General features: G+C 67.3%; 44 protein-coding genes and 1 tRNA gene (2 of these 45 cut by a window edge). 9 read left to right on the top strand and 36 right to left on the bottom strand.

The window, feature by feature from the left end:
* The 3 genes from gltB to lepA form a co-directional block, all read right to left on the bottom strand.
* A protein-coding gene (gene gltB, locus BcFMB_RS06970; RefSeq protein ID WP_198405454.1) for a glutamate synthase large subunit crosses the window boundary here: on the bottom strand, positions 1 to 2866 show its 5' portion. The gene continues 1655 nt to the left of window position 1, outside the view; only the first 2866 of its 4521 coding nucleotides appear in the window; its start codon is at positions 2864 to 2866; its stop codon lies off the left edge, out of view.
* Between the two features lie 300 nt (positions 2867 to 3166).
* Positions 3167 to 4345 carry a radical SAM family heme chaperone HemW gene (hemW, locus tag BcFMB_RS06965; RefSeq protein WP_024541365.1) on the bottom strand — a complete coding sequence of 393 codons (1179 nt, stop codon included), beginning with the start codon at positions 4343 to 4345 and terminating at the stop codon, positions 3167 to 3169.
* Positions 4346 to 4356: 11 nt separating this feature from the next.
* Positions 4357 to 6270: a translation elongation factor 4 gene (gene lepA, locus BcFMB_RS06960; RefSeq protein ID WP_051354922.1), complete on the bottom strand. Its 1914-nt coding sequence runs from the start codon at positions 6268 to 6270 to the stop codon at positions 4357 to 4359.
* Between the two features lie 115 nt (positions 6271 to 6385).
* Between lepA and rpsT the strand changes: the two genes are divergently transcribed.
* Positions 6386 to 6646, top strand: coding sequence for a 30S ribosomal protein S20 (gene rpsT / locus BcFMB_RS06955; RefSeq protein WP_024541367.1), 261 nt, complete (start codon positions 6386 to 6388; stop codon positions 6644 to 6646).
* A gap of 123 nt (positions 6647 to 6769) precedes the next feature.
* Here the strand turns inward: rpsT and BcFMB_RS06950 are convergent, their stop codons facing one another.
* From BcFMB_RS06950 to BcFMB_RS06940, 3 genes are all read right to left on the bottom strand, one after another.
* A complete protein-coding gene (locus tag BcFMB_RS06950) occupies positions 6770 to 7594 on the bottom strand; it encodes a trimeric intracellular cation channel family protein (protein WP_099721376.1) in 825 nt (274 codons plus the stop codon).
* Between the two features lie 201 nt (positions 7595 to 7795).
* Positions 7796 to 8923 (bottom strand): branched-chain amino acid aminotransferase, encoded by a 1128-nt coding sequence (locus BcFMB_RS06945; RefSeq protein ID WP_024541369.1) that lies wholly within the window; start codon positions 8921 to 8923, stop codon positions 7796 to 7798.
* A 227-nt stretch (positions 8924 to 9150) separates the two neighbouring features.
* Positions 9151 to 9771: a 50S ribosomal protein L25/general stress protein Ctc gene (locus BcFMB_RS06940; protein WP_024541370.1), complete on the bottom strand. Its 621-nt coding sequence runs from the start codon at positions 9769 to 9771 to the stop codon at positions 9151 to 9153.
* Between the two features lie 279 nt (positions 9772 to 10050).
* On the opposite strand from BcFMB_RS06940, the gene BcFMB_RS06930 reads away from it, so the two are divergent.
* Complete coding sequence (locus BcFMB_RS06930) at positions 10051 to 11133, top strand: alpha/beta hydrolase (RefSeq protein WP_157775193.1); 1083 nt, start codon at positions 10051 to 10053, stop codon at positions 11131 to 11133.
* A 126-nt stretch (positions 11134 to 11259) separates the two neighbouring features.
* On the opposite strand, the gene BcFMB_RS06925 is transcribed toward BcFMB_RS06930, so the two are convergent.
* The 3 genes from BcFMB_RS06925 to BcFMB_RS06915 are packed head-to-tail and all read right to left on the bottom strand — an operon-like array spanning position 11260 to position 14160.
* Positions 11260 to 12675, bottom strand: a complete 1416-nt coding sequence (locus BcFMB_RS06925; protein ID WP_024541372.1) for an NAD(P)(+) transhydrogenase (Re/Si-specific) subunit beta — start codon at positions 12673 to 12675, stop codon at positions 11260 to 11262.
* A gap of 14 nt (positions 12676 to 12689) precedes the next feature.
* The gene (locus BcFMB_RS06920) at positions 12690 to 13001 is read right to left on the bottom strand and encodes an NAD(P) transhydrogenase subunit alpha part 2 (RefSeq protein ID WP_024541373.1); all 312 of its coding nucleotides are present in this window, start codon (positions 12999 to 13001) and stop codon (positions 12690 to 12692) included.
* A gap of 13 nt (positions 13002 to 13014) precedes the next feature.
* The gene (locus BcFMB_RS06915; RefSeq protein WP_024541374.1) at positions 13015 to 14160 is read right to left on the bottom strand and encodes an NAD(P) transhydrogenase subunit alpha; all 1146 of its coding nucleotides are present in this window, start codon (positions 14158 to 14160) and stop codon (positions 13015 to 13017) included.
* A gap of 250 nt (positions 14161 to 14410) precedes the next feature.
* Between BcFMB_RS06915 and BcFMB_RS06910 the strand changes: the two genes are divergently transcribed.
* The gene (locus BcFMB_RS06910) at positions 14411 to 16462 is read left to right on the top strand and encodes an AMP-dependent synthetase/ligase (RefSeq protein ID WP_099721374.1); all 2052 of its coding nucleotides are present in this window, start codon (positions 14411 to 14413) and stop codon (positions 16460 to 16462) included.
* 135 nt (positions 16463 to 16597) lie between these two features.
* On the opposite strand, the gene era is transcribed toward BcFMB_RS06910, so the two are convergent.
* The 6 genes from era to BcFMB_RS06880 all read right to left on the bottom strand — a co-directional run bounded on the left by era (position 16598) and on the right by BcFMB_RS06880 (position 22052).
* Positions 16598 to 17581 (bottom strand): GTPase Era, encoded by a 984-nt coding sequence (era, locus tag BcFMB_RS06905; RefSeq protein WP_024541376.1) that lies wholly within the window; start codon positions 17579 to 17581, stop codon positions 16598 to 16600.
* A complete protein-coding gene (locus tag BcFMB_RS06900) occupies positions 17574 to 18989 on the bottom strand; it encodes a hemolysin family protein (RefSeq protein WP_099721372.1) in 1416 nt (471 codons plus the stop codon). The genes era and BcFMB_RS06900 overlap by 8 nt, the downstream gene beginning before the upstream one ends.
* Before the next feature lie 25 nt (positions 18990 to 19014).
* Positions 19015 to 19560 (bottom strand): rRNA maturation RNase YbeY, encoded by a 546-nt coding sequence (gene ybeY, locus BcFMB_RS06895; RefSeq protein WP_024541378.1) that lies wholly within the window; start codon positions 19558 to 19560, stop codon positions 19015 to 19017.
* Positions 19550 to 20665: a PhoH family protein gene (locus BcFMB_RS06890; RefSeq protein WP_024541379.1), complete on the bottom strand. Its 1116-nt coding sequence runs from the start codon at positions 20663 to 20665 to the stop codon at positions 19550 to 19552. Before BcFMB_RS06890 ends, ybeY begins: the two co-directional genes overlap by 11 nt.
* Before the next feature lie 123 nt (positions 20666 to 20788).
* Positions 20789 to 21124, bottom strand: a complete 336-nt coding sequence (locus BcFMB_RS06885; protein ID WP_024541380.1) for a histidine triad nucleotide-binding protein — start codon at positions 21122 to 21124, stop codon at positions 20789 to 20791.
* Between the two features lie 121 nt (positions 21125 to 21245).
* Entirely contained in the window at positions 21246 to 22052 is an 807-nt protein-coding gene (locus tag BcFMB_RS06880; RefSeq protein ID WP_099721371.1) for a 16S rRNA (uracil(1498)-N(3))-methyltransferase, read from the bottom strand.
* 121 nt (positions 22053 to 22173) lie between these two features.
* On the opposite strand from BcFMB_RS06880, the gene BcFMB_RS06875 reads away from it, so the two are divergent.
* Both BcFMB_RS06875 and BcFMB_RS06870 read left to right on the top strand, forming a co-directional pair.
* Positions 22174 to 22261: transfer RNA gene (locus tag BcFMB_RS06875), tRNA-Leu, on the top strand.
* 92 nt (positions 22262 to 22353) lie between these two features.
* The gene (locus BcFMB_RS06870; RefSeq protein ID WP_099721370.1) at positions 22354 to 23229 is read left to right on the top strand and encodes a TrmH family RNA methyltransferase; all 876 of its coding nucleotides are present in this window, start codon (positions 22354 to 22356) and stop codon (positions 23227 to 23229) included.
* Positions 23230 to 23285: 56 nt separating this feature from the next.
* Here the strand turns inward: BcFMB_RS06870 and BcFMB_RS06865 are convergent, their stop codons facing one another.
* The 15 genes from BcFMB_RS06865 to BcFMB_RS06795 form a co-directional block, all read right to left on the bottom strand.
* Positions 23286 to 23852 carry a metal-sulfur cluster assembly factor gene (locus BcFMB_RS06865; RefSeq protein ID WP_024541383.1) on the bottom strand — a complete coding sequence of 189 codons (567 nt, stop codon included), beginning with the start codon at positions 23850 to 23852 and terminating at the stop codon, positions 23286 to 23288.
* Between the two features lie 74 nt (positions 23853 to 23926).
* Entirely contained in the window at positions 23927 to 24466 is a 540-nt protein-coding gene (sufU, locus tag BcFMB_RS06860; protein ID WP_418214992.1) for a Fe-S cluster assembly sulfur transfer protein SufU, read from the bottom strand.
* Between the two features lie 93 nt (positions 24467 to 24559).
* Positions 24560 to 25831: a SufS family cysteine desulfurase gene (locus BcFMB_RS06855; RefSeq protein ID WP_099721369.1), complete on the bottom strand. Its 1272-nt coding sequence runs from the start codon at positions 25829 to 25831 to the stop codon at positions 24560 to 24562.
* Between the two features lie 16 nt (positions 25832 to 25847).
* Complete coding sequence (gene sufC, locus BcFMB_RS06850; RefSeq protein ID WP_099721368.1) at positions 25848 to 26627, bottom strand: Fe-S cluster assembly ATPase SufC; 780 nt, start codon at positions 26625 to 26627, stop codon at positions 25848 to 25850.
* On the bottom strand, positions 26627 to 27853 hold the full coding sequence (gene sufD / locus BcFMB_RS06845) for a Fe-S cluster assembly protein SufD (RefSeq protein ID WP_099721367.1): 1227 nt from the start codon (positions 27851 to 27853) through the stop codon (positions 26627 to 26629). The genes sufC and sufD overlap by 1 nt, the downstream gene beginning before the upstream one ends.
* Before the next feature lie 3 nt (positions 27854 to 27856).
* Positions 27857 to 29338 carry a Fe-S cluster assembly protein SufB gene (gene sufB / locus BcFMB_RS06840; RefSeq protein WP_198405405.1) on the bottom strand — a complete coding sequence of 494 codons (1482 nt, stop codon included), beginning with the start codon at positions 29336 to 29338 and terminating at the stop codon, positions 27857 to 27859.
* A gap of 190 nt (positions 29339 to 29528) precedes the next feature.
* The gene (locus tag BcFMB_RS06835; RefSeq protein WP_024541389.1) at positions 29529 to 31145 is read right to left on the bottom strand and encodes a L,D-transpeptidase family protein; all 1617 of its coding nucleotides are present in this window, start codon (positions 31143 to 31145) and stop codon (positions 29529 to 29531) included.
* A 248-nt stretch (positions 31146 to 31393) separates the two neighbouring features.
* A complete protein-coding gene (locus tag BcFMB_RS06830; protein WP_026645402.1) occupies positions 31394 to 33055 on the bottom strand; it encodes a CTP synthase in 1662 nt (553 codons plus the stop codon).
* Between the two features lie 52 nt (positions 33056 to 33107).
* On the bottom strand, positions 33108 to 33971 hold the full coding sequence (locus BcFMB_RS06825; RefSeq protein WP_198405404.1) for a helix-turn-helix domain-containing protein: 864 nt from the start codon (positions 33969 to 33971) through the stop codon (positions 33108 to 33110).
* Between the two features lie 103 nt (positions 33972 to 34074).
* A complete protein-coding gene (locus tag BcFMB_RS09865) occupies positions 34075 to 34182 on the bottom strand; it encodes an ATP-binding cassette domain-containing protein (protein WP_269467033.1) in 108 nt (35 codons plus the stop codon).
* 332 nt (positions 34183 to 34514) lie between these two features.
* A complete protein-coding gene (locus BcFMB_RS06815) occupies positions 34515 to 36113 on the bottom strand; it encodes an alpha-amylase (protein ID WP_024541392.1) in 1599 nt (532 codons plus the stop codon).
* A gap of 260 nt (positions 36114 to 36373) precedes the next feature.
* Positions 36374 to 39157: an InlB B-repeat-containing protein gene (locus tag BcFMB_RS06810; RefSeq protein ID WP_099721363.1), complete on the bottom strand. Its 2784-nt coding sequence runs from the start codon at positions 39155 to 39157 to the stop codon at positions 36374 to 36376.
* A 283-nt stretch (positions 39158 to 39440) separates the two neighbouring features.
* A complete protein-coding gene (gene pulA, locus BcFMB_RS06805) occupies positions 39441 to 44639 on the bottom strand; it encodes a type I pullulanase (protein ID WP_099721362.1) in 5199 nt (1732 codons plus the stop codon).
* A 325-nt stretch (positions 44640 to 44964) separates the two neighbouring features.
* Complete coding sequence (locus BcFMB_RS06800; RefSeq protein ID WP_024541394.1) at positions 44965 to 45753, bottom strand: hypothetical protein; 789 nt, start codon at positions 45751 to 45753, stop codon at positions 44965 to 44967.
* Between the two features lie 14 nt (positions 45754 to 45767).
* Complete coding sequence (locus BcFMB_RS06795) at positions 45768 to 47252, bottom strand: hypothetical protein (RefSeq protein WP_198405403.1); 1485 nt, start codon at positions 47250 to 47252, stop codon at positions 45768 to 45770.
* Between the two features lie 187 nt (positions 47253 to 47439).
* Between BcFMB_RS06795 and BcFMB_RS06790 the strand changes: the two genes are divergently transcribed.
* From BcFMB_RS06790 to BcFMB_RS06780, 3 genes are all read left to right on the top strand, one after another.
* Positions 47440 to 47862 (top strand): hypothetical protein, encoded by a 423-nt coding sequence (locus BcFMB_RS06790; protein WP_024541396.1) that lies wholly within the window; start codon positions 47440 to 47442, stop codon positions 47860 to 47862.
* 110 nt (positions 47863 to 47972) lie between these two features.
* Positions 47973 to 48626 carry a hypothetical protein gene (locus BcFMB_RS06785; protein WP_232513778.1) on the top strand — a complete coding sequence of 218 codons (654 nt, stop codon included), beginning with the start codon at positions 47973 to 47975 and terminating at the stop codon, positions 48624 to 48626.
* A gap of 47 nt (positions 48627 to 48673) precedes the next feature.
* Complete coding sequence (locus tag BcFMB_RS06780) at positions 48674 to 49639, top strand: GIY-YIG nuclease family protein (RefSeq protein ID WP_024541398.1); 966 nt, start codon at positions 48674 to 48676, stop codon at positions 49637 to 49639.
* A 95-nt stretch (positions 49640 to 49734) separates the two neighbouring features.
* Here the strand turns inward: BcFMB_RS06780 and aroQ are convergent, their stop codons facing one another.
* The 3 genes from aroQ to aroC all read right to left on the bottom strand — a co-directional run bounded on the left by aroQ (position 49735) and on the right by aroC (position 53137).
* Positions 49735 to 50196, bottom strand: coding sequence for a type II 3-dehydroquinate dehydratase (aroQ, locus tag BcFMB_RS06775; RefSeq protein ID WP_024541399.1), 462 nt, complete (start codon positions 50194 to 50196; stop codon positions 49735 to 49737).
* Positions 50197 to 50266: 70 nt separating this feature from the next.
* Positions 50267 to 51925 carry a bifunctional shikimate kinase/3-dehydroquinate synthase gene (locus BcFMB_RS06770; protein ID WP_099721360.1) on the bottom strand — a complete coding sequence of 553 codons (1659 nt, stop codon included), beginning with the start codon at positions 51923 to 51925 and terminating at the stop codon, positions 50267 to 50269.
* Positions 51926 to 51943: 18 nt separating this feature from the next.
* Complete coding sequence (gene aroC, locus BcFMB_RS06765; protein ID WP_024541401.1) at positions 51944 to 53137, bottom strand: chorismate synthase; 1194 nt, start codon at positions 53135 to 53137, stop codon at positions 51944 to 51946.
* Between the two features lie 45 nt (positions 53138 to 53182).
* On the opposite strand from aroC, the gene BcFMB_RS06760 reads away from it, so the two are divergent.
* Positions 53183 to 53650, top strand: coding sequence for a prepilin peptidase (locus BcFMB_RS06760; protein ID WP_024541402.1), 468 nt, complete (start codon positions 53183 to 53185; stop codon positions 53648 to 53650).
* 18 nt (positions 53651 to 53668) lie between these two features.
* On the opposite strand, the gene mltG is transcribed toward BcFMB_RS06760, so the two are convergent.
* The 3 genes in view from mltG to alaS are tightly spaced (at most 12 nt apart) and all read right to left on the bottom strand, a layout consistent with a single transcriptional unit that may run on beyond the window.
* Positions 53669 to 54868 carry an endolytic transglycosylase MltG gene (gene mltG / locus BcFMB_RS06755; RefSeq protein WP_099721359.1) on the bottom strand — a complete coding sequence of 400 codons (1200 nt, stop codon included), beginning with the start codon at positions 54866 to 54868 and terminating at the stop codon, positions 53669 to 53671.
* A gap of 2 nt (positions 54869 to 54870) precedes the next feature.
* On the bottom strand, positions 54871 to 55347 hold the full coding sequence (ruvX, locus tag BcFMB_RS06750; protein ID WP_024541404.1) for a Holliday junction resolvase RuvX: 477 nt from the start codon (positions 55345 to 55347) through the stop codon (positions 54871 to 54873).
* A 12-nt stretch (positions 55348 to 55359) separates the two neighbouring features.
* Positions 55360 to 57671 carry the 3' portion of an alanine--tRNA ligase gene (gene alaS, locus BcFMB_RS06745; RefSeq protein WP_099721358.1) on the bottom strand. It continues 385 nt past the right edge of the window, so 2312 of the gene's 2697 nt are visible here — the last part of the coding sequence; its start codon lies beyond the right edge, outside the window; the stop codon is at positions 55360 to 55362.

The raw sequence follows: 57671 nt of genomic DNA, 5'->3' as shown, positions 1-57671 counted from the left end.
CCTTCGCGCCCGGCAGGTGGCCGCCCTCGCCCGGCTTGGCGCCCTGGGCGAGCTTGATCTGCAGGTCGGTGGCGTGCACGAGGTAGTCGCTCGTCACGCCGAAGCGCGCCGAGGCGATCTGCTTGATCTTGCTGCACAGCATCGGGTCGTTGAGGCGTTCGACCGATTCGCCGCCCTCGCCGGAGTTCGAGCGCGCGCCGATCGAGTTCATCGCGATCGCGAGCGTCTCGTGCGCCTCCTTCGAGATCGAGCCGTAGCTCATCGCGCCGGTCGAGAAGCGCTTGACGATCTCGCTCGCCGGCTCCACCTCGTCGAGCGGCACGGGCTTGCGCGTGTGGTTGAACTTCATCAGGCCGCGCAGCGTCATGATCCGGTTCGACGTGTCGTTGATGTGCGCCGAGTAGCGCTTGAACATCTCGTAGTCGCCGCGCTGCGTCGACTGTTGCAGCAGGAAGATGGCCTCCGGGTCGTTGAGGTGCTCCTCGCCGGTGCGGCGCCACTTGTATTCGCCGCCGGTGCGCAGCGTGCGGTGCGGCGTGGCCGTCCACTGGTTCGGGTAGGCGACGCGGTGGCGGATCGCCACCTCCTCGGCGAGGTCGTCGAGGCCGCAGCCGCCGACGCGCGAGACGGTGCCGGTGAAGTAGGCGTCGATGACCTCCTGGTTGAGGCCGACGGCCTCGAACAGCTGGGCTCCGCGGTAGCTCATGATCGTCGAGACGCCCATCTTGCTCATGATCTTGAGCACGCCGGTCGACAGCGCGTTCCTGAGGTTCGTCACGGCCGTGGCCTCGTCGACCTCGAGGAAACCGGTGCGCGCGAGCTCCTCGACCGATTCGAAGGCGAGGTACGGGTTGACGCAGGCGGCGCCGTAGGCGATGAGCAGCGCGACGTGGTGGATCTCGCGCACATCGCCGGCCTCGACGACCATCGAGACCTGCGTGCGCGTCTTGCGGCGCAGCAGATGGTGCTGCACGGCCGACGTGAGCAGCAGCGACGGGATCGGCGCCATCATGTGGTTCGAGTCGCGGTCGGACAGGATCAGGAAGTTGCTGCCCTCCTCGATCGCCCGGTCGACCTCGTCGAAGATCTCGTCGAGGCGGGCCCTGAGCGCCTCGCCGCCGCCGGTCACCTGGTACAGGCCCTTGATGACGGCCGGCTTGTAGTAGCCGTCGAGCTGGCGCGCGCGGTCGACGTTCTTGAGCTGCGCCATCTCGTCGGAGTCGATGACCGGCTGTTCGATGAGGATCTTCTTCGCGTGCGTCGCGCAGTCCTCGAGCAGGTTCGGCTCCGGGCCGATCGCCGATTCGATCGACGTGACGATCTTCTCACGCTCCCAGTCGAGCGGCGGGTTCGTGACCTGGGCGAACTTCTGCGTGAAGTAGTCGAAGAGCATGCGGCTGCGCCCCGAGAGCACCGACAGTGGGATGTCGTTGCCCATCGAGCCGAGAGGCTCCTTGCCGGTGTCCGCCATCGGCTTGAGCACCATCTTGAGCTCCTCCTGCGTGTAGCCGAAGGCGCGCTGGCGGCGGTGCACGGACTGGTCGGAGTAGCTGACGTGCTCGCGCTGCGGCAGCTGCGCCATGTTCACGGTGTTGCCCTCGACCCATGCGCGGTACGGGTGCTGCGAGGCGAGCTCGTGCTTGATCTCGTCGTCCTCGACGATGCGTCCGGCGGCCGTGTCGACGAGGAACATGCGGCCCGGTTCGAGGCGGCCCTTGCGCACGATGCGCGCGTCGTCGACCTGCGGCAGCACGCCGGCCTCGGAGGCGAGCACGACGTAGCCGTCGTCGGTGACCTGCCAGCGGCCGGGGCGGAATCCGTTGCGGTCGAGCAGCGCGCCGACCTGCACGCCGTCGGTGAACACGAGGTCGGCTGGGCCGTCCCACGGCTCAATGAGCGCGTTGTTGTACTCGTAGAAGGCGCGCACGTCGGGGTCGAGCTCCTCGTTCTTCTCCCATGCCGGCGGCACCATCATCAGGATCGCGTGCGGCAGCGAGCGACCGGCGAGGTTGAGCAGCTCGAGGACCTCGTCGAAGGTGCCCGAATCGGAGTAGCCGGGCGTCAGGATCGGCAGCAGGTCGTCCATGTCGCCGAGCAGTTCGGACTTCAGGCGCCCCTGGCGCGCCGAGAACCAGTTGCGGTTGCCCTGGATCGTGTTGATCTCGCCGTTGTGGGCGATCAGGCGGAACGGCTGGGCGAGCGGCCACGACGGGAACGTGTTCGTCGAGAAGCGCGAGTGGACGATCGCGATCGTCGTCTTCATGCGCTCGTCGGACAGGTCGGGGAAGAAGGGCCTGAGCTGCATCGTCGTGAGCATGCCCTTGTAGGTGAGCGTGCGCGCGGACAGCGACGCGAAGTAGATGCCGACCTCGTGCTCGGCGCGCTTGCGCACATGGTAGACGCGGCGGTCGAGGTCGATGCCGGCGAGCCGGCGAGCCGGGTCGGCGAGCACGAGCGTCTTGAACGACGGCATGCTCGCGAGCGCCTGCAGGCCCAGCCCGTTGGGGTCGGTCGGCACGACGCGCCATGCGAGGACCTCGAGGCCCTCCTCGGCGGCGATCCGCGCGATCGCCTGCTCCTGGCGGCCGCAGGTGGCGATGTCGCGGTCGAGGAAGGCGATGCCAGCCGCGTAGCGGCCCGCCTCGGGCAGTTCGGCGTCGACCGTCGCGCGCATGAACTCGTCGGGCATCGCCATCAGGATGCCGGCGCCGTCGCCGGTGTTCTCCTCGGCGCCGACGGCGCCGCGGTGGTTGAGGTTGACGAGCACCTCGATGGCGTCGTCGACGATCCTGCGTTCGGGACGGCCGTTGAGGGTGGTGACCATGCCCACGCCGCAGGCGTCATGCTCGCTGCCGGGGTCGTACATGCCTTCCGGACGACGGATCGTCAAATCAAGCGGGGTTCCAAACGTCACCGCAATCACCTCTCTAGTCACAGGGGACGACCATCCCCTATCGCACAGTTGTCAGCACAGATTACCGGTGCGCCGCGGGCGTGGGCGGTCGCGCGACCACATCGCGGAGCAGGCGCGTCCACCCATCGGAACCGTGCGCGCCATGGCGGGCACGGTGGGCAATCCAGCCTTTCGCATTCTATTGGGCGCAATATTTCGGAAGTATGACGAGCGCAGCGGCCGCGGCGGAAAAAATCACATAGTGAGACGCCGTCACAGCAGCGCGTCGAACAGCCGCTCGATGACGGCGTCGTTGAGCAGGCGGCCTCGTCGCGTCGCGACGAGGCGTACGCCGTCGGGGCGCTCGACGAGCCCTTCGTGCACGAGCTCGTCGGCGACGGCGGAGGCGTCGCGGCCGCTGATGCGTTCGATCTCGTCGAGGTCGAGCCCCTCGCGCAGGCGCATGCCGAGCATGACGCGCTCCTCGACGTCCTCGTCGGAGTCGATCCGCTCGCTGTCGGCCCACGGCACGTCGCCGAGCATGACGCGCTGCGCCCATGCGCGCGGATGGAGGATGTCCCATGCGCGCAGCGAGCGCGCGCCGCCGTCGGGCAACGTGTAGTGGCTGTGCGCGCCGGGGCCGACGCCCGCCCAGTCGACGTTCCTCCAGTAGCCGAGGTTGTGGCGGCTCTCGTGGCCGGGACGCGCCCAGTTCGAGATCTCGTACCACCGCAGTCCGGCGGCCGTGCACATGTCGTCGACGATCTCGTATTTGGCGGCCTCGTCGTCGTCGTCCGGCGCCGCGAGCTCGCCGGCGGCGATGCGCCGCCCCATCTTCGTGTGCGGCTCGACGGTCAGCGCATAGGCGGACAGGTGGTCGACGCCCAGCGCGAGCGCGGCCTCGACGCTCGTGCGCCAGTCGTCGAGGCTTTCGCCGGGCGCGCCGTAGATGAGGTCGACGCTCACCTCGAGGCCGGCCTCGCGTGCGGCGCGCACGCCGTCGGCGACGTTGCGCGGCGTGTGCGTGCGGTCGAGCGTGCGCAGCACGTGCGGCACCGCCGACTGCATGCCGAAGGAGATGCGCGTGAAGCCACCGTCGGCGAGCGCGCCGATCGCGGCGGCGTCGACGGTGTCCGGGTTCGCCTCGGTCGTGGTCTCGGCGTCGTCGGCGATGCCCCACAGCTCGCCGATCGCGTCGAGGACGGCGATCAGGTCGCGCGGCGGCAGCACGGTCGGCGTGCCGCCACCGAAGAAGACGCTCGAGGCGGCCGGCTCGTCGATGCCGTGCTCGAGCTGCCAGCGGCGCAGCAGGCGCAGCTCGGCGATCGCCGTCGACGCGTAGTCGCGCCGCGAGGCGCCCGGACCCATGTCGGGCGCCGTGTAGGTGTTGAAATCGCAGTAGCCGCAGCGGCGCAGGCAGAACGGCACATGCACGTAGACTTCGTAGGTCATCGGCGTGGCGTTCAACCTTCGGTCTTCTGGGCGGCGCGGATCTTGTCCTTCGTGTCGCGGTCGTTGCCGGTCTCGCCGGTCGCGAGCGCGGCGACAAAGGCCTCCTGCGGCACCTCGACGTGGCCGAGCATCTTCATGCGCTTCTTGCCGGCCTTCTGCTTCTCGAGGAGCTTGCGCTTGCGGGTGATGTCGCCGCCGTAGCACTTGGCGAGCACGTCCTTGCGCAGCGCGCGGATCGTCTCGCGCGCGATGATGCGCGAGCCGATCGCGGCCTGGATCGGGATCTCGAACTGCTGGCGCGGGATGAGCTCGCGCAGCTTCTTCGTCATCATGACGCCGTAGCCGTACGCCTTGTCGCGGTGCACGATCGCCGAGAACGCGTCCACCTTCTCGCCCTGGATGAGGATGTCGACCTTGACGAGGTCGGCCGCCTGCTCGCCGTCCTCGTGGTAGTCGAGCGACGCGTAGCCCTTCGTGCGGCTCTTGAGCTGGTCGAAGAAGTCGAAGACGATCTCGGCGAGCGGGATGCGGTAGTGCATCTCGACGCGGTCGGCGGAGATGTACTCCATCGTGCCCATGACACCACGGTGGTCCTGGCACAGCTCCATGACGGCGCCGATGAACTCCTTGGGAGTGATGATGTCGGCGGCCACGACCGGCTCGACGATCTTCTTGATCTTGCCCTCGGGGAACTCGCTCGGGTTGGTGACGCGGTGCACGGTGCCGTCCTCGCCCGTCACCTCGTACGGCACGTTCGGCGCCGTCGAGATCAGGTCGAGGCCGAATTCGCGGCTGAGTCGCTCGGAGACGATCTCCATGTGCAGCAGGCCGAGGAAGCCGCAGCGGAAGCCGAAGCCGAGCGCGACCGAGGTCTCCGGCTCGTAGACGAGCGCGGCGTCGTTGAGCTTGAGCTTGTCGAGCGCCTCGCGCAGCTCCGGGAACTGCGCGTTGTCGATCGGGAACAGGCCCGCGTACACCATCGGCTGCGGGTCGCGGTAGCCGGGCAGCGCCTCGGCGGCCGGATGCGCGGCCGACGTGATCGTGTCGCCGACCTTCGACTGGCTGACGTCCTTCGCGCCGGTGATGACGTAGCCGACCTCGCCGGCGCCGAGCGCGCGCGTCGGCATCATGTCGGGGCTGATGACGCCGATCTCGATCGGGTCGTAGGTCGTGCCCACGCCCATCATGTGCAGCTTCTCGCGCGAGCGCAGCTCGCCGTCGACCATGCGGATGTAGGTGACGATGCCGCGGTAGGAGTCGTAGACGGAGTCGAAGATCAGCGCGCGGGCGTCGCCGTCCGGGTCGCCCGACGGCGCCGGCACATCGACGACGATGCGGTCGAGCAGCTCGGCCACGCCCTCGCCGGTCTTGCCCGACACGCGCAGCACGTCGGAGGGGTCGCAGCCGATGAGGCCGGCGATCTCCTCGGCGTGCTTGTCCGGCTCGGCGCTCGGCAGGTCGATCTTGTTGAGCACCGGGATGATCGTCAGGTCGTGGTCGATCGCCATGTACAGGTTGGACAGCGTCTGCGCCTCGATGCCCTGCGTGGCGTCGACGAGCAGGACGGCGCCCTCGCATGCGGCGAGCGCGCGGGAGACCTCGTAGGTGAAGTCGACGTGGCCCGGGGTGTCGATCATGCCGAGCGTGTACTCCTGGCCGTCGTAGGTCCACGGCACGCGCACGGCCTGGGACTTGATCGTGATGCCGCGTTCCTGCTCGATGTCCATGCGGTCGAGGAAGCGGTCGCGCATCTCGCGCTCGGGGACGATGCCGCTGAGCTGAAGGATGCGGTCCGCGACCGTCGACTTGCCGTGGTCGATGTGCGCGATGATGCAGAAATTGCGGATCGCCGACTGATCGGTGAAACCGGGCTGATTGTGATGCTGGCTCAAGCCGCCCTCCTGTTGTACGATATCCGCGACCATTCTAGCGGCAGCGCACGGCAAACGGCCCCGCGCGCCGCATGCGACTTTATCCGCGGTGCATGGTATGCTTCACATCCGTATGTCCTTATAGAAACCGTTGTTTGGAGAATACATAGTGGCAAACATCAAGTCGCAGAAGAAGCGCGTCCTCACCAACGAGAAGGCGCACAAGCGCAACGTCGCGGTCAAGTCCGCGATCAAGACCGCAATCCGTCACACGCGCGAGGCCATCGCCTCCGGTGACAAGGCCGCCGCCGAGGCCGCCTTCCAGATCGCCGGCCGCAAGCTCGACCAGGCGGCCAGCAAGGGCGTCATCCACAAGAACCAGGCCGCGAACCGCAAGTCCGGTCTGGCGCTGAAGATCAACGCGATGTGATCTGATTCACGCTTGGCGAGAGGGCCCGGATGGTTGTCCATCCGGGCCCTCTCGTCGTTGCCGGGCCGCCGTCCGGCCTTGTTCCGCATCCGCGTCCATTCCTTCCACCGACGTCGCCCGCGCTCAGCGGCCGCCGTGCTGGGGCCGCCCGTGCGCCGCGACGGCGTCGCCGCCATGCGCGTCGCGCGGCACGTTCCCGTCGTTCCCGTCGTTTCCATCGCCGTGCCGCTCCGGCCGGTCGGCGGTGCGGTGGTGGACGCGCCGTTCGAGCAGGACGCGCGGCAGATGCGCCTTCGCGCGCGGCACGGCGCGGGGCAGCTGCCAGTCGAAGCGCACCGAGCCGAGGCGCAGCAGCACGACGAGGACGACGATCGCCACGTCGAGCGCCATCTCGGCGCGCTCGGAGATCATGCCGCGCGCATGCCAGCGCCACACCGGCACCGTGAGCATCGAGCCGATGACGGCGGGCACGATGTACCAGTGGCGGTCGCGGATGACCATCGGCACCTCGTTGAGCAGGATGTCGCGGATCATGCCGCCGCCCATCGCCGTGAAGGTGCCGAGGAACACGGCGGTCATGCCGCTCGTGTTGTGCAGCAGTCCCTTGCTCGTGCCGTTGACGGCGAACAGGCCGAGCGCGAGCGCGTCGATCGTGAACATCGACCATCTGAGCCGGTCGACCTCCGGATGGATGATCGCGACCGTGCATCCGGCGAGCAGCGCCGTGAGCACCGAGACGCGGTCGGAGATGCCGACCGGCGGCACGGCGCCGAGCAGCACGTCGCGGATGATGCCGCCGCCGAGCGCCGTCAGCCATGCGGTGATGATGATCGTGAAGACATCGTAGCCCTTGCGGATCGCGGCGAGGCCCCCGGCCATGCCGCAGCAGAAGATGGCGAGGTACTCCACGCCGAGGAAGAACGGCGAACTCTGCAGCGCAACCTCCATCGCTTCTCCTTTCCTCCCGGCCGCGCATCGGGGCACGGGACTCCTCCATTGTACGGTCCGGCCACCCGTGCGGGGACGGCGGCGCCGACGCTACGCGCTCGGCGTCATCGGCCGGCGCTCTCCCCTTTCTCTTTTTCCCTCATGCGAAACGGGCGGGCATCGTGATGATGCCCGCCCGTCACTACGATTCGGCGTGGATGCTCAGCACACCTTCCACATCCAGTTGTGCGGATCCTCGATCTCGCCGAGCTGGATGCCGAGCAGCTGGTTGCGGATCGCCATCGTCAGCTCGCCCGGCTGGCCGTCGCCGACGGTGACGTCGAACTTCTCGGACTTGAAGCGGCCGATCGGCGTGACGATCGCGGCGGTGCCGCAGGCGAAGACCTCGGTGACCTCGCCGGAGCGGATCTCGTCGAGCAGCTGCTCGAGCACGATCATCGTCTCGACGACGTCATGGCCGTCGTCCTCGAGCAGCTGGATGATCGAACGGCGCGTGACGCCCGGCAGGATGTTGCCGGTCAGGCTCGGCGTCTCGACGTGGCCGTCCTTGTGCACGACCATCATGTTCATGCCGCCGAGCTCCTCGAGATAGGTCTTCGTGGCGGCGTCGACGAAGCACACCTGCTCGCAGCCCTCGGCGATGCCGCGGTACTCGCCGAGCAGCGAGGCGGCGTAGTTGCCGCCGCACTTGGCGAAGCCGGTGCCGCCGGGGCCGGTGCGGAACCACTTGTCCTCGACCCAGATGCTCACCGGCTTGACGCCGCCGGCGAAGTACGGGCCGGACGGCGACGCGATGACGCAGTACTCGACCTCCTCGGGGGCGCGCACGCCGAGGAAGGCCTCGGACGCGAAGATGAACGGACGCAGGTACAGCGTGTACTCGCGGCGCGCCGGGACCCACTTGACGTCCTTCTCGACGAGCGCGGCGCACGAGCCGAGGAAGTCCTCGACCGAGACCTCGGGCAGGTACAGGCGCTTGGCCGAGTTCTGCATACGCTCGGCGTTCGCGTCGGGGCGGAACAGCCATGTGGAGCCGTCGGCGTGGCGGTACGCCTTGAGGCCTTCGAAGACCTCCTGCGCGTAGTGCAGCACCGAGGCGCCCGGGTCGAGCTTGATCGGCGCGTACGGCTCGATGCGGCGGTCGGACCAGCCCTCGCCCTTCGTCCACGTCATGTGGGCCATGCTGTCCGAGAAGACCTGGCCGAAGGCCGGCTTGTCGATGAGCTCCTCGCGCTTGGCGTCCGAGGCCGGGCTCGGGTTCGGCAGGACGGTGAACCGCTCGGCGAGGGAGTCGATGTACGCTGGATCGTGATGGGATTCATTGGTCATGGTGATGCTTCTTCGGGTGTGTCGTGAAAAATCGAAATCGTAGTGGTTGTCCAAGTGCGCTTTTGGCGCCGACATGCTTCACTCTTGCACAACCCCATGTCCAACGCGTTTCGCGCGTTCACATACTGGCCATCGGCGCCGGATGCGGCGACGCCCGCCCCGAAAGGATCGGGACGGGCGTCGCGAAGCGTGTCCCCGCGCCGGCGTCGCGGCGCGGGCGGCGGGAATCAGGCCTCCGGGTTCGACCCGTCGATGGCCGGGACGTTCTCCTCCTGCTCCTCGGTGACCTCCGGCAGCGGCGCGTCCTGCGGCACCTCGACGGTGACGACGGACTCGTCGAGGTCCTCCATGTCGAGCTCGACGCCCTCGGGCAGCTCGAGGTCCTTGAGGAAGACCTTGTCGCCGTCCTCCAGACCGTCGACGGTCACGACGATGCGCTCCGGCAGGTTGCTGACGTCGGCGCGGACCTTGAGCTCCTGGATGTCGACGAACGCGATGGCGGCGCCCTTCGGCGTGCCCTCGACGAAGACCGGCACCTCGACGTCGATCTTCTCGCCGGCCTTGACCTCGTAGAAATCGATGTGCTCGACGATGCGCTTGACCGGGTTGCGCTGGACGTCCTTGACGACCGCGAGCTTGCTGTCCTCGCCGTACTTGACGGTGATCAGCGCGTTCGTGTGGCGCAGCGCGAGCGTCGTCTCCTTCATCGGGAGCTTGACGTAGACCGGCTGGTCGCCGCCGGCGTAGATCGTCGCCGGGATCTGGCGGGCGGCGCGCATGCGGCGGGACGGGCCCTTGCCGAACTCGGTGCGCGGTTCGCCTTCGAGGACGATGGTGGTGTTTGCCATGATCTTGTTCTCCTTATATGCTCCGTCTTCGGCGCATCAACGAGCCGAAGACGCGCATCGGGGAGCGTCTTCGTGCCGAGTCGATAACGGAAGGCTCATATGCCTTCCCTCGCCAAAGCAACGTTTCGAGGTTAGGCGCCGGCGTGGACAACCCATGCGGCGTTCCCCCTGCGCATGGATGAGGCCGCCGGCACCCACCGTCCCGCTGCCGCCCATGTACAATGTGCTGCAGTCAGTCGGATATGTCGCATCGTCCGAGGAATCGAGGAAACGCCGGTCATGTCATCGTCATCGCCGTCAGTGCCGTCATCGTCTTCATCTTCATCTTCATCTTCATCATCGCCATCATCGCCATCATCGCCGTCGTCGCCGTCGCGCGCCGGGCGCATCGCCGCCGGCGTCGCGTCCGCCTGCGCGCTCGCCGCGGCGGCGGGCGTCGTCGGCGCGGGCGTCGGGCTGCTGCGCGCCGCGCTCGACGCCGACTGCCCGCAGTCGATCTTCGCAAGGCGCCGCCTGAACCATTTCGACGACCACGACGACGCGAACGTGCCCGTGTCCGAGCAGACCCGCCGCTGGTTCGAGGACACGCACCAGAGCGTCGTCATCCGCAGCTACGACCGGCTGCGGCTGCACGGCTGGCGCTTCGACCCGGACACGGCCCGGCCGATGCCCCACTGCTACGCGATCTGCGTGCACGGCTACACCGGCGGCCCCGGGGAGATGGCGCCGTGGGCGCAGCACTACGCGACGATGGGCTTCACGGTGTTCACGCCGGCGATGCGCGCGCACGAGCGCAGCGCCGGGCGCTACGTGACGATGGGCGCGCTCGAACGCAGGGACCTCAAGCAGTGGGTCAACCTCATCGTCTCGCGCGACCCGCAGGCGCGCATCCTGCTGCACGGCAACTCGATGGGCGCCGCGAGCGTGCTGCTCGCCGGCGCCGACCCCTGCCACGCGCCGAACATCAGGGCCATCGTCTCCGACAGCGCCTTCGTCTGCGCCACGGCGCAGCTCACGCACAGCATGGCCGACGCGCTGCATGTGCCGCGCGCGCTCGCGAGGCCCGCGGTCGGCGTCGCGAACCTGCTGCTCGGACGCCTCGCCGACGCCTCGCTCGCCGACGCCGACGTGCTCGGCGCCGTGCGGCGCCTGACGATCCCGACGCTGTTCGTCCAGGGCGACGCCGACGCGATCGTCGACCCCTCGAGCGCGCGCCGGCTCTACGAAGCGTGCGCGAGCAACGACTGCGAGCTGCTCGTCGTCCCGGGCGCCGGCCACGTCGCCTCGCTCGCGACCGACCCGCGGCTGTACTGGTCGACGGTCGACGGCTTCCTGCGGCGCATTCCCGCCTTCGCCGCCTGAGCGCGGCGCGGGATGCGCCGCAAGCGCATATGGATCGCATATATAACAGACATACGGAGGCATGCAAAAAGGAGGCCGGCCCCATCGGGGCCGGCCTCCTTCGCCGTACGGACCGGATCGCTCCGATCAGGCGAGCAGCTCCTTGACGGCTGCGATGACGGCCTGCAGGCTCGCCTTCGCGTCGCCGAAGAGCATCTGCGTGTTGTCCTCGAAGTACAGCTCGTTCTCGATGCCGGCGTAGCCCTTGCCGCGGCCGCGCTTCATGACGACGACGTTCTGCGACTTGTCGACGTCGAGGATCGGCATGCCGGAGACCGGCGTGCCCGGCTTGCGGGCGGCCGGGTTCGTCACGTCGTTCGCGCCGACGACGAGCGAGACGTTCGCGCTCGGGAACTGCGGGTTGATGTCGTCGAGGTCGACGAGCTCCTCGTACGGGACGTTCGCCTCGGCGAGCAGCACGTTCATGTGGCCGGGCATGCGGCCCGCGACCGGGTGGATCGCGTACTCGACCTCGACGCCGTGCTCCTTGAGCAGTTCGCCGAGGTCGGCGAGCTCGCGCTGCGCCTGCGCCTGGGCCAGACCGAAGCCGGGGACGAAGATGACCTTGTCCGCGTAGACGAGCTGGACGGCCAGATCGTCGGGCGAGGTCTCCTTCATCGTACCCTCCGGGCCCTCGGCGTCGCCGCCGGCGGCGTTCGAACCGCCGAAGCCGCCCGCGAGGACGGACATGAGCGGACGGTTCATCGCCTTGGACATGAGCACCGACAGCGTCACGCCGGCCGCGCCGACGAGGGCGCCGGCCACGATGAGCGCGACGTTGTCGATCGCCAGGCCGGACATCGCGACGGCGGTGCCGGTGCAGGCGTTGAGCACCGAGATGACGACCGGCATGTCGGCGCCGCCGATCGGGATGACGAACACGAGGCCGTAGCACAGCGCGAACACCGTCGTCAGGATCGACCACAGCACGCGGTGCTCGGGCTGCACGCACAGCATGACGAGCGCGGCGATCGTCAGCACGATGAACAGGATGTTCCACACGCTCTTGCCAGGCAGGCGCAGCTTCCTGACCCACTTGATGCCCTGCAGCTTGCCGGCCGCGACGAGCGAGCCGGTGAAGGTGACCGAGCCGATCATGACGCCGAGGCCCGCGGTGATGAGCACGACGAGGCTCGGGCTGCCGTCGCCGGCGAGGATGTCGTTGAGCGCGACGAGCGCGGCCGCGCCGCCGCCGACGGTGTTGAACACCGAGACGAGCTGCGGCATGTCGGTCATCTTGACCTTCTTCGCCGAGACGACGCCGGCGACGGCGCCGATCACGATGCCGGCGACGAGCACGACGAGCGCGGTCGTCGTGAAGACGCCGTCGACGAAGAGCTTGACGAAGGCCATCACGACGGCGATGACCATGCCGACCGCGGAGACGATGTTGCCCTTGCGGGCCGTCTTCGGCGAGTTCATGAAGTGCAGGCCCAGCACGAACAGGACCGCCGCGAGCACGTAGACGCACCATGCGACGACGTCGATCGTCGATGCGGGCACCCAATTGTCGTAGATCACTTGCTGCTCTCCTTCTTCTTCGCGTCGGACTTGTCGGACTTGAACATCTCAAGCATGCGATCGGTGACCACGTAGCCGCCGACGACGTTCATCGTGCCGAGAACGGCCGCCAGGAAGATGAACACGTAGGACAGCGTGCTCGTGGCGTGCGCGGCGACGATGACGACGCCGACGATGACGATGCCGTGGATCGAGTTGGCGCCGGACATCAGCGGCGTGTGCAGCGTCGCCGGCACCTTGCCGATGACCTCGATGCCGATGAGCAGCGCGAGGACGAACAGCGTGAGCGCGATCACGAGATTCGGCATGATGACCTGCATGTCATTCTCCCTTCGTTCCGGCCGCCGGCTTGTTGCCGGCGACGATCATGGCCTGGTCGATCTCGTCGGACGGATCGACCGCGAGCGCGCCGTCCTTGATGAAATGCACGAGGATGTCGGCGACGTTGCGGCTCAGCAGGTTCGACGCGGTCGTGCTGACCTCGCTCGCCAGATACGGCGCGCCGATGATCGTCACGCCGCCCTTGGTCGTGTGCGTGCCGATCGCGGAGCCCTCGACGTTGCCGCCGAGCTCGCTCGCCGCGCAGTCGACGACGACGGCGCCGCGGTGCAGGCCTTCGACGCCGCGCGCGGTCAGCAGGACCGGGGGCTTGCGTCCCGGGACCTTCGCCGTCGTGATGATGATGTCGAAGCCGGCGGCCTTCTCGTCGACGGCCGCCTGCTGCTGCGCCTGCTCCTCGGGGGTCAGCGCGCGCGCGTAGCCGCCCTCGCCCTGGCCCTGCGAGAAGTCGAGGCCGAGCTCGAGGAACTTCGCGCCGAGCGATTCGACCTCGCCGCGCGAGGCCGGGCGCACGTCGTATGCGGTGACGACGGCGCCGAGGCGCTTCGCCGTGCCGATCGCCTGCAGGCCGGCGATGCCGGCGCCGAGGATGAGGACCTTCGCCGGGCGGATCGTGCCGGCCGCAGTCGTCATCATCGGCAGGAAGGAGCCATAGGCGTTCGCCGCGACGAGGGCGGCCTTGTAGCCCATGACGGAGTTCTGCGACGTCATCTCGTCCATCGACTGCGCGGCGCTCAGCTGGCGCGGCAGGCGTTCGATCGCGACGGCGGTGACGCCGTGCTTGTCGAGCGCCTCGATGTAGTCGGCGTCGGTGAACGATCCGAGCATGCCGATGACCCAGGTGCCCGGCTTGATGCGGGCGACGAGCTGGTCATCCGGCCGCTCGACGAAGCCGAGGGCGTCCGCGCGTGCGAGGATCCGGTCGGCGTCGACGACCTGCGCGCCGGCCTTCGTGTAGTCCTCGTCCGTGTAGTCGGAAGCCTCGCCGGCCCCTGATTCGATCAGGCATGCGACGCCTGATTTGCGCAACCGCGTGACGATGTCCGGCGTCAGCGCGACGCGGGACTCGTGCTCCGACGTCTCGTTGAAGACGCCGAAGGTCACGGTTCCTTCTGGTTGTTCGGCCATGTGAACCCTTTCTATGCATCCCGCCCGTTGCGGGATGGTGAACATACAGCGTTCCAGTGTAACCAATACGGCCGCCGTCGTTCCCATGCGTCCATCTTTCGGCCGGGCGGAGCGTTTTTCGCCCATCGCGCAGCCGCCCGCGCGGCGGCGCGCGGCCCGGCCGAGGCTACGCAAGCGTAGGGTGACGTGTTCCCGCGAAACGGCTACACTGCAAGGGAATAGTGTATTTCTGCGGGTAAGGAGCAAATCCATGTCCATCTTCAAGTCCGTGAAGGACCGCGCGTCCGTCCTCACGCAGCGGGCGCTGCATCTGGGAGGCGACTTCTCGCACCCGATCAGCGATGACGGCGACACGCCCGACTACGTCGACCCCGAGACCCAGCTGCAGCACCACGACTACGAGAACCTCCCGCACGTCGACTTCTGGGGCCCCGACCGCCCGACGACGACCTTCATCGACGCCGACTCCGGATTCATCACGGCGAGCACCGAGGGCAACGGCTCGCTGCCGGACAACTTCAACGTCTACCGCATCTACGAGGACCGCGCCTCGCGCATGGGCGACGAACCGCTGTACACCTTCAAGGTCGGCGGCGAATGGATGTCGAAGACGGCGAACGAGACGCTCGCCGACATCCGCGCCGTCGCCAAGGGCCTGATCCACATGGGCTTCAGGAAGGGCGACGGCTGCGCGTTCATGTGCCACACATCCTACGACTGGGACGTCTTCGACGCCGCGCTGCTCGCCGTCGGCGGCGTGCTCGCGACTGTCTACGACACCGACTCGGCCGAGCAGATCCGCAACATCGTCGACAACTCCGACGCCACGCTCCTCGTCGTCGAGACGAAGGACATGCTCAAGAAGACCGAGCTCGCCAAGCGCGACTGCCCGACGCTCAAGACCGTCATGTGCCTCGAGAACGGCGCGATCGACGAGCTCAAGGTCTACGGCAGGCAGTTGAGCGACCGCCAGCTCGACGAGCGCATCGCCTCGGTCGGCCTGCACGACCTGTGCTCGATCGTCTACACGTCGGGCTCCACGTCGGCGCCCAAGGGCGTCGAGATGACCCACGCGCACTACTGCGCGACGGCCACGAACCTGCCCGACTACATGCCCGACCTGCTGCACGACAAGAAGAACCGCGTGCTGCTGTTCCTGCCGCAGGCGCACTCCTTCGCGCGCGCGATCAACTACATCTGCGTGGCGAGCAACATCCACATCTACATCGCCAACGGCATCAAGACGCTCACCGGCGACCTCAAGGTCGCGCGCCCGCACATCATGATCGTCGTGCCGCGCGTGCTCGAGAAGGTGTACAACGCGGCGTCGCAGAAGGCCGGCAACGGCCCCAAGGGCCGCGTCTTCGCCGCCTCGGTCGTCGCGGCGCAGAAGTACATGCAGGAGCTCAGCGAGCGCGGCCAGGCGAGCCGCTTCGCCACGATGCGCCGCAACGCCTTCGATCCGCTCGTCTACGCGCAGATCCGCGACGTGCTCGGCGGATGCGCGCGCTGGATCGTCACCGGAGGCGCGCCGCTCGACCCCGAGCTCATGGCCTTCTTCCGCGGCGCCGGCGTGCCGGTCTACGAGGGCTACGGCCTGACCGAGACGACCGCGCCGTGCGCGTTCAACCCGATCGGCGTGCCCTACCATCAGGGTTCGGTCGGCATCCCGTTCCCGGGCTTCGAGCTGCGCATCGGCGACGGCAACGAGATCCAGGTCAAGGGCACCGCCGTCTTCCCGCGCTACCACAAGAACGAGGAGCAGACCGAGGCCTCGTTCACCGACGACGGCTGGTACGCGACCGGCGATCTGGGACGGCTCGACGACGACGGCTTCCTGTACATCATCGGCCGCAAGAAGGACCTCATCATCACGGCCGGCGGCAAGAACGTCTCCCCCGGCCCGATGGAGGAGGTCATCCAGCGCTGCCCGCTCGTCTCGCAGGCGCTCGTGCTCGGCGACAAGCGTCCGTTCATCTCGGCGCTCATCACGCTCGACCCCGACGCACTGCGCGCGTGGCTGGCGAAGAAGGGCCTCGACGCGGACATGACGATGGAGGACGCGGCGGTTAACCCGGTCGTGCGCGCCGAGGTGCAGAAGTGGGTCGACCAGGCCAACGAGGGCGTCTCGCGCGCCGAGTCGGTGCGCAAGTTCATCATCCTGCCCGAGGAGTTCTCGCAGAAGAACGGCCTGATGACCGCGTCGATGAAGATCATCCGCCCGAAGGTCATCAAACGCTACACCGAGCTGCTCAACACGCAGATGTACACGAAGCGCAACCCGGCCGAGAAGATGCAGTGACGGCCATGTCGGCGACGTGACGGCACGTCGCCGACGACGACGAAAGCCCCGCGGAAGGATATCCCTTCCGCGGGGCTTTCGTCGTTTCGCGTCCTTCCTCCGGCAGCGGACGGGGCCGTCACCCTCCCCCGCGCGTCAGAATCCGAGGCGGTCGAGCTTCTTGGGGTCCGACTGCCAGTTCTTCGCGACCTTGACGTGCATGTCGAGGACCGCCTTGCCGCCGACGATGCGGTTGACGGCGGTGCGCAGCCGCTTCTTGACGCGCACGAGGTGCTCGGCCTTGCGCCCGATGATGATCGGCTTCTGCGAGTCGCGTTCGACGTAGATCGAGACGAGCACATGCGTCTTGCCGGCGTAGCCCTCGCCGGTCTCGTTGTCCTGCGGGCGTTCGATCGCGTCGACGACGACGGCGAGCGAATGCGGCAGCTCGTCGTGCAGCTCCTCGAGGAAGGCGCCGCGTACGAGCTCGGCGATCTCGTCCTCGGGGCTCTCCTCGGTGATCTGCTCGGCCGGATACATCTGCGGGCCCTCGGGCAGATGCTCGACGAGCACCTTCGTGACCTCGGCGAGATTGTCGTCCTTGAGCGCGCTGACGGGCACGATGTCCGCGAAGTCGGCGAAGCCGTCGATCTCGATGAGCTTGTCGATGAGCTGCGAGCGGTCGAGCTCGTCGATCTTCGTGACGATCGCGACGAGCGGCACCTTCCAGACGAATCTGCCGTCCTCGGACTTCGTCGCGAACTGCGAGCGCAGGCGGCTGAGGATGCGGCGGTCGCCGGGGCCGATCTCCTGGTCCGCCGGCAGCAGGAACGCGATCTCGTCGCTGTCGGCGAGCGACTCGTCGACGACGTCGTTGAGACGCTGGCCGAGCAGCGTGCGCGGACGGTGGATGCCCGGCGTGTCGACGAGCACCATCTGCGCGCCGTCGAGCGTGAGCACGCCGCGGATCGCCTTGCGCGTCGTCTCGGGCCTCGACGACGCGATCGCAATGCGGGTGCCGATGAGCGCGTTGATGAGCGTCGACTTGCCGACGTTCGGCCGGCCGACGACGGCCACGAATCCGGAGCGGTACGGCCGCTCCTGCGTTGCGTCCTGCGTGGTGTGCTGCTGATCAGTCATCGTCGTGTCCATGTTCCTTGCCGTCATGCGATATGCCATCGCCCTGTTGCTGAATCGTACTGCCAGTGTCGTCGCCGCCCTCGACGGAGACCGGCTCGACGACGATCGTCGAGACCTTCTTGCGCCGGCCGGCCGAGTCGACGGCCGTCAGGCGCAGGCCGTGCGTCGTCGCGCTCGCACCGACGATCGGCACACGTCCCAGCAGCTTGGTGAGCAGGCCGTAGACGGTGTCGACGTCGTCCTCGTCGAGGTCGATCTCGAAGATCTCCTCGAGATCGGTGATCGGCGTGCGCGCCGGCATGCTCCACGTGCGCTCGCCGATCCTCTTGGGTTCGGCGTGCTGCGTGCGGTCGTGCTCGTCGTCGAGCTCGCCGACGATCTGCTCGATCGCGTCCTCGATCGTGACCATGCCGGCGATGCCGCCGTATTCGTCGACGACGACGGCCACATGGTTGCGCGTGCGCTGCATCTCGTGGAAGAGGTCGTCGACCGGCTTCGACTCGGGCACGTACATCGGCCTGCGCATGATCGATTCGATGTCGCGTGCGCGCGCCACCGGGTTGAAGGCCGTCGCGCGCACCGCGTCCTTGAGGTAGGCCATGCCGAGCAGGTCGTCGATGTCGGAGCCGATGACCGGCACGCGCGAGAACCCGGAGCGCGAGCACAGGCACAGGAAGTCCTGCAATGCGCCGTCGCGCTCGATCGTGATCATGTCGGTGCGCGGCACCATGATCTCGCGCGTGAGCGTGTCGGAGAGCATGAGCACGTTGCGCAGCATGTCGGAGACCTCGGGATCGAAGCGGTTGGTCTCGATGAGCCGGTCGAGCGCGGCCTTGCCCTGCTCGTGGCGGATCTTCTCGAGCTCCTCGTCGTCGGAGATCGCCTCACCGCGCTCGCCGGATGCGGCGCGCTCGCGGCCGCGGATGAACGGCGTGAGCCTGACGCAGGCGGCGGCGAGCGGCGCATGGGAGATGAGGACGGACAGCGGCTTGGCGCTGCCGACGGTGCGCGGGCGCATGAGCACGGTGATGCAGGCGATGACGAGCGCGACGACGAGGCCGGCGACGAGCTGCACCCACATCGCGTAGCCGAGCGTCGCGGCGATGCAGGCGACGAGCACGCCGGTGAGCACGTTGCCGCAGATGCGGAAGAATGCGCACGAGTTCGACGCGGCGTAGCGGTGCATGACGATGCGCTGCGCCGCGTGCAGGCGCCTGATCTTCTTCTGGCGCGTGAAGTCGGACAGCTCGCCGTCCGACTGCACCTCGATCATCAGGTTGTTGAGGTTGGCGCGTGTGACGCGCGAGATCGCGCTTTCGAGCGCCGCGAGCATCATCGACAGCCATGCGAGCAGCACGGCGGCCACGGCGAGCGCGGCGATGATCGCGATCGTGAGTTCTTCGGACATCGTGATCCTCCCGGACGTCGTGGTCTCAGTGGCCGAGCTGGCGGTCGGCGCCGTGGGTCTGCTCGTAGATGGCGAGCGCGTCCGGCGCGTCGTCCGGCACGAGCGCAATCCACGACGTGCCCTGGCGCAGCGCGAAGAACGTGAGCAGCAGCTGACGCTGCAGCCCGAACATCTGGCGCTCCTGCTCGGGGGTGGCGTGGTCGTAGCCGAGCAGATGCAGGATGCCGTGGATCGTCAGCAGCATCATCTCCTCCATCGTGCTGTGCCCGGCGGCGGCGGCCTGCTGCGCGGCGACCCACGGGCAGATGACGATGTCGCCGAGGCAGCCCTCGCTCGGCGCGCCGTCGTCTCCGGGGCGCAGCTCGTCCATCGGGAAGCTCATGACGTCGGTCGGCCCCTGCAGGTTCATCCAACGCTCATGCAGCTCGGCGATCGGCTCGGGGTCGACGAACAGGATCGCCAGGTCCGACTGCGTGCTCACGCGCATCTGGTCCATGACCCACACGCCGAGATCGGCGAAGACCTTCGGGTCGATGATCCAGTCGGTCTCGTTGTTCACTTCAACGCTCATCGCGTGCGTCCTTCCTCTTGTCGTCACGCGCCGCGCCCTTCGCCGCGCGCGCCTCGTCGTAGCGTTCGTAGGCGGCCACGATCCTGCCGACGAGCTCGTGGCGCACGACGTCGCCGGCGTCGAGGTGGGCGAAGGCGATGCCGTCGATGCCGTGCAACACCCGCTCGATCGAGACGAGCCCCGAACGCGGCGCCGCCAGGTCGACCTGGGTGACGTCGCCGGTGACGACCATCTTCGTGTTGAACCCGAGCCTCGTGAGGAACATCTTCATCTGCTGCGCCGTCGTGTTCTGCGCCTCGTCGAGGATGACGAAGGCGTCGTTGAGCGTGCGGCCGCGCATGTAGGCGAGCGGCGCGACCTCGATCGCGCCCTCCTCGATGAGCCGGTGCATGCGTTCGAGGCCGAGCATGTCGGACAGCGCGTCGTAGAGCGGCCGCAGATAGGGGTCGACCTTCTCGTTGAGCGTGCCGGGCAGGAACCCGAGGTTCTCACCGGCCTCGACGGCCGGGCGCGTCAGGATGATGCGGCGCACGCGGCCGTCCTCGAAGGCGCTCACGGCCTTCGCGACGGCGAGGTAGGTCTTGCCGGTGCCGGCCGGTCCGATGCCGAAGGTGATCGTGTTCGCCTCGATGTCGTTGACGTAGGCGACCTGTCCGGCCGTCTTCGGGCGCACCGGCACGCCGTTCGCCCAGGCGATCGTCCCCGGGACGCTGGGCTTGCGGTATTCGGCGTGCGCCTCGCGCGCGTCGGCGCGCCTGCGCGCGCGGATCCGGCGGATCTCGTCGGTCTGCGCGCCGTGTCCGGGCGCCTCGTCGCGCACGTCGTTGGACAGCACGCGCTGGTCGAGCATGCGACGCAGCGTCGGCGCGTCCATCGGATGCCCGTAGGCCGCGTCGATGATCAGGTGGAGCAGGTCCTCGGCCTCGGCGGCTTGGGCCTCCCCCGCCTTCGACGTCGAGCGGATCGTCACCCGGTCGCCCCGGATGTGGATCGTGATCTCGCCGAAGTCGCGCTCGAGCTCGCGGATGACCTCGTCGCAGGGTCCGAAGACGCGTACCGGGTCGAGCTGCTCCGGCACGATCACCGTTCGTGTTGTAGTCGCCACCACACCTCTCTCTGACGGCGCGCGGCATGCGCCCGTCGTCTGGAAAACCAATGGAATCGTCACTGGGAAACGTCAATGCGCGAACCGCGGCGCCCGCATGGGCACGGGGCGGGGCGCGGCGGCCTACTCGTCGAGCGGCTCGCCGGTGAGCACGTGCGCGTGCACGTGGAAGACGGTCTGCCCGGCCTTCTCGCCGGTGTTGAAGACGAGGCGGTACGAGCCGTCGTACTCCTGGTCGGCGATGCGTTGCGCGACCTCGACGATGTGCGCGAGCAGCTGCGCGTCGGCGCGCGCGAGCTCGTCGACGTTGCGGTAGTGCTCACGCGGCACGACGAGCACATGCACCTTCGCCTTGGGGTTGATGTCGCGGAACGCGTAGACGCTCGCGTCCTCGTACACCTTCTCGCTGGGGATGTCGCAGTTCACGATCTTGCAGAACAGGCAGTCCGGGTCGGTCATCGTCTTCCTCTCGTCCATATGGTCCACGCCCGCCCCTTGGCGGGCGCCTCCCATCGTATTGCCGCACCGGGATAAACAACGTCGGCGGCGTTCCTATTCCGAAGGCCGCCCGCCGCGGCCGTCAGCTGAAGCGCCCCAGCTCGCGCGACAGCAGGCTGAGCGCGACCGGGCCGGCCGTGGACGCGCGCAGGATGTTGTGCCCGAGCACGCAGACCTCGGCGCCCGCGTCCCTGAGCGCGGCGACCTCCGAGTCGGCGATGCCGCCCTCGGGGCCGACGACGACGTGGATCGTGCGCGTCTCGCCGTCGACGAGGCTGCGTTCGCGCACGCCGCGCACTCGACGCTCCACCTCGTCCCAGCTGAGCGTGGCGTCCTGATGGAGCACGACGACGAGGTCGCCGTGCGCGCATGCGCGCCCGCAGAGCGCGACGAGCCACTTGCCGGTCAGGCAGTCGTGCAGTTCGGGCAGCGTCGCACGGCGCGACTGCTCGGTGGCGGCCATCAGCGTGGCGCGCCACTTGCGGTCGGTGCGCCCCGGCTTCCAACGCGCGATCGCGCGCTCCGACTGCCACGGGTAGACGTCGTCGACGCCGATCTGCGTGCTCACGTCGATGGCCTGCTCGTCGTGCCCGTTCTTGGCGAGGGCCTGCACGAGCGACAGGCGCACGAGCGGCGGCTCCTCCCTGACGAACGATTCGACGCACACGTCGCCGGCGCGCTCGTCGACGACGGTCGCGTCGATGCGCAGCCCGTGGCCGTCCGATATCTGCAGCTCGTCGCCCGTCGTCAGGCGCATCGACCCGAAGGCGTGCCTGCGCACGCCCTCCGGAAGCGTCATGATCCAGCCGGTGCGCCCCGACGCGATCTGCTCGGCCGACATCGGGGCGTCGTCATGGCTTGAATCCACAAGAAACAAAGGGTTGGTCATGGCCTCTAGGCTACCCCGGCACCGGTGCGACACGCCGATGTTGCGCACGTCGCGCAGATGCCCTATAGTAATCAACTGTTGCCGCTGAGAACACAGCACAGTGATCAGCACAGCGACCCGGGTCCGGGTGGCGGAATGGTAGACGCGCTAGCTTGAGGTGCTAGTGCCTATTTTATACAGGCGTGCGGGTTCAAGTCCCGCTCCGGACACGACCAAGACCGGTGGTTCATGAGAACCACCGGTCTTTTTCATTATATCCATCGCGCCCTCCCCGGGCGCGGCACATCACGGGAGGCCTGCCGTGCAATTCATCCGACTCGAATCGATCGACGACCCGCGGGTCGAGGCGTACACGAACCTGACCGAGCTGCAGCTGCGCAACCGTCTCGAACCGGCGAAGGGGCTGTTCATCGCCGAATCGCCGAAGGTCATCACGCGCGCGCTCGCCGTCGGCCGCGAACCGATCTCGCTGCTCGTCGAGGAGCCGTGGATCGACGGCATGGCGGACACCTTCGCCGCGATCGACGCGCGGTGGGGCGACGACGTCCCCGTCTACGTCGCCTCCCCCGAACAGCTCAGGCGCCTGACCGGCTACCGGCTGCACCGCGGCGCGCTCGCGGCGATGCGGCGCTGGCCACTGCCGTCGGTCGCGCAGGTGTGCGAGGGCGCGACGCGCGTCGCCGTCCTCGAGAACATCGTCGACCATACGAACGTCGGCGCGATCATGCGTTCGGCCGCGGCGCTCGACGTCGACGCCGTCCTCGTGACGCCGTCGTGCGCCGACCCGCTGTACCGGCGCGCCGTGCGCGTCTCGATGGGCACCGTCTTCCAGGTGCCGTGGACGCGCATCGGCGGCGACGACGTCCGTTACTGGCCGTGGAAGGGGCTCGAGGAGCTGCACGGCCTGGGGTTCACGACGGCGGCGATGGCGCTCAGCGACGATTCGATCTCGCTCGACGACCTCGTCGCACGCCTTGCGCCCACTGTCCCCGACGGCGGGCGCATTGACCGTCTCGCGCTGATCTTCGGTACCGAGGGCGACGGCCTGTCGCGGCACACGATCGCCAACGCCGACCTCACCGTGAAGATCCCGATGGGACACGACGTCGATTCGCTCAACGTGGCCGCCTCGAGCGCCGTCGCCTTCTATGCGACGCGCGATGCACGCCGTCGATAGTCGGCGCGCATCGCGCGTGGGATGGAATGGATATGGAATATGACGCGAGGCCGTGCTCAGTAGCGCGGCATCGCGTCGAGGTTGAAGCCGAGCGCGGCGAGCTGCTCGCGGCCCTCGGGCGTGATCTTGTCGACGGTCCAGCGCGGCGTCCACGTCCAGTCGATGCGGAACTCCTCGACGAGGCCGGCGAGCGTGCTCGCGCATTCGTCCTCGATGAGGTCGGTCAGCGGACACGCCGGCGTAGTCAGCGTCATCGTGATGATCGCGCGGCCGAGCTCGTCGATCTCGATGCCGTAGACGAGGCCGAGGTCGATGACGTCGATGCCGAGCTCCGGGTCGATGACCTGATGGAGCGCCTCCATGACATCCTGCGCCGTCGCGCGGCCGATCTCGTCGACGCCCTTGAGCGCGATGGCGTCGCCGCAGCCGCAGCCCTCGCCGCCATGGCCGCCGCAGCAGCCGTCCTGCCCGTCATGGTCCTGCGCCGTCTCGGCGTTGCGGCTGACGTCCTTCGCCAGCGACGGGTTCGCGATGATCGCCTGCGCCGTCACCTCGTCCCCGACGACGCCGCTGACCGCGTCGAGGATCGTAGCCTGCGGTCCGGGCACCAGATTGTCGCTCATCATCTTGTCCTTCCTCAAAAAAACTTGCCAAAGTCGTTGCGTCCGTTCCCGACGGGTGCGGGGTCTCCCCGCGCTCAGGACGCCCTGCGCTGCGCGGCGAGCGCCTTGGCCACGGAGTCCTTGAGGCCCTCCCAGCCGAGCAGCGCGCATTTGATGCGCATCGGGTACTTCGAGACGCCCTGGAACACGGTCGCGTCGCCGAGCTCGTCCATCGCCGCCTCGTCGTCGAGCCCTGCGCCGCGCGACGACATCAGCGCATGGAACTCGTCGAACAGGTGCATCGCCTCGTCGACGGTGCGTCCGCGCACGAGGTCGACCATGATCGACAGGCTCGCCTGCGAGATCGAGCATCCCTGACCGTCCCAGACGATGTCCTCGATGCGGTGCGGCTCGTCGCGGCCCACCTCCACATGGACGGTGACCTCGTCGCCGCAGGTCGGGTTGAACTGGTGCGAACGCGCCGTCGAGCACGCCTCGTGCCGCGCCGTGACCGTCGCCTCGCCGTCGGCGACGGACGCGTCGCCGACCTGCGGGAGCGCGCCCTTGCCGTGCGGGTGGCGGGAGGCGTCGAGGATGACCTCCTGATACATCTGTTCGAGTTCGTCGGCCATCATGCCTTCCTTTCCGTGCGGGCCGCGCGTTCGTCGTCCCTATCGGGCCAACAGCTCGCGGCCCGCATTATTCCTTCCGCCGCTCCCCTGCCGCGCTCAGCGCAGGAAGAATGGCCTGACGCCCCTGACCGCCTCGACGAGCGCGCGCGCCTCGTCGGGGGTGTTGTAGACGCCGGCCGACGCGCGGTTCGACGCGAAGACGCCGAAGTGCCGGTGGATCGGCTGTGCGCAGTGGTGGCCGACGCGGATCGCGATGCCGGACGCGTCGAGGAACTGACCGACGTCGTGCGGGTGCACGCCGTCGACCTCGAAGGCGACGGTGCCGATGCGGCGCCGGTCCGTCGTGGAACCGAGGATGCGCACGCCGTCGACGTCGCCGAGCCTGAGCAGCTCGTCGGTGATCGTCCGTTCGTGCTCGGCGATGCGGTCCATGCCGATGCCCATCATCCAGTCGGCGGCGACGCCGGCGGCGACGACCTGTGCGACCGGCTGCGTGCCCGCCTCGAAGCGCGCCGGCGGATCCATGTACAGCGCCGGGCGGTCCATGTAGGCGAGCTCGACCATCGAGCCGCCGAAGCGCGCCGGAGGCAGCGCCTCGAGCAGCTCTCTCTTTCCGTACAGGAAGCCGACGCCGGTCGGTCCGTACATCTTGTGCGCGCTGAACGCGGCGAAGTCGACGTCGAGCGCGTGGAAGTCGACCGGGATGTGAGGCACCGACTGGCAGGCGTCGAGGACGACGATCGCGCCGACCTCGTGCGCGCGGCGCACGATCGGCGCGACATCGGTGATCGCGCCGGTGACGTTGCCGATGTGCGTGACCGCGACGATGCGCGTGCGCTCGCCGATCGTCTCGGGCGCGAGGTCGGCCATGACACGGCCGTCCTCGTCGACCTCGAGCCATCTGAGCGTCGCGCCGGTGCGCGCGGCGAGCTCCTGGAACGGCAGCAGCACCGAATGGTGCTCGGCGCGAGAGACGACGATCTCGTCGCCGGGCTTCAGGGCGAAGCGTTCGGCTTCGGCGCCGCCGCGGCCGAGCGACGCGTTGCCGATCGCCGTGGCGAGCATGTTGAGTGCGTCGGTCGCTCCCATCGTCACGACGAGCTCCTCGCCGCCCTCGTCGCTCGAGGCGCCGACGAGCCTCGCGACCTTCGCGCGCGCCTGTTCGAAGGCGACGGTCGAACGCGCCGCGAGCGTGTGCGCGCCGCGATGCACGCCGGCGTTGATCGTCTCGTAGAACTCCGATTCGGCGTCGATGACGCACTGCGGCTTCTGCGCCGTCGCGCCGCTGTCGAGGTAGACGAGCGGGTGGTCGTTGATCCGCTGGTCGAGGATCGGGAACTGCGAGCGTATCGTCTCGATGTCCGTCATCCGGTCTCCTCTCCGCTCAGGCGAGCGCCGACTCGGAGTCCGAGCCTTCCGGCAGGTACTCGTCGTAGCCGCGCTCCTCGAGCTCGTCGGCGAGCTCGGGGCCGCCGGTCTTGACAAAGTGGCCGTCGGCGAACACGTGGACGATGTCGGGCTTGATGTACTTGAGGATGCGCGTGTAGTGCGTCACCATCAGGATGCCGAGGTCGTCGGCCGCCTTGGCGCGGTTGACGCCTTCGGAGACGATGCGCAGCGCGTCGACGTCGAGTCCGGAGTCGGTCTCGTCGAGGATCGCGAACTTCGGCCTGAGCAGTTCGAGCTGGAGCACCTCGGCGCGCTTCTTCTCGCCGCCGGAGAAGCCCTCGTTGACCGAGCGCGTCGCGAACTTCGGGTCCATCCTCAGGCGCTTCATCGCCTCGGAGAGCTCCTTCGTCCACGTGCGGATCGCCGGCGCCCTGCCGTCGATCTCGGTCTTCGCGGTGCGCAGGAAGTTCGTCATCGACACGCCCGGCACCTCGACCGGGTACTGCATCGCGAGGAACAGGCCGGCCTTGGCGCGCTCGTCGGGAGTCATCGTCAGGATGTCCTCGCCGTCGAGCAGCACCTGCCCGGAGTCGACCTCGTACTTGGGGTGGCCGGCGAGCGTGTACGCGAGCGTCGACTTGCCCGAGCCGTTGGGTCCCATGATCGCGTGCGTCTCGCCGGAGTTGACGGTCAGGTTGACGCCGCGCAGGATCTGCTTGCGGCCTTCCTTCGTCTCGACCGATGCGTACAGGTCCTTGATTTCGAGCGTGGACATTACTTCTCCTCCAATGCGTGTTGCGTTGCTTCGTCTTCGCCGCGCGCCAGACGGCGGTCGATCGCGCCCATCAGATGGGACGCGAGTTCGTCGATGCCGATCTCCTCGACGAGTTCGCCGAAGAAGCCGCGCACGACGAGTTTGCGCGCCTGGCGTTCCGGGATGCCGCGCGAGCACAGATAGAACAGCTCCTCGTCGTCGAAGCGGCCGACCGAGCTCGCGTGGCCGGCGCCGACGATGTTGCCGTTCTCGATCTCGAGGTTCGGCTCGGAGTCGGCGACCGCGCCCGGCGTGAGCACGAGGTTGCGGTTGAGCTCGTAGGAGTCGGTGCCCGGCGCCGTCGGCTCGATGAGCGCGTTGCCGACCCACGTCGAATGCGCGCCCCTGCCGCTGAGCGCGCCCTTGTAGACGACGCGCGAACGGCATTCGGGATGGTTGTGCACGACCATCGTCCTGTGCTCGATGTGCTCGCCGGGGTCGACGAAGTAGATGCCGAGCATGTTGAGGTCGCCGTGCTCGCCGCCGAAGTCCTGGTCCATGCGGATGCGCACGAAGGCGCCGCCGAGCGTGACGACCGAGTGGCGCAGCGACGATTCGGCGCCCAGACGGATGCGGTGGTTCGCCACATGCTTCGAGACGGGGCTCCACTCCTGGATGAAGGTCGTGCCGACGTGCGCGTCGCGTCCGACGGCGATCTCGACGCCCTCGGCCAGCCGCGCGTCGCCATCGTGCTCGACGACGACGTCGCCGTGCACCTGGTCGCGCGCGACGATGACGAGATGCAGCGCGTCAAGGTCGAGCCCCTCGCCGTGCACGCGCACGAGCACCGGATGCGCCGGGTCGCGCTTGAGCTCGACGACCCATGCGCTCCTCGCGCTGTTCCATTCGACGGCGGCGGCACGGTCGGACGGCTTGCCGACGGCGCCGCACGGCGCCTCGCCGATCGCGACCTCGCGCACGTCCACGTCGTCGTCGTCGAGCGGCGAGCCGTCGATGTAGCCGACCGAGATGCGCGTCTCTCCGCTCGGCGCGAAGGGTTCGAAGAACTCGGGGATGCGGTCGATCGGCGTGAAGCGCCAGTCGTCCTGCCTGCGCGTCGGCGCGGCGAAGTCGGCCACGTCGAAGGAGCGCGGGCTCGTGTCGGCGCTCGACGGCATCGCCGCCGGCACCGCGTACGGATCGTCGGGATCCGCGACCGGGATGTTGATTTCCACGTTGTCCGCCATCGGTCAGCCCACCGATCCTTCCATCTGCAGTTCGACGAGCCTGTTGAGCTCGAGCGCGTATTCCATCGGCAGCTCGCGGCTGATCGGCTCGACGAAGCCGCGCACGATCATCGCCATCGCCTCCTTCTCCTCGATGCCGCGGCTCATCAGATAGAAGAGCTGGTCCTCGGAGACCTTCGAGACGGTCGCCTCGTGCGCCATCGAGACGTCGTCCTCGCGCACGTCGACGTGCGGGTAGGTGTCGGAGCGCGAGAAGTCGTCGACGAGCAACGCGTCGCACACGACGTTCGAGCTGGCGCCCTCGGCGCCGTCGACGATCTTGACGAGGCCGCGGTAGGCGGAACGTCCGCCGCCGCGCGAGATCGACTTTGCGACGATCGTCGAGCTCGTGTGCGGCGCCAGATGGATCATCTTCGCGCCGGTGTCCTGGTACTGACCGGCGCCGGCGAAGCCGAGCGACATCGTCGAGGCGTTCGCGTACGGCTCGGCGAGGATGCACGCCGGATACTTCATCGTCGCCTTCGAGCCGATGTTGCCGTCGACCCATTCCATCGTCGCGCCCTCGCGCACGTAGGCGCGCTGCGTGACGAGGTTGTAGACGTTGTTCGACCAGTTCTGCACCGTCGTGTAGCGTACGCGCGCGTTCTTCTCGACGACGATCTCGACGATGGCCGCGTGCAGCGAGTCGGTCGAGTAGATCGGCGCCGTGCAGCCCTCGACATAGTGCACATAGGAGCCTTCGTCGGCGATGATGAGCGTGCGTTCGAACTGGCCCATGTTCGGCGTGTTGATGCGGAAGTAGGCCTGCAGCGGGATGTCGACGTGCACGCCCTTGGGCACGTAGACGAACGAGCCGCCCGACCATGCGGCCGTGTTGAGCGCGCCGAACTTGTTGTCCTCGGGCGGCACGACGGTGCCGAAGTACTTCCTGACGAGGTCGGGATATTCGCGTACGGCCGTGTCGGTGTCCACGAAGATGACGCCCTGCTTGGCCAGGTCCTCCTGGATCGAGTTGTAGATGACCTCGGACTCGTACTGCGCGGCGACGCCGGAGACGAGACGGCTCTTCTCGGCCTCGGGGATGCCGAGGCGGTCGTAGGTCTCGCGGATGTCGTCGGGCAGGTCCTCCCAGCGGGCCGCCTGCTTGCCGACCGGCTTGACGTAATACTTGAAGTCCTGCGCGTGGAAGCCGGACAGGTCGACGCCCCACTTGGGCATCGGCTGCTCGACGAAGGCCCGGTAGCCGCGCAGGCGCATGTCGAGCATCCATTCGGGTTCGTGCTTGTCGGCCGAGATCTCGCGCACGACGTGCTCGTCGATGCCCTTCTTCGCCGCCTCGCCGGCCGCGTCGGAATCGTGCCAGCCGTACGAGTATTCGCCGAACTGACCGATGATCTCGTCATCCTGTCTTATCTTGTCCTCGTTGACGCGGCCGCGATCAGCAAGATACTGATTCATCTCCACGTCGGACGCTGCGTTGGGCATCTGATTGTCTGCCACAGGTCGCCGCCTCTCGTTTTCTTGGTTGTTCCGCATTACATGGTAACGGACGACGTATGGACACGCCAGAGCGTTTCACGCCCGGCCGCCGTCCTCGCACCGCCCGAAGACGGCGGCAGGCCGGGATCCCCGACGGATCCCGGCCTGCATGTGCGATGGGTCACACGTCCGCGGCTCACTGCTGCACGTGCACGGTCACCCCGTGGTCGGGGCCCTGCACGGCGAAGTCGTAGAACCATTCGGCCACGTCCCAGCCGATGCCGACGCAGCCGTGCGACGTGTTCGCGCCGAGCGCGGCGATCTGCGCGTCGGAGTATGGCGCGTCGGTGGCGATGCGGTGGATCGCGCAGCCGCTCTTCGAGAAGTAGTTGACGAAGCCGACGTCGGGCGCGTCCCACGTCTCCTTCGTGCCGTCGGAGAGCGTGAGCGTGCCGCTCATGTGCTGCGACGGGTACTTGAGCCAGACCTCGAAGTCGCCCAGCGGCGTGCACAGGTCGCCGCTCGGCTGGCATGCGCCGGTGGCGTAGTCGTTGCCCTGGCCGGCGGACATGCTGAAGGCCTTGACTTGCTTGCCGTTCTCATAGGCGTAGACCTTGTGGTCGCTCAGGTCGACGACGACGTGGCGCTTCGTCTTCTTGACGGCCATCGGATCGACCTCGCCGTCCACCTTCACGTCGCCGTCGCCGGCGGCGAAGGCCTTGGCGGCCTGCTCGCCGACGCCCTGGTCGGCGCCGTCCTTGATCCGCACGCCGTCGTGGCCCTCCTTGAGGACGACGACGTCCTCGTCGTTGTTGTTGACGATGACCTCGCGGTCCTCCTTCGTCGTCGAGTAGTGCGGCTTGATGTCCTCGTCGTAGTGGCTCTGCAGCTTGCCCGCGTCGAAGACGACGACGCCGGAGCGCGTCTCGCCGTCCTTGAGCGTCGACTCCTCGTTCGGCTCGATGCGCGAGGCGTCGACGAGCGCCGCCGGGGAGAAGGTCGCGACCTTCTCGTCGCCGACCGTGATGCCGGCCTTCGCGTCGATGAGTCTGTTGAGCGCGTCGCGCGCCTGGTCGGCGGTCGCGTCGGGGACGTTCGGCTCGATCGTGTCCATCGTCAGCGCCACCGTCTTCGCGCCGGCGGAGCCGAGCGACTCGATCGCGGCGACGGCCTCGTCGGCGACGGCCTTCGCGTCGGCGCCGGAGCCGTTCGCGCCGGGCACCGTCTCGACGTGCGTGCCGTCCTCGGTGACCCGGAGCGTGGCGTCGACCGGCTTCGCGCTGCTCGTGCCGAGCTTGGCGTCGAGCACGGTCGGATCGGTCTCGGGCGTGATCGTCGGGGCGACGTCGCGCTTGTCCCACGGCAGGTAGCGCGTCCAGAAGGAGCCGTCGCGCTTGGCGTCGACGGCCTGCTTCGCGATCGCGTCCGCGTCGACGTCGATGCCGAGGTCGGACGCGTCGATACTCGCCTGTGTCCCCTCATAGGTGACGGGCACCTGCACGGCGGCGACCTGGTCGTCGATCATGCGCGCGATCTGCTGCTCGCTCCTACCGGCGACGGAGTGTCCCCACAGCGTCGTGCCCGGCAGCGCGCGGTTCTGGAAATAGGCGTAGGTCCCCCCGCACGCCGCGGCGGCGACCACGGCGACGCCGAGCACGACCCACGGCCATACGCGGCGGCGCCTGGCGTGTTCCCCGGACGCATGCTGCGCGATCTCCAGCTCGTCGACCTCAGGCGCCGGCGGCTGTCCCGGATCCACGCGGAAGCCGTCCCCGTCCGCGCCCATGTCATGGTTTCCATTGGAAAAAGACATAGCATTCCTTGTACGAAAAAATACGATGATTCGCTTCGATAATAGGGGAAGGTCGTGAACATGGCGAGCTTCACGGCCGAATGATGACAAAACATCCACGTTTGGCGTATATCCGCCCGGCACATCCACTGCCGACCGGCCGGCCCCCGCAGAAGATCGCATGCGGGAACCGGCCGGCAGAGTGCATGAAGTGCGCGGAGTAGGCGGAATGCGCGGCGCGCCCGGGATGCGCGGGCGCGCCGGCATGCTCAGCGCTGCGCCTGATGGTCGAGCGCGGCCTTGACGAGGCCCGCGAACAGCGGATGCGGCTTCGTCGGGCGCGACTTGAACTCGGGGTGGGCCTGCGTCGAGACGTAGAACGGGTGCACGTCCTGCGGCAGCTCGACGAATTCGGTCAGCTCGCCGTCCGGGCTCTGGCCGGAGATGACGAGGCCGCCCTCGCGCAGCCGGTCCTTGTACGCGACGTTGACCTCGTAACGGTGGCGGTGGCGTTCGGTGACGTGGGTCGTGCCGTACAGGCGGGCGACGAGCGAATCCTCGAGCAGCTCCGCCGGATACGAACCCAGACGCATCGTGTGGCCCATGTCGCCGTTGCCGGCGACGATGTCCTTCTGCTCCTCCATCGTCGCGATGACCGGGTTCGGGCAGTCCGGATCGAATTCGGTCGAGCCGGCGTCCTCGATGCCGAGCACGTCGCGCGCGTATTCGATGACCATCGACTGCAGGCCGAGGCACAGGCCGAGCACCGGCAGCTTGTGTTCGCGCGCGTAGCGCAGCGCGCCGATCTTGCCGTCGATGCCGCGGATGCCGAAGCCGCCGGGGATGACGATGCCGTCCATCTGGTCGAGCGCCGCGGCGGCGCCCTCCTCGGTCTCGCAGCGGTCGGCTGCGACCCACTTGACGTTGACCTTCGCCCAGTTGGCGAAGCCGCCGGCCTTGATGGCCTCGGTCACCGACAGGTAGGCGTCCGGCAAGTCGATGTACTTGCCGACGATCGCGATGCTGACCTCGTGCTTGGGATGGTGCACGCGCTCGAGCAGGTCCTCCCACTCGTCCCAGTCGACGTCGTGGAACGGCAGGCCGAGCTCGCGCACGACGTAAGTGTCGAGGCCCTCGTCGAAGAGCACCTTCGGCACGTCGTAGATGCTCGCGGCGTCCACGCAGTTGACGACGCCCTCGGGGTCGACGTCGCACATCAGCGAGATCTTGTCCTTGATGCCCTGGTTGAGCGGACGGTCGCTGCGCAGCACGAGCGCGTCCGGCGTGATGCCGAGTTGGCGCAGCATCATGACCGAATGCTGCGTCGGCTTCGTCTTAAGTTCATGGGCAGCAGCGATGTACGGCACGAGCGAGACGTGGATGAACATGCAGTTCTCCGGCCCCAGTTCGCGGCGCACCTCGCGCGCGGCCTCGAGGAAGGGCTGCGATTCGATGTCGCCGACGGTGCCGCCGATCTCGGTGATGATGACGTCGACGTCGTCCGACGCCTGCGCGCGCATGCGCGACTTGATCTCGTTGGTGATGTGCGGGATGACCTGCACGCACTGGCCGAGGTATTCGCCGGCTCGTTCCTTGCGCAGCACCTCCTGATAGATCTGGCCGGTCGTCACGTTCGCCTTCTGCGAGAGGAAGACGTCGAGGAAACGCTCGTAGTGGCCGATGTCGAGATCGGTCTCGGCGCCGTCCTCGGTCACGTAGACCTCGCCGTGCTGGAACGGGTTCATCGTGCCCGGATCGACGTTGATGTACGGATCGAGCTTCTGCTGGAGGACGCGGATGCCGCGACTGCGCAGCAGGCGTCCGAGGGAGGATGCGGTCAGTCCCTTGCCGAGGGAGGACACGACGCCTCCGGTGACGAAGATGTGCTTGGTGACGTGTTCCTGAGCATTGCCATGTTGTCTTCTTGCCATGGGTCTTCATGGTATCGCCGCGTCGTGACATGCACAAGAAGGCGTTTCCGCTTCATCTCGCCTCGATGATCAGCTCGCTCGCCACGCCGTTGAGCTCGACGACGTTGGGCGAATCCTCGTCCACATGCACGCCCGCGCCCACGATCGTGCGCGTGCGCAGCCCGCGTGTGCGCACGGCGAGCGGACGGTCCTTCGGCACCGTGATGCGCGAGGTCGCGGACAGCTGGTTGACGTCGACGCGGCCGTCGAGCGACAGGCATGCGATGTCCATGTCGAGGTTGCAGTTCACCTCGACGTGCGCGTGCACGTCGTCGAGCGTGAGCCGCTGCGTGCGCACGTCGAGTTCGACGCCGGCGCAGTCGAGGCCGTGCACCTCCACCTCGTACGCCTTCGCCGCGCATTCCATCGTCGTGACGTAGCGCAGCGGCACCGACAGCACGACGGAGACGTCGTCCTTGGCGAGCGTCTCGCTGATGCCCGGGCCGCGGTTGACGACGACGTCGAGGCGTTTCGGGCGGTCGTCAATCGAGACCTTGAAATGCCGCGCGAGCGTCGCAACAGTATTCGACACGACGCGCACGCGCAGCTGTTCGCCGTCGTAGCCGCGGACCGTGCACGCGTAGAGCGACCCGCAGTCGATGTCGAAATGCTTGGCCTGCCCGATGTCGTAGTTCGTGACGCTTTCGTAGCGGTATTCGCCGGCGCCGCCGGCCTGGTCGATCGCGATGCCGAGCAGCGCGTCGACGCTGACGGCGAACACGTCGGCGAGCGCGACGAGGTTCTCGAGTTCGGGGCGGCCGGCGCCGCTCTCCCATTTGGAGATCGCCTGCCTGGAGACGCCGACGCGGTTCGCGAGCTGCTCCTGCGAGAGTCCCGACTGCCTGCGCAGGTCCTTGAGTTTTGTCGTGAAATCCATGGATGTCTTATTCCTTTTCTTGCATTTTCTTGCATTGCCGTGGTGTTGGAGTGCATTGGCGACATATATTGTTTTGTCTCGGCATGGGCGCGGCCGACGTCGCTCACCGGGTGATGAGCGCATAGAGCAACGTGGATTTGCCGGCGCCCGACGGTCCCATGATTGCCGTGACGTCGCCGCGGCGCATGTCCAGATCGAGGCCGTCGAGCACCTTCTGGTCGCCGCCGGCGCCGGCGAAGGTCTGCGTCAGGCCCCGGGGCGCCGATGATCGTCGATCCGGGCATGCGCCCCTCGGCTTCGGCGCGCCGCGGCTGCGCAGTGCGCTGCTGTGTCATCGTGGCTTCCCATCTGCTTGGCGGGAATGCCCTGATGGCGTTCCCGTATCGACGGCTCCACGCTAGAGGGGCGATGCGCGGCCGTTCCAGCAACGGACACCGGCACATGCGCCCGCGGGCGCAACGATGCGTAGCATCGGCGTCATTGCAACGTTTGCAACGCCTCGTTCATCATTGCGACGTCTCGTTCACCACTGCGACGCTCTGCTCACCACTGCGGGGTCGACGGGTCGACGGCGCGCGACGCGGCCGGGTGCGTCCCTTTCGTCGCTCCCGCGTACAGCGCGACGGCCGAGGTCGGCGCAAGCGTCACCTGCACCTTGCCCTTGCGCACCTTCACGGTCTTCGAGCAGTCCTCGACGGCGTAGACGTCGCAGTACTCGCCGTCGGGCATCGTCGTGGCGAACTCGTGCGTGACCTCCTTTGCGCCGTTGTTGAACGCGACGAAGCCCTTGTCGCCGCGCGAGAACGCAAGCAGCGACGAGTCCGGCTCCTGCAGATCCTCGACCTTCATGCCGTGCACGTAGTTGTGGAACGCGATCATGCCGCGCGTCGGCGTCCAGCGCTGCTGGCAGTTCCAGTCGCCGCCGGCGGCCGCGCACGCCTCGTCGAAGTCGACGGCCGGCACCGACGTGTCGGTCGCGCCGGGAGCCCCGGCGTCGCGGTCGGCGAAACGGTAGTCGGAGAGCAGCCGCGGCGTGCCGTAGTCATAGGCGAGCAGGAACGCGTTCGCGAGCGCGTAGAGCGCGCCGTCCTTGTAGGTGATCGCCTGACCGGGGTTGCGCGCCGTGTCCCAGTTCGTCACGAAGACGTTCGCGTCCTTCGAGGCGATCGCGAACTTGTTGCGGCCGGTGTCGCCGAGGCGTTCGCCGAGGTCGGCGAGCGCCGAGACGTCGCCGCGCAGCGCCGAGTTGAGGTTGGAGACGTAGGCGAACTGCGTGACGGAGCCGGTGTTGAGGTAGTTGCGCGGCTGGATTCCGGACGCCTCCGCGGCGTTGCCGATGACCTCCTGGATCCAGTAGATGTCGTCTGGATCCTTGCCGACCTTCTCGGCCATCTGCGTTTTGACGGCCTGCATGTCCTCGGCGCTGATGTGCTTGACGGCGTCCATGCGGAATCCCTTGACGCCCATGTCGTAGAGCTTGGCGAGGTAGTCGGTCTGGATGTCGCGCACCTTGTCGCTGGACGTGTCGAAGTCCCACATGCCGCTCAGGCGCCCCTCCTGCACCTCCTGCTGGTCCATGTACCCGGAGATGCTCGCGCCGTGCTCCCAGTCGTGGAAGTCCTTCGCATCGACGCCCTGCGGGTACTGGTCGTGGCCGCCGGTGAAGGCCGGGTATGCGCCGGTCGTCGGATCGTACTTCGAGCCGGCCACGCCCTCCTTCCATCCGCCGTCGTGCGCGGCGCCGGTCGTCTGGTTGAGCACGACGTCGGCGACGATGCCGACGCCCGCGGCAGCGCACGTGTCGATCATGTCCTTGAATTCGGCTTCGGTGCCGAGTTTCGAATCGAGCCTGTAGCTCACCGGCTGGTAGCTCGTCCACCACTGCGTGCCCTGAATCGACTCCTGCGGCGGCGAGACCTCGACATAGGCGACGCCTTCCGGACCATAGGTGTTCGTGCATTCCTTCGCGATTGACGTCCACGGCTGCTGGAACGCGATGACCTCGACGTCGGTGCGTTTCGGCGTCGCCGTGCTGCCGGTGTCCTTTGCGCCGCACGCCGGCGCCGCCGCGACGACGAGCGCCGCGCATGCGCATGCCGCCGCCGTCCTGATCGACGCCCCGCGCCTGTTCCCGTATGCCATGTCGACCGCCTTTCCTCCCGCCGTCGACCTCGACGACGTCGCACCCACTCTAGCGCATGGCCGTGCATGGCGCGTCACATCGCCGGCAGGCGGATGGATATCGATGGAAGGAGAAAAAAGATGATTGATGATCGATATAGAACATCGATACCAAAAAGAGGAGGAAACCCGCTGTGGGTTTCCTCCTCCCCTGTCATCCGCGCTTGTCATCCGCGCTGCGTCGTCATGCGCGCGTCATCGGCGTGCGGATGACGGCCGAATCAGTTACGCGTCGCGCGCTTTGAGGCGAGCAGCGTGACGCCGGCGAGCGCCAGAGCGGCGATCGCCGCAAGCGCCAGCGCGATCGACGAGCCGGTGCTCGCGATGTCCGCGGGGGTCGTCGTCGCGTCCGACGGCGTCTGTGCGCCGTCCGCCTCAGGCTTCACGGCAGGCGTGGCGTCCGGCTTGCCGGCGTCGCCGGGCTTGTCGGTGTCGCCGGGATCGTTAGCGTCGCCGCCGTCGGCGCGTTCGAAGACGGCCTCCACGTAGACGGCTTCGCCCGGCATCGCGAAGGTACCGTCGGCGCCGACCTCGACGCCACCCTTCGTCACCTTCCAGCCGGCGAGTCGGTAGCCCTCGTCCGGCGTCGCGGTCAGCGTCACCGTCGTGCCGGGCGCGACATCCTGCATGCGGTCGGCGCTCGCGGTGCCGCCGATGCCGGCGGTGACGTGCACCGGGAACATCGTGTTCGCCACGCGCCACAGCTGGGTGCCGTAGAACGGGTTGGCGGTGCCGATGAGCATATGGTCATCGGTGTTCACGAAGATGCGCAGGCCGTGGTTGAAGGGGTCGCCGAAGCCGTCGTCGGCGACGGTCGTCACGTTGACGCCGCCGTCGGCCTGTTCGCTGATCTCGAAGAGGTTGAAGCCGCGCTTCGATTTGGCCAGATACGGCAGCGACTTGAAGAAGGCCTTGAGGTTGTTGACGCTGAGCAGCTTGACGAGCGTCTCGTAGATCTTCTTGAGGTTCTCAGGCATCTGCGGCGCGGCGGCGAGCAGCTGCTCGGTCTCCTCGTACATCTCGGCGAAGTCCTCAGAGGCCTTCTCGTCGAGCTGCGTGCCGAGCACGGTGAGCAGGTCGTTCGCCTGCAGCATGCGGGCGGCGGACTCCTCGTCGTTCAGGCTGCCGGGGACGATCGAGCCGTCGTTGATGCCGTCGACGAGCGCCTTGCGCTGCGCGTCGCTCAGCGTGACGTGCTGCGCCTCCTCGTCGGCGTCGTCCATGTCGGCGAGCGTCGCGGCGTTCAGGCGCGCGTCGGCGGCCTTGACCGCCCAGTCGACGAGTGCGTCGGCGTCGTCGGAGCGCGGACGGTCGTCGTTCTGCGCAGTGTCGCCGTCCTCGGACGCAAGCGTCGCAGCGGACGCCGTGTCGCGGTTGAGGATGAGCTCGACGAAGGTGCGCAGGTAGTGGACGGTGTTGTTCCAGTCCTTCTCGCTCATGTTGAGGATGTCGCCGTTCGTGAACTGCGCGATCGGCTCGAGCAGCGTCGTCGTGTTCATCGTCGACAGGTACATCTTGCCCTCGTGCACGGTCGTCTGCCACGTGTACTGGTTCATGTGGTTGCCGTATCCAGAGCCCAGGCCCGTTGTGCCGCCGTCGGGGAAGGTCTCGTTCGGGTCGCCGACGAGCATTTCGACGTTTTCGTCGGCGTCCATGCGGTACAGGTTGATCGACTGTTCGAGGTTCGTCGCCTGCGTCACGAAGTTCATGCGCAGCGCGAAGCCCTGCAGCGCGCTCGAGACGTCGTTGTAGTCGCCGATGTACAGGTGGTCGTTGTAGATCTGCAGCGTGCACGCGCCGGCGCTCACGCGGCTCGCGTCGAGGCCGAAGGTGTACTTCGCGCCCTTCGACTTGTCACCGACGAGCGGACGCCACGTCCAGTCGGCCTTCTCGGTCGGGTCGCCGGAGTTCTCACCGACGTAGATCGCGAAGGAGCGCACGGTGCCGGTCTGCTCGTTGCGTGTGTCGACGCTGCCGGTGCACACGACGACGTACAGCTTGCCCTTGAATTCGAGCACCTGGTAGATGCCGCCGCCACCGTTGACGTCGGAGCGGTGGATCGCCGGGAGGTTGTCGAAGCTGGCCATGTCGGCGATGACCTTGTAGGAGCCGGGCTCCGAAGGCGTGTTTGACGCGACGAGGTAGGCCGCGCCCTTGCCGTCGGCGGTCGGCTTCAGGTCGCCGGCGATGAGCGTGTCCTTGAACGAGCCGATCGCACGCGTCGACGTGAACACGTTCTGCTTGACAAGTTCGCGGAAACCGGCGGCGTCGACGCTGTCGTAGACCTTCGTCAGCTTGTCGCCGTTGGCCGGGTCGACCTCGTAGATGCACGGGAAGCCGTTCTGCATCGCCATCGCCGTGCCGATCTCCTGGGCGGTCAGGTCCTTGTTGTTCGTGTCCATGACCATGCCCTCGAAGTACAGCTTGCCGTTCATCTTGAACGCGCTGCGGAAGGTCGGGATGACGCCCTTGCCGCCTTCGATGCCTTCGGACTGGGACATGAGGATCTGCGTCTCGCCGGTCTTCACGTTGAATTTGAACAGCGTGCCGCCGGCGCTCTTGCCGTCCGGCTCGCCGAGGTACATGTTGCCGGCGTAGAGCGTCTGGATGAGCGCGGTCGCCTCCTCGACGCTCATGCCCATGTTGGCCGACAGGCTGCCCTTGAGGATCGCCTGGACGCCGAGGCCGCCGTACATCGTGCCGATGTAGACCCAGTCGCCGACCGATTCGGCGGCGTAGCTGTAGGACTGGCCGCGGTCGCCCTGACCCTTGTCCTTGGCCGAGATCGCACCGTTGCCAACGTAGTCGACGACGCCGTCGGCCGTCTCGAGGCCGTTTTCGGGATGGCTGACCTTCTGGAAGGCCATGCCGTTGCCGGCCGTGTAGACGTTCGTGATGTGTCCATCGAGATCGGTCTCCTGCGCGCCGGCGGGGCCGACGAGCGCGCCGATGAGCACGGCGCATGCCGAGACCGCGCCAATGGCGGCGCGTAGTTTGGTGGTCATTGTTCTCCTCGAAGTTCGCTCGTTGGGGGAAAAGGACGGCGCGGGTGATTGCGCCTACGGCGAACAAGCATAGCATGCCGGGATGCATCCGCAGGCCCTATTCACGCAACGTTTGCTTCCTTGCCACGCAACGTGCCCTCGATGCCACGCGGCGTGTCCGGTGCATGGCCGTGCACGACGGGCGCATACGCGAAAGCGGGCAGACGGACCCGAAGGTCAGTCTGCCCGCTTTTGGTTGCCGTGACGCCGTTCAGGAGGACGACGTCATGTCAGCGTCCGACGCTCAGTGCGAGCGGCGCTCGCGGTTCACCACGAGCAGCACCGCGGCCGCGATGATTGCGACCACCGCGACGACGATGACGATGGCGACCGAGGAACCGGTCGAAGCCATGTCGCTCACCGTGCCGGCGGCGTTCGTGGAGCCCGTGTCCACATGGTCGTTCGCGCCCGGCTGTCCCGGCTTGCCCGTGTTGCCCGGATTGCCCGGCTGGTCCGGGTTGTCCGGGTTGTCCGGCTCGACCGGGTCGACGAGCGCCGACTCGGGGCCGAGCACGAGCGCGCTGTTGGCCGGCACGACGACCGCGTCGCCGTCGTGGACGGCGATCTTCGCGCCGGCGACCGACGCGTCGACGCCCTGCACGGCCTCGTCGGCCTGCGCCGCGGCCTCGGGGGCGTGGCGGTAGGTGCGGCCGTTCGAGACGAGCACGCCGTAGTCGCCGGAGGTGACTCCCGGCAGCGCGACCGCGTCGGCGTTGTTGTTGAGCGCGACGACGTAGGTGCCGCTGTCGTCGGAGATCTCGTAGGCCACGACGCCATCGGCGGACTTGAGGACCTTCGAGTTCTTGGCGATCGCGTCGTAGTCGCCGATGCGGAACGCGGCGGTCTTCTTGCGCAGCGCGATGAGGTCGGCCACGTACTGGGCGTTGTCGCCGTAGGCGGCGTCGTTCAGACGGTCCCAGTCGAGCGCGTTCTTCGAGGCGGCGTTCTTGTAGCTGTTGCCGTCGCCGTCCTTCGAGCGCAGGAACTCCTGGCCCAGCTGGATCTCGGAGATGCCGTTGGCGAGGAAGATCGACGAGTTCGCAAGCTTCGAGGCGGCCACCTTCTGCGCAACCTGGCCCTCGTCGAGTTCGGCGTCGGTCTTGGCGCCGAACATCGAGACGTTGAGCTTGTCGTTGAGCGTCAGGTTGTCGTGGATCTCGACGTAGTTGACGATCTGGTTCGCGTTGTCGTACTTGACGTTGGCGTTGCCGTTCGTGCAGTACGCGCCGTCGAACTCCTCGCCGTTGCGGCAGCCGAGCATGTTGTTGAGAATCAGCTTCTCGGCGTCCGCCTTGCCGGTCGCGTAGCCGGTGTCCTCGTCGGAGAACACCGAGCCCTTGAGGCCGTCACGGATCGAGTCGTTGAAGAACGCGACCGTCGAGTTGTGCGTGTCGAGCTCGTAGGCGTTCGGCTGGATCGACATGAGGGACTTGTCCATCGTCGTATTCATGTCCCAGCCCTCGCCGACGATGACGATCGACGGGTCGAGCGCGTCGAGCGCGGCGCGCACGGCCTTCATCGTGTCGAGGTCATGCAGGCCCATCAGGTCGAAGCGGAAGCCGTCCATGTTGTATTCCTTCGCCCAGTAGGTGACGGAATCGACGATGTACTTGCGCATCATCGCACGTTCGGACGCCGTGTCGTTGCCGCAGCCGGAGTTGGAGACGAGCGAGCCGTTCTGGTAGCGGAAGTAGTATCCCGGCACCGTCAGGTTGAACGGGTTCGTGTTCACGTCGCCGACGTGGTTGTAGACGACGTCCATGATCACGCGCAGACCGTTCTTGTGCAGTCCGTTGACCATCTCCTTGGCTTCGACGATGCGCGTCTTCGGATCGGCCGCGTTCGACGAGTAGGAGCCTTCCGGGACGTTGTAGTTCTCCGGATCGTAGCCCCAGTTGTAGTTGTTGTCGTCGGTCGGCTTCGTCTCGTCGACGCTCAGATAGTCGTACATCGGCTGGATCTGCACGTGCGTGACGCCGAGCTCCTTGAGGTAGTCGACGCCGGTCGCCTTGCCCTCGGAGTTCTTCGTGCCGTTCTCGATCATGCCGAGGTACTTGCCGCGGTTGGCTTCCGAGACGCCGGAGTTGGCGTTGCTCGAGAAGTCGTGCACATGGGTCTCGGCGATGACCGCGTCGGTGTTCTTCGAGAACGGGGCCATGCGCTTGGAGCCCGCGACCTTCGTCTGCTCGTCGGACAGGACGACGGAGCGGCGGCCGTTGATGACCGATGCGCGCGCATACGGATCCGGAGAGTCGTTCTTCGTGCCGTCGGCGAAGGAGACGCGGTAGACGTAGGCGGTGCCCGGGGCGACCGTCTCGGTCGCGGACCATACGCCCCTGTCGCCGCGCTTCATCGCGAAGACCTGATCCTCGGCCGCGTCGGCGGTGTCGGAGGCCTTGAACGTGACGAGCTCGACCTTGGCCGCGGTCGGTGCCCACAGCTTGAACGTGGAGCCGTCCTTGCCGTAGGTCGCGCCGAGGTCGTCGCCGTCGTAGGCGTATTCCTTGTCGAAGGCGTCGGTGCGCACGACGGATCCGGCGACGGCGTCGGCGGAGCCGAAGCCCTCGATCTCGACCGTGTACTTGGCGGTCAGGTCGAGGTCGTCCTTGAGCGTGACCGTGACGACGGTGCCGTCGGTCTTCACGTCGGCGACCGCGAGCTTGTTGCCGTCGGCGTCGGTCACCGTGACGTCCGATGCCTTGACGTCGGCCGGCTTCGTGAGCTTCGCATCGATCGCGTTCTTCTGCGCGATCTCGGCCGTGGAGATGCGGGCGCCGAGCGCCGGACGCGCCGTGTAGACGGTCGGGTCGTCCTGCAGGAGCCACACTTCGGCCTTCGCGGTGCCGTCGTTGCTGAAGACGAGCGCGTCGGCGCTCATCTTGATGTCGCCGTCGGAGCCGTCCTTCTTCTTCCACTCGTCGACGCCGTAGCGGCGCAGCAGGCCGAAGTCGGACTCGCCGTTCGCGGCCTGGTAGGTGTAGTTGGAGAAGGAGGCCTTGGCCAGCTCGCCCCAGTCGTCATGGCTCGTGAACTTCGCGGCGGAACCGTTGCTGTTCGAGTTCCACATCCACAGATCCCACTGCGGGACCTTCGTCTCGGTGTCGCCCGCGTTGAAGTACAGGCCGTCGTTGCGCATGTAGTGGACGGTGACGTCGACCTTGTCCGCCTTGCACTTGTAGTCGGCCGGAGCCTCGGTGAGCGTCGCGTCCGCGTCGCCGGTGCCGTCGACCCACACCTCGACGGTGCCGGTCTTGCTCACGGTGACGTTGCGGTCGCCGCCGAACTTGTTCCAGTCCTCGGTCGTGATGATGAAGCCGAGGTCCTCGAACTTGCCGTCGAAGGTGAGGTCCGCGACCTTGCCGTAGCAGTCCTCGCCGGTGAACGGATGGTTCACGGCCTTCATGTCGGCGCCGGCGGTGTCCTTGCCCCAGACGTAGACGCCGCGGTTCGCGGTGGCCTCATCGGCCGCCGGCTTGTAATGCACGACGAGACGGGTCTGCGCGCCGATCGCCTCCGGGTTGCCTACGCTGAGCGCGCCGTTCTCGACGCCGACCTGCGTGATGCCCTTGGCGATCAGGTAGTTCTTGCCGCCGTTGCTGTCCCAGTCGTTGGCGCCGTCGTTGAAGCAGATCTGGTGCTCCTCGCCCTTGGTGTCGATCGTCTTCTTGTAGTAGCCCTGCGCGTCCGGCCCTTCCATCTCCTCGCCGGGGACGGCCGTCCAGTCGCTGCCGGCGCCATGGTGCACGAAGACCTTGTCCCACTTGTTGGTCGGCTTGTACCAGATGGTCGTCGTCTGGTCGTCCGGCTTGACGGTGGTGTCCGGGATGACGACGTCCGGGGTGCTCGGGTCGACGGCCACGTCGGAGGCCGGATGCGTCGCCTTCGTGGCGCCGCCGTAGATCGCGACGGCCTGCATCGCAGGCACCGTCGTCTTGACCTTGCCGCCGGAGACGGTCACCGTCTTCGAGCAGTCCTGCACGGCGTAGACGTCGCAGTACTCGCCGTCGGGCATCGAGGTCGCGTATTCGGCGTCCTTGTCCTCGGTCGAGTTGTTGATCGCGACGAAGCCCTTGTCGCCGCGCGAGAACGCGATGTTGTTGGCGCCGTCGTCCTGCCAGCCGGAGACCGACGTGCCGTCGACGTAGTTGTGGAAGGCGATCATGCCGCGCGTCGTCGTCCAACGCTGCTGGCAGTTCCAGTCGCCGTCCTTCGTCGAGCACGCCTGGTCGAAGTCGACGTCCGGCACCGAGGTCTCCGTCGCGCCAGGGGCGCCGGCAGCGTCGTCGTCGTACTTGTAGTCCGACAGCAGACGCGGCGTGCCGTAGTCATAGGCGAGCATGAATGCGTTCGCGAGCGCGTACATCGAATCGTTCTTGTAGGTGATCGCACCGTCGTTGCGGGCCGTGTCCCAGTTCGTCACGAAGACGTTCGCGTCCTTGGACGCAATCGCGTTCGGATTCGACGACAGGTCGCCGATGCGCGTCGAGAGGTCCTTGAGTTCGGCGATCTTGCCCTTGAACTTCGCGTTGAGGTCCGACTTGTAGTCGAACTGCGTCACGGTGCCGGTCTCCAGGTAATTGCGCGGCTGGATGCCGGGCGCTTCGCTCGCGTTGCCGATGACTTCCTGGATCCAGTAGATGTCGTTGGCGTTCTTGCCGACCTTCTGGGCCATCTTGTCTTTGATGCCCTTGATGTCCTCGTTGTTGATGTGCTTGACGGCGTCCATGCGGAAGCCCTTGACGCCCATCTTGTAGAGCTTGGCGAGATAGTCGGACTGGATGTCCTGCACCTTCTCGCTCGACGTGTCGAAGTCCCACATCGAGTTCAGGCGGCCTTCCTGCACCTCCTGCTGGTTCTTGTAATCGGAGATGCTTGCGCCGTTGTTGTAGTCATGGAAGTCGGCGGCGGTCACACCTTGCGGATATTGGCCGTTTTCGCCGGTGAAGCCCGGATAGCCGCCGGTCAAGCCGTTGTACTTCGTGCCCGCCACACCGGTCTGCTCGCCTGCAGCGACATCCAAACCGGTCGTCTGGTTGAGCACGACGTCGGCGATGATGCCGACGCCCGCGGCATCACATGTCGTGATCATGTTCTTGAATTCGGCTTCGGTGCCGAGCTTCGAATCGAGTTTGTAGCTCACCGGCTGGTAGCTTGTCCACCATTCGGTGCCCTGGATCGATTCCTGTGGCGGTGAGATCTCGACGTACTTGACGCCCTGCGGTCCGTACGTGTTCGTGCACTCCTTCGCGATCGACTTCCAGGTCTGCTGGAACGCGATGACCTGCACGTCGGTCGCGGCGGGAAGCGCCGTGCTCCCCGTGTCGGCAGGAGCGGCGTTGGCCGCCATCGGCACCGTGAGCAACGCACCCGAGCAGGCCAAGGCGAAGGCCACGCCCATCCCGGTCGTGCGGCGCATCGCAGTGCGGAACTGCTGATTCACCATATGTTTTCCATTTCTCTTTTTCCCTGGCCGGAGGGCTTCGGCGTAGGCATCGCGATGCCGACGTCCCACCCATCCGGTTTGCCAATGTATGCCCGACCCCGCTCGCATGTCATGCAAGGATTTCCGGGGCGTTCGTCAACGAACCGTGCATACGTTTGCAGTGAAATCAACCTTCATCATACCTCAGCCTTGAGCAAAAATCCACCGCGCTGCGCATGCATGGACGATACGCGTCCGCCGCGCCCCTCCCCCACTGGAATCTTGCCACGCGACCAGTACGCTTTCGCCGGCCTACCGTCGCCGCCGCGCACGCGGCGGCGACGTCCTAACCGACGAACGCCCTGTTGTACGCCCCGCAGGACACCTCATCCACATACCGCACCTGCTGGCAGAACATCACGAAGTGCTTATTGATCACATATTGGTCGAGACCCACCGCCATCTCCATCTCCTCGACGAAGGCGGCCTCCCCCTTGGTATAGCCGATCTGATCGGCAAAGCAGGCGAAGGCCTCGGAGGTCCACGGTTCATCCGCTTCCGAAACGGTGCCCTCGACTCCCCTCCACACGTTCACACCGTTGTTCCATAATTCAATCGGCGGCGAATCGGGGTATGCGCCGCAATGCATGGAATATGCCTGCGCCAGCGGAATGGACGCGTCCGGATGCGGCCGGTTGACCACACGTGCCAGCAGTATGATGACGACGATCGCCGCCGCCACGAGCACCCAGATACGTTGGTTCGTCCGGGCAGCCGCCATGGAACGCCTCACGGTCGCCTGCGACGGGGAACGCCTGGAGACGGAATTGGCCGCCAACATGCTGTCGACGTCCACCCCCTGGAACATGCACGGCAATACGTAACCGTCCTCACCGTCGATATGCACACCCCAGGGGTCGTCGCGAATCCAGACGTCCTCGTGCACAGCCGACAGGACACCCGCCCCACGCCGCCTCCCGTGCAACACGCGTACACGAAACGCCGGTACGCCATCGTGCGCGACGCCTCCGGTCAGCACCGGATCGGTCGAGACATCCACGACGATGCCAAGCACATCCAGACCGGCGCCGTCGACGATCACGATATCGCCCAATCTCATGGTTCTGCGCGTCATCCGCCGTCCTCCATTCAGGTCAGTCGCGAGTAGAACACCGTATCGTTGGAGATGCTGCCGGGCTGCGTTTTGCCGTACGGCTTGATGATGAGGTACGCCACCTGCGCCGGTGGATTGGACTCATCGAGGCCGTCGACGGGCAATGTGTTATCGGGTCCCACACGTACCAGCTCCAACGGTTCCCGCACCATGACGATGCCGGCGGAACCGGGTGCGCCGGTCGTTTGGTCGTACGTCGGCTTACGCACCGTCTGCCCGTCGCACGGGGTGTCGTCGGGCTGGGTGCTGCAGTCGATGCGGTAGGTGTATTCGGTGACCATGCGCAATTGCTGCCTGAGCGTTTCCGGTTCCTGCACATCTTGATAGTTGGGGGCCATCAGCGTCGACGTCTGTCCGTCCGGCAGCGGATTCGCATCCCCCATCCGCGCGGTGTCCAGCGCAAGAGGCCAGCGTTGTCCCTCGACCTGCGGAGTGATGACTACGCAGGTGACGCCGTCCTTCAGGCACCATCTGCCGCGGACGTTGTCCGGATCGAATTCATCGGTCCACGAGCTGACCTCCCCGGAATTATCGGATGTCGTCGTCGACGCATCCGCAGGCATCGGCTCATTCGACGCCTGCCCATCCGGAGAGGTGCCATCGCTTGACCCGTTCTCGCCGAATGATCCATCCGCACTGCGAACGTCGCACATGATGCGACCGTCGAAATCGATGCCGCACCGGACTTCGATCCCCATCACCGACTGCCAGGGCAACGAGACCAACTGCCCGGGATTCGTCACGAGGTTCCCAATGGAGGCGTCAATCAGCGCCCGCCATAGCGTTACCTCATTGGCACCCGTGTCCTCCTCCCCCATTGACTCAAGCATGCACCCCAACGTCGCCGAATCCAACCCATCGGCGCTTGGGGCAACCGTTGCGTATTGCACGCCAAGCCCTGTGCTGATCGTCTGCAGCCCTCCGCATCTCCTCAAGAGCTTCAACGCATATGAGTCAGCGTCGCCGACGAGACCATCCAGCCGCTCCTGACGCTGCCGTTCGGCCGCTTGCTTCCGATGATGCTTCGCCAGAACCCCTGCACCCATCACAATCGCAACGACGCACACGACCGCGACGATCCACCGTATGACGGCGCCGCGCCGCCTCCTCCGGCCCAAGGCCCGCTCCTCATCAGGAGTCATGCCCCTGCGTTCCACGCCGGCTTTCGCCAGCAACCTTGCCACACTCTCTCCTTGATAGGATTCCGGCAGCGCATATCCGTCCTCGCCGTCGACGTGCACCCGCCATGGATCGTCATCGACCCAGATCTGCGCCCCCGTCGGCATAGACGCCCCATCGGCACGACGGACGCCACGCAGTACGCGTATTCCGTATGCCCAGCGGCCTTTGGACGCATCCCCCACCCCGCCGGTCTTCTCGCCATCTCCGGAAATCTCCGTGACGATACCAAGCGCGTTGACGTCACTCGTGTCGACGACGACGATATCGCCGACCTCCATGTTCCTACATGCCATCATCCGCCTCCATCGTTTTATCTTTTATACAAGATAGAAAGATAATGCAAGCATAGATTCCACACCGCCGCCCAGTCAACTCGGCACGCGGATCGCGCAGCGCTCCGGCGCGCCCGAATGTTGCTCCATCTTGGTAGAAAGATATTAAAGTATTTCGCACGGAAGGACGCTAATGGCCGAAGTCGTCACGATGAAGATCGGGCCGAGGAAGATCCTGGACTACGACGAATACGACCCCGACGACCAGCCGATCACCGCCATCGGCTGGGAGCCGGGCCTCACCCAGGAGGAGGTCTGGAGCTGCAGCGCCGGATGGTGGAAGCTCGAGCCGGGACGCGCGGTGCGCTGCGACATCGGCATCGTCCTCAATCCGGACAACGTCGTCGTCTGCGTCGCCAAGATCAAAGGCATCGTCAAGCGCGAGGACATGCGCATGTGGTTCCTCGGCGACCTCGCCGGCGAACGCTACGACCCATGGATCGGCAAGACGCTCGAACGCAACGACTCGAAGAACCCGATCGCCTATTTCGATGAACGCGCGATCATCCCTCCCGAGGCCGTCACCGGCGAGACGGCCACACTCAACAGCCGATAGAAGGCGGCCCCACCGCCCGGGACACGCAATGAGGCGCGCCCGTTATCGTTTTATCTTTTATATAAGTTATCATGATATGAAGTTAATGTCGCGCATCGAAGAAGGCACCTATGACCACGCTTGGGTTCCGTTATCGCATTCGCCAGAACACCGGTGTTCCGCGCCCAATACGCGCGAACGATCTCGAACAGGCGGTCGCCGGATGGCTGTCCGCGCTCGCCTGGTCGGATTGGACGGTCACGTCGCCGTCGAAGGACATGAACGGGACGGCCTCCGTACCGTTCATGTCCATCGCGCGGCTGCAGCCCGCCGGCATGCCGGACGGCGACTTCCGCGAGCTGAACATCATGGCCTCCGACGGCAAGCCGTTCTACCGGGAGCTCATCGACGACGAACACGGAACCAACATCTACGACGAGGCGATAGACCGGTTATGGCAGACCGTGCAGCTGCTCGAGGCCGCAACCGTCGCCGCCCGCAGCCGCACGGTCCTCATCGATATCGTCGACGGCGCCATCGCCTTCGACGGCGGCACCCGCAAGCCGTTCCCCTCGCTGTGCCTTGACCGGATTCCGCGGCTGCCCGATTCCCTGTCCTCGTTCCGGCGCCATCGGCGGCCGGTCCAGCCCGCGGACCTCATGCTGTTCGAGACCTCGAGCTTCACGGTCGACGAGGACTGGTTCACGATGATGCTCCACGGGGCTGCCTCGCTGGAGGAGGCATGGCGCCGCGCCTGCCGTCCGCCGCAGGACGGCAGGCGGTGAATCCCGCAGGCGGCGACGGGCCGCACGACGACAGAAAGGAAGACATCATGGACGATTACAACCCGCCGATCAGGTTCTTCGAGATGCTCGGCATCGGCGAGGACGAGCTCTCGCAGTACTCGGTCAGGCTGAACCAGAGCAGCGACGCTTGGTTCGACGCGATGACGATGTACTACGGGCACCATGACGAACTCATGGATTGGGTGTTCACGCGCCGCTGGAACGGCGGCAGGGCCGGCGGCAACATACGCCGGCCCAAAGTGCTGCAGTTCATCCAGCTCGACGGCCGTGAGAAGCCCGCGACCCATTGGCTGTTCATCGGCGGCTACGAGGCCGGCGCCCCGGTGATGCGCGGGGGCAACGAGGTCTATCAGCGCACACCGATCGAACGCTTCCGCCCCTTTGAGGCGCGCACCGTCGTCACCTACCGCAAACGGCGCGGCGCGGTGCAGATGGTGAACGACATGGCCGATGCCGGGATGCGGGCGCGCTTCTTCGACACGATGATCGTCGAGAAGGTCGCGCAGTCGCCGGTCTCGGCGATGCCGTTCCCCGGATACGACAACGTGCGCCTGTCCTTCAACGAGCTCGTCGCCGCCGTGCATGACGACGAATGGCGCGGCGCGCTGGGCGCCGTCAACGCCGTGTACCTGCAGACCGATACGCGCACCGGCTGGCACTACGTCGGCTCCGCCTACAGCCGTCACGGCGGCGAGCGCGGCCTGCTGTCGCGCTGGCAGGAATACGTGCAGGGCGACCACACCGGCGGCAACAAGCTGCTGAAGGATCTCGTCGCCGAACAGGGCGCGTCGTACATCGAGAAACACTTCCAGTATTCGATCCTCGACATCTTCGACCCTCGTGTGGCGGACCGCACGGTCATCGAACGCGAGCATTGGTGGATGGACACGCTGTCTTCGGTGTGCGACGGGGACGCCGCCGTCCCCCATGGCTACAACTCCAGGCTCCAGTGGCGACGCACCGGCGAAGGCGAGGGCGCGGGCACCGACTGACGGCGGTCGGACGCTCAGGCATAAGACGGCGGCCCCCGGAACCGATTGCGGTTCCGGGGGCCGCCGTCTTATGCGCCGATGCGGTCAGATCCCGCTCAGCCCTTCGTCAGTTCGGCGACGGCCTCGAGCGCGAGCTTGTAGCCGAGGAAGCCGAGACCGGTGATCGTGCCGGTGGCGACCGGGCTGATCACCGAACGCTTGCGGAACTCGTCGCGCGCCGCCGGATTCGAGATGTGCACCTCGATCAGCGGCATGTCCGCGTCGAGCACCATGTGCGCCGCGTCGGCGAGCGCATACGAATAATGCGTGAACGCCGCCGGGTTCATGACGACCGCCTTCTGCCGCTCGGCGGCCTCGTGCATCCACTGCACCATCTGCGCCTCGTCGTCGGTCTGCCGCACGTCCACGTCGAGCCCGAGGGACTCGCCCCATTGCGTGCACAGCCTGCACAGCTGCTCGAGGTCCTGCCTGCCGTACACGTCCGGCTGGCGCACCCCGAGGCGACCGAGGTTCGGCCCGTTCACGACGATCACCTTGACCGGCTCATTTTCGGCCATATCCACTCCATTCCTTGGAAAACGTTGTCAGCCCCATGATAGTGCGCGACGATGCCGGGCGCCGTGCGCGTCACGCCTGCTGGCGCACACGTTCGAAGGCCTCGCGCACCGCCTGCTGGTCGGGGTCGTCGAGGTGGAACGGCCTGCCGATCTCCTCGAGGCCGACGAAGCGCAGCGTGTTGCCGCGCGCCTTCTTGTCGCGGTGCATCAGCGCGAGCACCTCGTCGAATCCGGCGCCGTTCCACGAGGTCGGCAGTCCCAGACGGTCGAGCAGGTCGTAGGTGTATTCGACGGTCGGGCGGTCGAGGTGCCCGGTCAGATTGGACAGCTCGGCCGCGTAGACCATGCCGACGGCGACCGCGTTGCCGTGCCTCCAGCGGAAATGCTCGAGCTGTTCGATCGCGTGGCCGAAGGTGTGCCCGTAGTTGAGGAATTCGCGCAGTCCCGCCTCCTTGAGGTCGGCGCAGACGTGGTGGGCCTTGACGCGCACCGTGCGTTCGATGAGTTCGGCGACGATCGGCTTGAGCGGCGAATCGAGGAAGGTCTCGCCGTCGAAGGCGCGCAGCTCGTCGGCGTGGTCCTCGAGGATCGTGAGGATCTCGGGGTCGCGGATGAAGCCGGACTTGGCGACCTCGCCGAGGCCTTCGATGAAGATGTCGTTCGGCAGCGACGTGAGCGTCCTCAGGTCGGCGAGCACGCCGGCGGGCGTGTAGAACGAGCCGACGAGGTTCTTGCCCTGCGGCGTGTTGACGCCGGTCTTGCCGCCGGTGGACGCGTCGACCATCGCGAGCAGCGACGTCGGGCAGTTCACGTAGCGGACGCCGCGCATCCACGTGGCGGCGACGAATCCGGCGAGGTCGGTGCACGCGCCGCCGCCGAGGCCGACGATCGCGTCGGAGCGCGTGAAGCCCTCGTTGCCGAGGCGCTGCCAGATGCCGTCGGCGACCTGGACGGTCTTGCCGGCCTCGGCGTCCGGGATCACGATGTCGCTCACCTGATAGCCGGCCTTGCGCAGGATCGCGCGCGCCCGGTCGGAGTGCCGCTGCACCGACTGCGTGTGGATCAGCGCGACGCGCACCGGACCTGCGCCGAGCACGTCGGGCAGATGGTTGAGCGCGCCCTCGCCGATCCTCACGTCGTAGGCTTCGATGCCGGCGCCGTCCACATGGACGATTCCCTCGTTCGTCATTTCGATCATCTTCCTTGCCGCTGCCTTCGGCGTCATGCCGTGCGTGCGCACGATCACGTTCGCCACCTGCCTGTAGACCGGGTCGCGCTGCTCGTAGAGCGCCATCCAGCGCGCGTCGGCGTCGCCGTCGAGCATCGGGCGGCCGCCGCCCCTGCGCGCGCGCTCCATCGCCTCCGCCGGATCGGCAAGCAGGTAGATGACGCGCCCGCCGTGTTCGGCGTAGTCATGCAGCGCCTCGCGCACCGCCGGCGTCATCGGCGCGCCGCCGCCGAGCGCGTAGATGCCGTCGAAGGAGCCGAGCGTCTCGGCGACGGTCCTTCGCTCAACCTCGCGGAACGCCGCCTCGCCGTGCCGCGCGAAATACTTCGGGATCGACATGCCGATCGCTTCCTCGATCTGCTGGTCCGCGTCCGCGAAGCCGATGCCGAGCATCTGCGACATCTCCTTGCCCAGACGCGTCTTGCCGGCGCCCATCATGCCGACGATGACGGCCGCCGGGCGTCTGCGCGCGGCCATCTCGTGTCTGCTGTGCCTTGCCATGGCCGTCCCTCCGCGCCCTCAGCGCATGTGCTCGGGCCACGAGGCGACGTATGCCTCGATGTTGCGGCGTGTCTCGTCGACGCTGTCGCCGCCGAACTTCTCGAGCAGGTACTTGGCGAGCGTGAGCCTGACCATCGCCTCGGCGACGACGGCCGCGGCCGGCACCGCCGTGCTGTCGGAACGCTGGTTGATCGCCTGCGCCGCCTCGCCGGTCGTCACGTCGACGGTGCGCAGCGCCTTCGGGATCGAGGGAATCGGCTTCATCGCGGCGCGCACGCGGATCGGCTGGCCGTTGGACATGCCGCCCTCGATGCCGCCGGCGCGGTTCGTCAGGCGTTCGATACGGCCGTCGGCGCCGGCGACCATCTCGTCGTGCGCCTGCGAGCCGGGACGCATCGCCTCGAGGAAGCCGTCGCCGATCTCGACGCCCTTGATCGCCTGGATGCCCATGAGCGCGGAGGCGAGCGCCGCGTCGAGCCTGCGGTCGGACTCCACATAGGTGCCGACGCCGGCCGGCATGCCGTAGGCGATCACCTCGATGACGCCGCCGAGCGTGTCCGCGTTCGCCTTCGCCTCGTCGATGCGGGCGATCATGCGCGCCTCGGCGTCCTTGTCGAGCGTGCGCACCGGGGACGCATCGAGCATGTCGACATCGTCGGGCGTCGGCAGCGGCATCGCCGTCGGGTCGTCGACGCCGGCGCCGCCGATCGAGACGACATGGGAGACGGTGCGCACGCCGGCCACCTGTTCGAGCAGCTGGCGCGCCACCTCGCCGAGCGCGACACGCGACGCCGTCTCGCGCGCGCTTGAGCGTTCGAGCACCGGCCGGGCGTCGTCGAAGCCGTATTTGCGCATGCCGGTGAGGTCGGCGTGCCCCGGGCGCGGACGGCTCAGCGGAGCGTTGCGGCCCTCGCGCGCGAGCTCGTGGTCGAGCGGGTCGGCGCTCATGACCTCGGTCCACTTCGGCCATTCGGTGTTGCCGATCTCGATCGCGATCGGCGAGCCGAGCGTGCTGCCGAAGCGCACGCCGGTGAGCATGCGCACCTGGTCCTGCTCGAACTTCATGCGCGCGCCGCGGCCGTAGCCGAGACGGCGCCGGGCGAGCGCCCCGCGGATGTCGTCCGACGTGATCTTCACTCCTGCGGGGACGCCCTCGATCATCGCGACGAGCGCCTCGCCGTGCGATTCGCCAGCGGTCTGCCAACGCAACATGCCAACTCCTTTGGTCCGTGGGAAAACTGTGACTATCTTAACGGTATGCCGTACCTTTGCTGCCTGCCGGGACTGCTTTGTGGAATCGCGGCGTGCGTGACCGACCTGCGTCGGCGCACGGTCCCGCGGCGGCTGGTCGCGGCCGGGATCGCGGCGCAGCTCGCCGTGTGGATGCTGCTGGCGTGGACCGGCGCCGACCCGGCCGCGCCGCTGCGCGCCGCCGCCGGGCTCGTCTGCGGCGCCGGCGTCCAGCTCGTGCTCGCCCTCGTGCGTCCCGGTGCGCTCGGCTTCGGCGACGTCACCGCCAGCGCGCTCGTCGGCTGCGTCGTCGGCGCGTTCGGCGCCGTCACTTTCGTGCGCTGGTGGCTGCTCATGGGCGTATGCGGCCTGCTGTGGCTGGCGATATGGCCCCGATATGCGAAACGGCGCCCCGGCGTGGATGCCAGGGTGCCGTTCGTCCCGGTGATCGTGGCGGCCGGCGCATTCGCCGTGCTCGCCGCCGTCGCCGGCTGAGCGGGCGACGTGCGCCGATCAGTTCGCGTGCTCGTTGTTGGTCTTGTACTCCTGCACGTACTTCTCGAACTCGTCGTAGCTGGACGTGAACTTCGTCTCGCCGGTCTTCAGGTCGGTCGTCACGAAGTACAGCCAGTCGCCGTCCTCGGGGTGCATCGCCGCCTCGATCGCGTCGTCGCCCGGGTTGGAGATCGGCGTCGGCGGCAGCCCCTTGTTCACGCGCGTGTTGAAGGGGTTCGACCCGTCGTTGAGCTGCTCGTTCGTCAGCTCGGTGCCTTTGATCTTGAATCCGTAGGCGACCGTCGAGTCCATGCCGAGCGGCATGTCGTCCTTGAGCCTGTTCTCGATGACGCGGCTGACCTTGCCGTAGTAGTCCTGCGAGTTGACCTCGGCCTCGACGATCGACGCGACGATCAGGATGCGTTCGCTCTGGTCGCCTTCGGGCACGCCGAGCGCGTTGAGCTTCTCGATCCTCGCCTGCACCATCTGCTGCAGGATCGAGGCCGGCGTCGGGTCCTCGCCGACGTTGTACACGCCGGGTTCGAGCCAGCCCTCGAGCTTGCCCTTCGCGCATGCGGGCAGGATCGCGCCCGTCTTCGAGGCGTCGCCCGCGTAGTCCTCGAAGTCCTTGAGCGCGATACCCGAGGATTCGGCGGCCGCCTTGAGCACGTCGTCGAGGCGTTCGCCCTGGCGCACCTCGACGAAGCCCTTCGCGTTGCCCTCGTCGGAGAGGATCTTCGCGGCGGCCGACGCCTTCATATGGCGCTTGAGCTCGTATATGCCCGGATACAGCGTGTAGGCGTTGCTCGCGACGACCGACGTGAACGCGTCGACCGATTTGATGACGTCGGCGCGCTGCAGTCCCTCGGCGATCTCGGCGACGCCCTGCCCGGACTCGACGGTGAAGGCGACACGGCCCTCCCCCGGCCCCGGATAGTCGTCGACGACCGCCGTGTCGGCGAGCGTGCTGCGCCGCCACTGCTTGATCTTGCCGACCGCGAAGACGCCGACACCGGCACACAGCGCGACGACGACGATCGACGCGATGACGACGATGAGGCGCTTGCGGCGCTGCTGCCTGCGCCGGCGGCGCATGTCGCGGCGCGAACGCGGCGGCTTCGGCGGGGGCGCGGCGGCGCCGCCGGGCCCGGGATGGTCGGCGCCGGTGCCGTCATCCCAGACGTCGTCGTTGAAAAAATCGTGCAAATCCTCAGGCACTCTCACTCCTCCGAACCGTGCGCGCCGGCGCGGCGTCCGTCCAACGCCGTCTGCAGGATCGTCACCGCCGACTGCTGGTCCACGACGGCGCGGTGCCGACGGGTGCCCAGCCGCGCGTCGAGCAGCCGACGATGCGCGTCGACCGTCGTCAGGCGTTCATCCATGAGCATGATATCAGGCATCCAGTCGATGCCGGACAGGTCGTCTTCCAGTTCGGCCGCGAGCCGCGTGCCGAGCGACTTCGCCCAGCGGCGCGCCTTCTTCGCGCTCTTGCCCTCGGTGCCGTCCATCTGCAGCGGCAGCCCGATGACGACGCGTTCGACGTGCTCGTCCTCGATGACGTTGAGGACGTCGTCGAAGGCCTGGAAGTAGTCCCCGCGCACGGTGACGTTCCCCGCGGGGTGGGCGAAGGTCAGCTCCGGGTCGGACAACGCGAGTCCGACCCGGGCGTTCCCCAGATCGATGCCTAGCCAGACCATATGGGGGTTCGGTCAGGCCTTGCGCGCGTCCTTGACGAGCGCCGCGACGGCGTCGTCGATCTTCGACGCGTCGGAGCCGCCGCCCTGGGCGAAGTCCGGCTTGCCGCCACCGCCGCCGCCGAGGATCTTCGAGGCGCCGCGCACGAGGTCGCCGGCCTTGATGCCCCCCTTGCGGGCCGCCTCGTTCGTCGCGACGGCGACCATCGGCTTGTCGTCCTCGTTGACGCCGGCGAGCGCCACGACGACCGGGCGGTCGTCGCCCAGGCGGTTGCGGATGTCCATGACGGTCTTGCGCAGCACGTCGAAGGAGCCGAAGTGGCCGACATTCTTCGCGGCGACGACGACCGGAGCCGCGGAGGCCTTCGCGGCCTCGACGATCTGCGGGACGGACTCGGCGAGCTGCGCCTCGTACATCGCGGCGAGGCGGCGGTCGGAGTCCTTGAGCTTGGCGAGCAGCGTGCTGACGCGCTCGGCGAGCTCGTCGGGACGCGCGTTGAGCGTGTCGGACAGCTGCGAGACGAGTGCGTGCTCGCGGGCGTTGTAGTCGTAGGCGCCCTGGCCGACGAGCGCGTCGACGCGACGCACGCCGGAGCCGACCGAGGCCTCGGACATGATGTTGACGAGGCCGATCTTGCCGGCGAAGTCGACGTGCGTGCCGCCGCACAGCTCGCGGCTCCAGCCGTCGTCGCCGATCGTGACGACGCGCACGACGTCGCCGTACTTCTCACCGAACAGATGCATCGCGCCGAGCGCGATCGCGTCGTCGAACTTCATCTCCTGCGTCGAGACGTGCAGGTTGTCGCGCACGCGGTCGTTGACGCGCGCCTCGACGGCGCTCATCAGCTGCTTCGTCGGCGCCTTCGGCCACTGGAAGTCGAAGCGCAGGCGGTTCGGCGCGTCCTCGGAGCCGCGCTGCGTGGCCTGCGGGCCGAGCTCCTCGCGCAGCGCCTTGTGCACGATGTGCGTGGCGGTGTGCGAGCGGGCGATCGCGCCGCGGCGCTCGACGTCGATCTCGGCGGTCACTTCGGCGCCGACGACGAGCGTGCCCTCGATGAGGCGGCACTGGTGGACGATGAGGTCCTTGATCGGCTTCTGCACGTCGTCGACCTCGAGCACGGCGCCGTCGTCGGAGACGATGTCGCCCTGGTCGGCGAGCTGGCCTCCGGCCTCGGCGTAGAACGGCGTGCGGTCGAGGATGACCTCGACGGTCGCCGGCGCGGAGACGGCCGGCACCGAGCCGACGCCCTCCATCATGATGCCGAGCACGCGGCTGCGCGACGTCATGTCGGTGTAGCCGAGGAACTCGATCGGCGCCTGGAGCTTGTTCTTGAAGTCGTCGTATTCGCTCAGGTCCACGTTGTGGCGCTTCCTGAGCGCGTCCTGGCGGGCGCGCGACTTCTGCTCGTTCATCAGCTCGCGGAACTTCTCCTCGTCCACCCTGACGCCCTGCTCGGCCGCCATCTCGAGCGTGAGCTCGATCGGGAAGCCGTAGGTGTCGTGCAGCGTGAACGCGGCGTCGCCGGAGACGACCGGCTGGGCGTCGCCCTGCTTGCCGGCCTCGTCCTTCGCCTTCGTGACGGCCATGTCGAAGATCTCGATGCCGTTCGTCAACGTGCGGCGGAACGCGTCCTCCTCGCCGTAGGCGGCCTCGGAGACGTCGTGGAAGGTGTTGGCGAGCTCCGGGTAGTTCGGCTCCATCGCGGCCTTGGAGACCGGCAGCAGCTCGGGCATGACCGGCGTCGTGACGCCGAGCACGCGCATCGCCTCGATCGTGCGGCGCAGCAGGCGGCGCAGCACGTAGCCGCGGCCGGCGTTGCTCGGGCGCACGCCGTCGCTCATGATCATCAGCGCGGAGCGCACGTGGTCGGCGACGACGCGCATCTTGACGTCGGCGTCCTTGTCCTGGCCGTACCTGATGCCGGAGAGCCTCTCGGCGGCCTCGATGACCGGGAAGACCTCGTCGGTCTCGTAGATGTTCTGCTTGCCCTGCAGCAGGTAGGCGAGGCGCTCGAGACCGGCGCCGGTGTCGATGTTCTTGTGCTTGAGCTCGCCGGCGATGTGCAGCTCGGTCTTCGACTTGACGTTGTCGACCATGTAGTTCTCGAAGACGAGGTCCCAGATCTCGATATAGCGGTTCTCGTCGGCGATCGGGCCGCCCTCCTTGCCGTATTCGGGGCCGCGGTCGACGTAGATCTCGGAGCACGGGCCGCCGGGGCCGGGGCCGCCGGTCGTCCAGAAGTTGTCCTCCATGCCGAGGATCTGGATGTGTTCGGGGTCGACGCCCTCGTTCCTCCAGATCGCGCGCGCCTCGTCATCGTCGGTGA

This window comes from Bifidobacterium choerinum (assembly GCF_002761235.1).
Taxonomy (GTDB): Bacteria; Actinomycetota; Actinomycetes; order Actinomycetales; family Bifidobacteriaceae; genus Bifidobacterium; species Bifidobacterium choerinum.
Note: the sequence above shows the minus strand (reverse complement) of the source record. Positions and strands in the feature narration are given on the sequence as shown.

Coding starts and splice junctions, on each gene's coding strand:
- BcFMB_RS06930 (WP_157775193.1), top strand. CDS start 10,051: ATGTCATCGTCATCGCCGTCAGTGCCGTCATCGTCTTCATCTTCATCT.
- BcFMB_RS06810 (WP_099721363.1), bottom strand. CDS start 39,157: ATGACCACCAAACTACGCGCCGCCATTGGCGCGGTCTCGGCATGCGCC.
- BcFMB_RS06950 (WP_099721376.1), bottom strand. CDS start 7,594: ATGGAGGTTGCGCTGCAGAGTTCGCCGTTCTTCCTCGGCGTGGAGTAC.
- aroQ (WP_024541399.1), bottom strand. CDS start 50,196: ATGGCCGAAAATGAGCCGGTCAAGGTGATCGTCGTGAACGGGCCGAAC.
- BcFMB_RS06945 (WP_024541369.1), bottom strand. CDS start 8,923: ATGACCAATGAATCCCATCACGATCCAGCGTACATCGACTCCCTCGCC.
- BcFMB_RS06790 (WP_024541396.1), top strand. CDS start 47,440: ATGGCCGAAGTCGTCACGATGAAGATCGGGCCGAGGAAGATCCTGGAC.
- BcFMB_RS06835 (WP_024541389.1), bottom strand. CDS start 31,145: ATGTCTTTTTCCAATGGAAACCATGACATGGGCGCGGACGGGGACGGC.
- sufB (WP_198405405.1), bottom strand. CDS start 29,338: ATGCCCAACGCAGCGTCCGACGTGGAGATGAATCAGTATCTTGCTGAT.
- BcFMB_RS06815 (WP_024541392.1), bottom strand. CDS start 36,113: ATGGCATACGGGAACAGGCGCGGGGCGTCGATCAGGACGGCGGCGGCA.
- ruvX (WP_024541404.1), bottom strand. CDS start 55,347: ATGGTCTGGCTAGGCATCGATCTGGGGAACGCCCGGGTCGGACTCGCG.
- aroC (WP_024541401.1), bottom strand. CDS start 53,137: ATGTTGCGTTGGCAGACCGCTGGCGAATCGCACGGCGAGGCGCTCGTC.
- sufU (WP_418214992.1), bottom strand. CDS start 24,466: ATGATGGCCGACGAACTCGAACAGATGTATCAGGAGGTCATCCTCGAC.
- ybeY (WP_024541378.1), bottom strand. CDS start 19,560: ATGAGCGTTGAAGTGAACAACGAGACCGACTGGATCATCGACCCGAAG.
- BcFMB_RS06760 (WP_024541402.1), top strand. CDS start 53,183: ATGCCGTACCTTTGCTGCCTGCCGGGACTGCTTTGTGGAATCGCGGCG.
- BcFMB_RS06940 (WP_024541370.1), bottom strand. CDS start 9,771: ATGGCAAACACCACCATCGTCCTCGAAGGCGAACCGCGCACCGAGTTC.
- hemW (WP_024541365.1), bottom strand. CDS start 4,345: ATGACCTACGAAGTCTACGTGCATGTGCCGTTCTGCCTGCGCCGCTGC.
- pulA (WP_099721362.1), bottom strand. CDS start 44,639: ATGGTGAATCAGCAGTTCCGCACTGCGATGCGCCGCACGACCGGGATG.
- BcFMB_RS06780 (WP_024541398.1), top strand. CDS start 48,674: ATGGACGATTACAACCCGCCGATCAGGTTCTTCGAGATGCTCGGCATC.
- BcFMB_RS06915 (WP_024541374.1), bottom strand. CDS start 14,160: ATGGCCGAACAACCAGAAGGAACCGTGACCTTCGGCGTCTTCAACGAG.
- BcFMB_RS06830 (WP_026645402.1), bottom strand. CDS start 33,055: ATGGCAAGAAGACAACATGGCAATGCTCAGGAACACGTCACCAAGCAC.
- BcFMB_RS06880 (WP_099721371.1), bottom strand. CDS start 22,052: ATGACCAACCCTTTGTTTCTTGTGGATTCAAGCCATGACGACGCCCCG.
- BcFMB_RS06795 (WP_198405403.1), bottom strand. CDS start 47,252: ATGGAGGTCGGCGATATCGTCGTCGTCGACACGAGTGACGTCAACGCG.
- BcFMB_RS06800 (WP_024541394.1), bottom strand. CDS start 45,753: ATGACGCGCAGAACCATGAGATTGGGCGATATCGTGATCGTCGACGGC.
- sufC (WP_099721368.1), bottom strand. CDS start 26,627: ATGTCCACGCTCGAAATCAAGGACCTGTACGCATCGGTCGAGACGAAG.
- sufD (WP_099721367.1), bottom strand. CDS start 27,853: ATGGCGGACAACGTGGAAATCAACATCCCGGTCGCGGATCCCGACGAT.
- BcFMB_RS06825 (WP_198405404.1), bottom strand. CDS start 33,971: ATGGATTTCACGACAAAACTCAAGGACCTGCGCAGGCAGTCGGGACTC.
- lepA (WP_051354922.1), bottom strand. CDS start 6,270: ATGGTCGCGGATATCGTACAACAGGAGGGCGGCTTGAGCCAGCATCAC.
- BcFMB_RS06855 (WP_099721369.1), bottom strand. CDS start 25,831: ATGACGGACATCGAGACGATACGCTCGCAGTTCCCGATCCTCGACCAG.
- era (WP_024541376.1), bottom strand. CDS start 17,581: ATGACTGATCAGCAGCACACCACGCAGGACGCAACGCAGGAGCGGCCG.
- BcFMB_RS06920 (WP_024541373.1), bottom strand. CDS start 13,001: ATGCCGAATCTCGTGATCGCGCTCACGCTGTTCGTCCTCGCGCTGCTC.
- BcFMB_RS06885 (WP_024541380.1), bottom strand. CDS start 21,124: ATGACCGACCCGGACTGCCTGTTCTGCAAGATCGTGAACTGCGACATC.
- BcFMB_RS06785 (WP_232513778.1), top strand. CDS start 47,973: ATGACCACGCTTGGGTTCCGTTATCGCATTCGCCAGAACACCGGTGTT.
- BcFMB_RS06910 (WP_099721374.1), top strand. CDS start 14,411: ATGTCCATCTTCAAGTCCGTGAAGGACCGCGCGTCCGTCCTCACGCAG.
- BcFMB_RS06865 (WP_024541383.1), bottom strand. CDS start 23,852: ATGAGCGACAATCTGGTGCCCGGACCGCAGGCTACGATCCTCGACGCG.
- BcFMB_RS06770 (WP_099721360.1), bottom strand. CDS start 51,925: ATGGCAAGGCACAGCAGACACGAGATGGCCGCGCGCAGACGCCCGGCG.
- BcFMB_RS06900 (WP_099721372.1), bottom strand. CDS start 18,989: ATGTCCGAAGAACTCACGATCGCGATCATCGCCGCGCTCGCCGTGGCC.